At 60.0% G+C, this 57671-nt stretch carries 41 protein-coding genes (1 of these 41 running past the window's edge); 24 read left to right on the forward strand and 17 right to left on the reverse strand.

Translation table 11 applies throughout. The features are described from left to right. The coding region (locus DNX69_RS06260; protein ID WP_110785227.1) for a mannose-1-phosphate guanylyltransferase/mannose-6-phosphate isomerase at positions 1 to 1349 on the reverse strand (1349 nt) is incomplete at its 3' end. A 231-nt stretch (positions 1350 to 1580) separates the two neighbouring features. Further along, positions 1581 to 3353: a DUF4407 domain-containing protein gene (locus DNX69_RS06265; RefSeq protein WP_110785164.1), complete on the reverse strand. Its 1773-nt coding sequence runs from the start codon at positions 3351 to 3353 to the stop codon at positions 1581 to 1583. Between the two features lie 50 nt (positions 3354 to 3403). On the opposite strand from DNX69_RS06265, the gene DNX69_RS26265 reads away from it, so the two are divergent. Then, complete coding sequence (locus DNX69_RS26265) at positions 3404 to 3544, forward strand: hypothetical protein (protein ID WP_165825197.1); 141 nt, start codon at positions 3404 to 3406, stop codon at positions 3542 to 3544. Positions 3545 to 3717: 173 nt separating this feature from the next. Here DNX69_RS26265 and DNX69_RS06270 read toward each other — a convergent pair whose 3' ends face one another. Further along, entirely contained in the window at positions 3718 to 4587 is an 870-nt protein-coding gene (locus tag DNX69_RS06270; RefSeq protein ID WP_110785165.1) for a TIGR04325 family methyltransferase, read from the reverse strand. Between the two features lie 942 nt (positions 4588 to 5529). Here DNX69_RS06270 and DNX69_RS06275 point away from each other — a divergent pair. Both DNX69_RS06275 and DNX69_RS06280 read left to right on the forward strand, forming a co-directional pair. Then, positions 5530 to 6012 carry a hypothetical protein gene (locus DNX69_RS06275; RefSeq protein ID WP_110785166.1) on the forward strand — a complete coding sequence of 161 codons (483 nt, stop codon included), beginning with the start codon at positions 5530 to 5532 and terminating at the stop codon, positions 6010 to 6012. Between the two features lie 400 nt (positions 6013 to 6412). Continuing rightward, a complete protein-coding gene (locus tag DNX69_RS06280) occupies positions 6413 to 6898 on the forward strand; it encodes a hypothetical protein (protein ID WP_110785167.1) in 486 nt (161 codons plus the stop codon). Between the two features lie 499 nt (positions 6899 to 7397). Here the strand turns inward: DNX69_RS06280 and DNX69_RS06285 are convergent, their stop codons facing one another. After that, on the reverse strand, positions 7398 to 7814 hold the full coding sequence (locus DNX69_RS06285; RefSeq protein WP_110785168.1) for a helix-turn-helix domain-containing protein: 417 nt from the start codon (positions 7812 to 7814) through the stop codon (positions 7398 to 7400). A 383-nt stretch (positions 7815 to 8197) separates the two neighbouring features. Beyond that, entirely contained in the window at positions 8198 to 9976 is a 1779-nt protein-coding gene (locus DNX69_RS06290) for a curlin (RefSeq protein WP_110785169.1), read from the reverse strand. 553 nt (positions 9977 to 10529) lie between these two features. Here DNX69_RS06290 and csgH point away from each other — a divergent pair. From csgH to DNX69_RS06310, 4 genes are read left to right on the forward strand one after another with little or no spacing between them, the layout of a single operon-like run. Beyond that, complete coding sequence (gene csgH / locus DNX69_RS06295; RefSeq protein ID WP_110785170.1) at positions 10530 to 10913, forward strand: curli-like amyloid fiber formation chaperone CsgH; 384 nt, start codon at positions 10530 to 10532, stop codon at positions 10911 to 10913. Beyond that, a complete protein-coding gene (locus tag DNX69_RS06300; protein WP_110785171.1) occupies positions 10898 to 11431 on the forward strand; it encodes a hypothetical protein in 534 nt (177 codons plus the stop codon). The genes csgH and DNX69_RS06300 overlap by 16 nt, the downstream gene beginning before the upstream one ends. 32 nt (positions 11432 to 11463) lie before the next feature. Beyond that, positions 11464 to 11748 carry a curli assembly protein CsgF gene (locus tag DNX69_RS06305; RefSeq protein ID WP_110785172.1) on the forward strand — a complete coding sequence of 95 codons (285 nt, stop codon included), beginning with the start codon at positions 11464 to 11466 and terminating at the stop codon, positions 11746 to 11748. A gap of 56 nt (positions 11749 to 11804) precedes the next feature. Continuing rightward, positions 11805 to 12680: a CsgG/HfaB family protein gene (locus DNX69_RS06310; protein ID WP_110785173.1), complete on the forward strand. Its 876-nt coding sequence runs from the start codon at positions 11805 to 11807 to the stop codon at positions 12678 to 12680. Positions 12681 to 13426: 746 nt separating this feature from the next. Here DNX69_RS06310 and DNX69_RS06320 read toward each other — a convergent pair. The 6 genes from DNX69_RS06320 to DNX69_RS06350 form a co-directional block, all read right to left on the reverse strand. Continuing rightward, positions 13427 to 13768, reverse strand: coding sequence for a curlin repeat-containing protein (locus DNX69_RS06320; protein ID WP_110785175.1), 342 nt, complete (start codon positions 13766 to 13768; stop codon positions 13427 to 13429). A gap of 537 nt (positions 13769 to 14305) precedes the next feature. Further along, a complete protein-coding gene (locus tag DNX69_RS06330) occupies positions 14306 to 15019 on the reverse strand; it encodes a 4'-phosphopantetheinyl transferase family protein (protein ID WP_110785177.1) in 714 nt (237 codons plus the stop codon). Between the two features lie 15 nt (positions 15020 to 15034). Beyond that, positions 15035 to 16123: a dienelactone hydrolase family protein gene (locus DNX69_RS06335; protein WP_234826876.1), complete on the reverse strand. Its 1089-nt coding sequence runs from the start codon at positions 16121 to 16123 to the stop codon at positions 15035 to 15037. 95 nt (positions 16124 to 16218) lie between these two features. Further along, complete coding sequence (locus tag DNX69_RS06340) at positions 16219 to 18531, reverse strand: condensation domain-containing protein (RefSeq protein ID WP_234826877.1); 2313 nt, start codon at positions 18529 to 18531, stop codon at positions 16219 to 16221. Continuing rightward, positions 18531 to 26573: a non-ribosomal peptide synthetase/type I polyketide synthase gene (locus DNX69_RS06345; protein WP_110785180.1), complete on the reverse strand. Its 8043-nt coding sequence runs from the start codon at positions 26571 to 26573 to the stop codon at positions 18531 to 18533. Before DNX69_RS06345 ends, DNX69_RS06340 begins: the two co-directional genes overlap by 1 nt. Before the next feature lie 22 nt (positions 26574 to 26595). Next, entirely contained in the window at positions 26596 to 28509 is a 1914-nt protein-coding gene (locus tag DNX69_RS06350) for a non-ribosomal peptide synthetase (protein WP_110785181.1), read from the reverse strand. 523 nt (positions 28510 to 29032) lie between these two features. Between DNX69_RS06350 and DNX69_RS06355 the strand changes: the two genes are divergently transcribed. From DNX69_RS06355 to DNX69_RS06365, 3 genes are all read left to right on the forward strand, one after another. Further along, positions 29033 to 30172 carry an acyltransferase family protein gene (locus tag DNX69_RS06355; RefSeq protein WP_110785182.1) on the forward strand — a complete coding sequence of 380 codons (1140 nt, stop codon included), beginning with the start codon at positions 29033 to 29035 and terminating at the stop codon, positions 30170 to 30172. Positions 30173 to 30261: 89 nt separating this feature from the next. Beyond that, positions 30262 to 32079: a glycosyl hydrolase gene (locus tag DNX69_RS06360; RefSeq protein WP_110785183.1), complete on the forward strand. Its 1818-nt coding sequence runs from the start codon at positions 30262 to 30264 to the stop codon at positions 32077 to 32079. A 235-nt stretch (positions 32080 to 32314) separates the two neighbouring features. Then, on the forward strand, positions 32315 to 34063 hold the full coding sequence (locus DNX69_RS06365) for a GMC oxidoreductase (RefSeq protein ID WP_110785184.1): 1749 nt from the start codon (positions 32315 to 32317) through the stop codon (positions 34061 to 34063). Here DNX69_RS06365 and DNX69_RS06370 read toward each other — a convergent pair. Beyond that, positions 34058 to 35500: a hypothetical protein gene (locus DNX69_RS06370; protein ID WP_110785185.1), complete on the reverse strand. Its 1443-nt coding sequence runs from the start codon at positions 35498 to 35500 to the stop codon at positions 34058 to 34060. The genes DNX69_RS06365 and DNX69_RS06370 overlap by 6 nt on opposite strands. Before the next feature lie 491 nt (positions 35501 to 35991). Here DNX69_RS06370 and DNX69_RS06375 point away from each other — a divergent pair, with 491 nt between their 5' ends. Together DNX69_RS06375 and DNX69_RS06380 are read left to right on the forward strand one after the other, a co-directional pair. After that, a complete protein-coding gene (locus DNX69_RS06375) occupies positions 35992 to 37128 on the forward strand; it encodes a glycosyltransferase family 4 protein (RefSeq protein ID WP_110785186.1) in 1137 nt (378 codons plus the stop codon). 184 nt (positions 37129 to 37312) lie between these two features. Next, positions 37313 to 38005, forward strand: coding sequence for a glycosyltransferase family 2 protein (locus tag DNX69_RS06380; RefSeq protein WP_234826878.1), 693 nt, complete (start codon positions 37313 to 37315; stop codon positions 38003 to 38005). A gap of 106 nt (positions 38006 to 38111) precedes the next feature. On the opposite strand, the gene DNX69_RS06385 is transcribed toward DNX69_RS06380, so the two are convergent. Together DNX69_RS06385 and DNX69_RS06390 are read right to left on the reverse strand one after the other, a co-directional pair. Beyond that, entirely contained in the window at positions 38112 to 39617 is a 1506-nt protein-coding gene (locus DNX69_RS06385) for a lipopolysaccharide biosynthesis protein (RefSeq protein ID WP_110785188.1), read from the reverse strand. Positions 39618 to 39757: 140 nt separating this feature from the next. Then, complete coding sequence (locus tag DNX69_RS06390) at positions 39758 to 40975, reverse strand: acyltransferase family protein (protein WP_234826879.1); 1218 nt, start codon at positions 40973 to 40975, stop codon at positions 39758 to 39760. A gap of 284 nt (positions 40976 to 41259) precedes the next feature. Between DNX69_RS06390 and DNX69_RS06395 the strand changes: the two genes are divergently transcribed. From DNX69_RS06395 to DNX69_RS06405, 3 genes are all read left to right on the forward strand, one after another. Continuing rightward, positions 41260 to 42405, forward strand: a complete 1146-nt coding sequence (locus tag DNX69_RS06395) for a DegT/DnrJ/EryC1/StrS family aminotransferase (protein ID WP_110785189.1) — start codon at positions 41260 to 41262, stop codon at positions 42403 to 42405. Positions 42406 to 42483: 78 nt separating this feature from the next. Continuing rightward, the gene (locus tag DNX69_RS06400) at positions 42484 to 43290 is read left to right on the forward strand and encodes a glycosyltransferase family 25 protein (protein WP_110785190.1); all 807 of its coding nucleotides are present in this window, start codon (positions 42484 to 42486) and stop codon (positions 43288 to 43290) included. Between the two features lie 28 nt (positions 43291 to 43318). Continuing rightward, entirely contained in the window at positions 43319 to 44437 is a 1119-nt protein-coding gene (locus DNX69_RS06405; RefSeq protein ID WP_110785191.1) for a glycosyltransferase, read from the forward strand. On the opposite strand, the gene DNX69_RS06410 is transcribed toward DNX69_RS06405, so the two are convergent. Next, the gene (locus DNX69_RS06410) at positions 44434 to 45210 is read right to left on the reverse strand and encodes a metallophosphoesterase family protein (protein WP_110785192.1); all 777 of its coding nucleotides are present in this window, start codon (positions 45208 to 45210) and stop codon (positions 44434 to 44436) included. The two genes, DNX69_RS06405 and DNX69_RS06410, sit on opposite strands and share 4 nt — an antisense overlap. Positions 45211 to 45458: 248 nt before the next feature. Between DNX69_RS06410 and DNX69_RS06415 the strand changes: the two genes are divergently transcribed. From DNX69_RS06415 to DNX69_RS06435, 6 genes are all read left to right on the forward strand, one after another. Beyond that, a complete protein-coding gene (locus DNX69_RS06415) occupies positions 45459 to 46097 on the forward strand; it encodes a hypothetical protein (RefSeq protein ID WP_110785193.1) in 639 nt (212 codons plus the stop codon). Between the two features lie 58 nt (positions 46098 to 46155). Next, positions 46156 to 48504, forward strand: coding sequence for a polysaccharide biosynthesis tyrosine autokinase (locus tag DNX69_RS06420; RefSeq protein WP_110785194.1), 2349 nt, complete (start codon positions 46156 to 46158; stop codon positions 48502 to 48504). After that, positions 48504 to 49217, forward strand: coding sequence for a hypothetical protein (locus DNX69_RS06425; RefSeq protein ID WP_110785195.1), 714 nt, complete (start codon positions 48504 to 48506; stop codon positions 49215 to 49217). Before DNX69_RS06420 ends, DNX69_RS06425 begins: the two co-directional genes overlap by 1 nt. Positions 49218 to 50065: 848 nt before the next feature. Continuing rightward, positions 50066 to 50740, forward strand: coding sequence for a sugar transferase (locus DNX69_RS06430; RefSeq protein ID WP_110785196.1), 675 nt, complete (start codon positions 50066 to 50068; stop codon positions 50738 to 50740). A 94-nt stretch (positions 50741 to 50834) separates the two neighbouring features. Next, positions 50835 to 50999, forward strand: a complete 165-nt coding sequence (locus tag DNX69_RS26270; RefSeq protein ID WP_165825198.1) for a hypothetical protein — start codon at positions 50835 to 50837, stop codon at positions 50997 to 50999. A gap of 554 nt (positions 51000 to 51553) precedes the next feature. After that, positions 51554 to 52216, forward strand: a complete 663-nt coding sequence (locus DNX69_RS06435; RefSeq protein WP_110785229.1) for a transglutaminase-like cysteine peptidase — start codon at positions 51554 to 51556, stop codon at positions 52214 to 52216. Positions 52217 to 52395: 179 nt separating this feature from the next. Here the strand turns inward: DNX69_RS06435 and DNX69_RS06440 are convergent, their stop codons facing one another. Further along, positions 52396 to 53844: an O-antigen ligase family protein gene (locus tag DNX69_RS06440; RefSeq protein ID WP_110785230.1), complete on the reverse strand. Its 1449-nt coding sequence runs from the start codon at positions 53842 to 53844 to the stop codon at positions 52396 to 52398. Further along, positions 53841 to 55049 carry a polysaccharide biosynthesis/export family protein gene (locus DNX69_RS06445; RefSeq protein WP_234826881.1) on the reverse strand — a complete coding sequence of 403 codons (1209 nt, stop codon included), beginning with the start codon at positions 55047 to 55049 and terminating at the stop codon, positions 53841 to 53843. The genes DNX69_RS06440 and DNX69_RS06445 overlap by 4 nt, the downstream gene beginning before the upstream one ends. Positions 55050 to 55751: 702 nt before the next feature. Between DNX69_RS06445 and DNX69_RS06450 the strand changes: the two genes are divergently transcribed. The 3 genes from DNX69_RS06450 to DNX69_RS06470 all read left to right on the forward strand — a co-directional run. Then, positions 55752 to 56003, forward strand: a complete 252-nt coding sequence (locus tag DNX69_RS06450) for a hypothetical protein (protein ID WP_110785198.1) — start codon at positions 55752 to 55754, stop codon at positions 56001 to 56003. Between the two features lie 237 nt (positions 56004 to 56240). Next, the gene (locus tag DNX69_RS06455) at positions 56241 to 56522 is read left to right on the forward strand and encodes a hypothetical protein (RefSeq protein ID WP_110785199.1); all 282 of its coding nucleotides are present in this window, start codon (positions 56241 to 56243) and stop codon (positions 56520 to 56522) included. Between the two features lie 1013 nt (positions 56523 to 57535). Beyond that, positions 57536 to 57671: the 5' end (the start) of an integrase family protein gene (locus tag DNX69_RS06470; RefSeq protein WP_110785201.1), read on the forward strand. The gene runs 1319 nt beyond the window's last position; 136 of the gene's 1455 nt are visible here — the first part of the coding sequence; its start codon is at positions 57536 to 57538; the stop codon falls past the right edge of the window.

A 57671-nucleotide genomic window follows, 5' to 3' on the forward strand; every position in this document is an offset into this window, starting at 1 on the left:
ATCTTGCCGGGGTTCTCCAGCCGGTGCGTCGCGCCGATCGGAATGTAGATCGACTCGTTCTCGTGGATGGTCTTGACCAGGGCGTCCACCGTGACTTGAGCGGTACCGCGCACCACGATCCAGTGCTCGGAGCGATGGTGGTGCTTCTGCAGCGACAGCCGCTCGCCCGGCTTGACGATGATGCGCTTGACCTGATGCCGGTCGCCGGAATCGAGCGAACGGTAGGAGCCCCACGGACGATGGACCTGGGCGTGGTGGTCGGTGACCTCGGGCGCCACGGCCTTGATCTTCGCAACCAGCCGTTTCAGCCCATTGCCGTCCTTCTGCCGCGACACCAGAACGGCATCCTGGGTTGCGACCACCACCAGATCGTCGACGCCTTCAAGCGCGACCAGGGTGTTGTCGCTGGACACGTGACAGTTGCGGGCATCTTCGAAGACGGCGGGGCCCTGGGCGGCATTGCCGGCGCCGTCCTTGGCAGACAGCTCCCACACCGCACGCCAGGATCCGACGTCCGACCAGCCGCAGTCGACCGGCACCACCGCGGCCCGCGTCGTCTTCTCCATCACCGCATAATCGATCGAGATCGGCCTGGCCTTGCCGAACGACGCTTCAGGCAGCGTCACGAAGCCAAGGTCGCGGCCGGCCGACGTCACAGCGTCGGTGATCGCGGCAACGCTGTCGGGATCGACCGCATTGTACTCGTCAAGCAAGGCTGCGGCAGGGAACATGAAGTTGCCGCTGTTCCACAGATAGCCCGACTCGACATAGCTTTCGGCGGTGGCGAGGTCCGGCTTCTCGACGAACTTGGCGACATTGCGGACCTTGCCGACGATCGCGTCGCCGGGACAGATATAGCCGTATTCGGTCGCCGGACGTTCCGGCTTCACCCCGAAGGTTACGATCCGGCCCTCGGCCACGCCGGCCAATCCCTCACGGCAGGCCGCAACAAAAGCATCGTTATTCTGCACGATGTGATCGGCCGCCAGCGCCAGCACAATCGCTCCCGCCTCACGCTGTTCGGCGAACACCGCGCCCGCAACGATCGCGGGGCCCGAGTCGCGCCGGGCCGGCTCCAGCAGGACGTCTGCCCCGATCCCGATCTCGGCCAATTGGTCGCGCACCATAAAGCGATAGGCGGCGTTGGTGATGATGATCGGGCGCCCGAACAGTGCCGGATCCGACACCCTTAAAAGCGTCTCCTGAAACGTCGAGCGTGCCCCAAACAGCGGCAGAAACTGCTTCGGAAGCACCTCCCGCGACGCCGGCCACAGCCGCGTCCCGGCACCGCCGCACATGATCAGGGGGGCACACCGAGGATCATTCGCAGACTTTCGGACACCGTTCATCGAACACACCCAACTCCGGCTACGATCTCTTTGTGGTTGCAACGAATTGTCGAGTCAACACACCTCCAGGATGACCGAACATGTCAACCTCACGGCCTCACCGCCGCTGGGTTCAGGAACGCCACAAGCCTATGCCGCGTCTGTTTGAGAGATCGCACCACGCTCAACCCTAAGATGCGACCTCAAACAGACCGGACGATTCAGCCAGTGGCGTAACTCTAATCGTCTGTGTCAGGCACGACGCGGCGCTGCGATCTCGGTCTCGGCCGGAGCGAGCGAAGCGGCACCGACATCACGCACGCCTCCTCCATTGTAGACGACTACCACGCGCTCGCCCTCCTCTGGTTGGCTGGCAGCGACGGCTTCCTCCACCACAGGCTTCCTGTGCACCGGCCCCACAGGCTCAGCCGCAACCTCATCGGCGAGCCGCACCTCGGTCTTGTCACTGAGCTCGGCCGGCACCGGGATCGTCGCGACGATCGCCTTCTCATTGGTCGGCGAAGGATCCTCTTCCTTCGCCTTCCGTAACGGCAGTCCCCACCGCCTTCTTGCCGTAGGATTCGATGCAGCGTGGGCCGCCTCTGGTGGCTCGAACCTCTGGAATAGCGGGGTTACCCGGACGTCTGCTTGGCTGGTGTCGGCTGGCGCAACTAGCTCTCGGCTCCTTCGACCGCGCTCCGGCTCTTCATCCGCCAGCCGCCACGTCATCGATCTCGCCGCGATCCGCGCGGATCTGATCTGTGACTGAACATTGATCGCGTACATGCTCGGCGGCGAGAAGAAGATCTTGGTGACGACCGGGACGATCTCGAGAAACACCACAAACAGCCGGATCATCCACGAGAACAACGTGATCGCTTGTCCCTCCTGTGGATCACTCTTCAGGGCTTGATACGCCGTCAGCCTCACCAGCGGATCATTACTGTCCCTCCTTTGCTGCACAAAGGCGCCTTCCAGCGTACGGTCCCGATAGCGCTGGACCTTGGCCTCGCGTTGGCCTTCCAGGGCTTGCAGGTTCGCACGTGCAGTGTCGACCTGCTTCTGGATCGCAACGCGCTTGGCTGCGAAATCCTGCCTCTGATCGTCCCGTCGCGCTAGATCCGCTGCGATGCGCGCGGCCGCGTCGTTCGTTACCCGCTCGCGTCTCGCAACGAGATCCGACAGCTCCGCTTGGCGCGCCTGCAGCAGAGTTTCAGCAGCCTCCTTCTGCTTCTTGGCGAACTCATAGCGTCGTCCGGCGCCGGCCCGACCACTATTCGTCGGGCGCAGTTTTTCGCCGAACTGCTCGGCACTCATATCCAGGGACTGCTCCCTGATCGTCGCCTCGAGCTCCCCGACCTCGCCACGGACGCGCTCTTCCCGCTCGGACAGCGCCTTCAACTCGGTGTCGGCCTCGGGGGCCGCAGCGGTTGGACTGACCTGGGGAAGCGGCGCCTGCGCGAAAAATTCACGCTGATGCTCCTCGATCGCGGTCAGTTGGGCGCGGCTTTCCGCGATCTCCCGATCGAGGCCCGACGCATATTTGTCGATCTGCTCGTAGACCGGGCGATTGCCGGCGACCCGATCACGATCGATCTTCTGCGAGATGGCATCTGAGAACAGCGCAAGCTCGAGAAACAGAGCGATGACCCAGGCCAATCCCAGCGAGATGGCGAGGCGCGCCGTGATGCGTACGAACTGCCAAACCGAACGCCTCAGCCCCTCCCCGGCCTTGTTCGACTGATCGTCGTCAAACCAGAACGCGCCTTGCACGAACCAGTCCGACTGAAACAACGCTCGATCGAACATCATCACGGTGAGCGCGATCACCGCTGCGATGGACGATCGAAGCGGCATCGAGCCGACGATATAACCCAGGGCATAGTAAGAGACGCCGAACACCACCAGAAACGAAAGGCAGAGCGAGAAGCCGATCTGCATGGCCCAAATTCGATCAGTCGGCGGACAGCGGGCGATCAGCTCCCGGTCGACACCAGCAATGAAATACAGCAATCCTCGGAGCATGGCTCACCCCTCCATGAACCAGATGCAGGCCGCTCACCGCCCACGCCAGAATGACGATCGAACACCTTTTGGCGGCGGCGAGCAATAAACTGATTAGTAAAAAGTTAATCAACCCAGAGAAAACGCTGCTGAAAGATCCGATCGCGCGCGAGCTTCGGAGCACGGCTAGCTATCTCGACGAGATTCGTTGACATAGATGTCAACAAACCACGCTGCTCACCAACTCATCCGAACAGAATCCAGTCTATCTCGACTCGCCTGCAGCTTCTCAAGGTGGCGGATGGGCCGTGGGCGACTGAATCGAAATGATCCATATCCAAATGATCCATGCTCCGCTCGGAATTAGCGGCGCACGCAACGACAATTATTGAGAAGCATCCTTTGGACGGCGATCCGCGTCGAGCACAAAAAACAGGCCCCAGTACGTATCATTCAGGTCCGGCCGCAGCGGCACTCGGCTTGCCCGCTCGTGGACCGGCCATTTCGCAATAAGCCGATATCCAATGGCTTCCATGCCCGCGATCGTGCCCGCCAGGCTATGAAGCTTGCAGGCGTGCACATAGCCGTCGCCCACCTGCGTCGTCACAATCGGCTCTGCCCGAGAGAACGGCGTCCGGTTGACGACCGCCAGACGCGGCAATTCGGCGAGCCGCCCGAGAATCACCGCTAGTTCGTCTTCGAAATAATGCAGCGCCCCAGAAACGATAAACAGATCGACCCCGGATGCATCTTCCATCCGTCGAGAAAACCCGACCCGATGTTCGTTGCGCGACTTCGCGAACTGCAGCACGATCTCTTCCTTGTCGGGCAGATCGTGTACCATCCAGCGCAGCGTCGCCGGAAGCCGCAATTCGCGGTCGTAGGGGTAGAACAGATTCCCGATCCCGCCACCGAGATCGAAAACGGTCGACAGGCCTGACGCGTAGCCGCACAAATAGAACAGAACAGGATAATCGCTCTCTCGCGTAACGTCCGCGAACTGCTTGAGCTGGCTCACCACATCGGAGTGCTCGTGACCGGCCGGAATGAACCTACGGATGTATTTGGTCGCCGTCTCAATGTCCGGGAACGGTTGATAGACACACAACAGCCCCCTCAACGATCGTTCGATCAGAGGGTGGCGCGCCATGAAGCGAATGAGTCGTGTTCCATGAGGCAATCGCGCGAGTGCTCTTAGACCGACTGCGGTCGAAGAACCGATCCCGACGCGCATTCTGTTGAGCCCAACGGCCATTCTGTTCGTCCAAACTAATGACAGTGGAATTGTATATCAGAATGATGCGCCATGTCCGGACTCATCACGATCTCGATTCTCACTCGACAGCCGCGGCCGATCATCCGCAACTGTTCTGCATCATTGACCAAGATTGGCGCGGATACTCCGATTGAGCAACGAAGATCGACGATGTCGTTCGAACGATCGTCCGGCGTTGACGACGCGCAGTCGCTTTCTTCAGTCCTTTGCCGAGATTCGATTTCTCGTCACGGCCAGTCGATAGCGGCAGGCTGCTCTTGATCGACCTGATCGCGCTTCAAGAGCTGAGCTGCGGCCGGTCGTTGCCGGAGCCCGTGAGCTGCAGCCGGGCGAAAGATGCCTTCCCCCGACGCGCAGGCTGTTCAAGCCACCTTGGCATGGCGGCGAGCAGACTGGCGCTCGTCTCCTTCGCAGGCGGCGAGGAGCCGTTCGTCGGCCGTCCAGATTGTCGACTACGGAGCCGGCTAGCCGGTAACGGGATTCTGAAATCTTTAGCTGATCCCGAAGGTATTTATTAACTGCATGCCCCTTCCAATGTGGATGGCGGCACGCCCGCCCTGCCCTCGCCGAACTTGACCTCGCACAATGGTCTCGGCGCCCTAGAGTGCTTTCCGAGCGTTGGAAATGAGTGGGACAACGATCGGCGAACGCCGCAGTGAATGAAGCGCAAGACGCACCTGCACAACCAAAAGGTGTAAAACGTCTTGAACTATCGCCGGCGCTGTTGGACGATGCGCGTCGATCGCAGGGGCGCTGGACGAGAGCGGAAATCGCAAAGCTCGGCCACGACGTGACCGAATTTGCAGGGGAATTTGGTCAGGCTGCCGGTGGGGATCCCGGCAGTTCTGTAGAAGCCTGCTGTAGGCTAGCGGGCACTACGGAGCGACAGAGTCTGATCGTAAGGGGAGCGCGCGGGGACACGTGACGATCGAGGATCTGCTGCGGCAAGGGGTGATACGACGGATCGAGGTGGACCTCGGAGCGGGCGAGCAGCCGGCCCGGCTGCTGTACGGCACCCCAAATTTCATCGAATGGTTGGAGAACCTGCTGGGCGGCGCGGAGCCTGAACAGCGGCTCGGAGAGGCGACCCCAGCCGAACAGGTCGATGCGCTGTTCTACGCCTACATCGCCGGACAACCATTGGTTTATGTCCGGCAATTCCGAATGATACGCGTTGAGCAAAGCGCGGTGTGGGAACTCAAGACCCCCGACGTGCGCATCTTCGGTTGGTTCTTGCGCAAGGACTGTTTCGTTGCGGTGTTCGGCGACTGGACCGATCACGTGAAAGATCACAATTTATATAAAGGTTACCGCACATCAGTTCGTCGAATTCGGCGAGAAATGGGTATAGATTCGACCCTGTGTGTCACAGGGAGTTCGCCCGATGACGTCATTTCAATGTGAACCTGGCTGCCATTCCACAGTTACTACGCGTTTTCCGACCTCTTATACTGACTGCACTCAGGCCACTGCGGCCGCTTCCGGCGCCTCACCGACCCGCGATCATCTGGCGACTTCCCGATTAGTCAGCCGGCCCAACGGAGCGGAGTGGTCGCTCGCCGATCACAAGACGTCGGCCGCGCGGAAACTGGCCTCGACCGCTCCGGGTCGGTTTCGGACCGAGGCGATGGGCGTCCGTTTGGAGCGATCTGCCGTCGCTCCCAGACGATTTTTTGATCCCGGCCTTCGGACGACACGCACTAACATGCTCGATCAGGCCCGACGCGCCGACTGAGACAGCTGGCTCAAGTCGGCCTTTAGGCCCGAATGCCTTTTGTACCCCCTTTATTTTAAGCGAGATCCAATGGAACGATATGGTTATTGCATCTTCTGCGACGACATTCGCACTGAAGCAGGCGGAAAACTCAGCTTTATCGGTTGCTACAACTCCGCGATGTTCGTGAAGAACGAGTTTCCTCTGTCGCTGCCCAAGCTGTGTGTGCACTTCAACGTGTTCTCGCCCGCCGACCAGCCTTACAGATCTCTTCGGGTCCGTTGCTATCTCCCAGGCGAAGACAAGCCGATCGCCGAGGAGACGATCGAAGTACCTGCACTACAGGACCAGATCAATCTTCTGACCAGCCTGCCGAAAGATCAGCCAATGATGCCCTTCATCGTGGTTGCGGCGAGTCTGATATTTTCACCTTGCGAAATCAAATCGCCGGGAATGATCCATGTGCGTGCGGTCATCAACGACAGCCCGACCGAACTTCATCTCGGATCGCTCTCGGTCTCGTCGGAGACAACGCCTCCGGTCGCGCTCGAGGAAGGGCCCGCGTTCATCAACTAAGATGTCCCGGCGACTACAAAACGCTCCGGCCAAACTTCGGCCTTCGCGCCAGCCCTCAGAAGCGGCCCAGGTACACGGATGTGCCGGACATGGACGCCGGCTCGACCGACGAAACGATTAGAGCGATTCATTGATCGAAGCGGACTTGGCCCTTCCCGAAAAGAGCACTGGGTCCTGATCCTCGAGGAGGCCGGCAAACCGGACGTCTCGAAGGAAGAGGAGTCGCATCGCCTGCGGCGCATGGTTCGAGACGGCGTTTCGCGCCTCCGTCCCTGCGGTCCTGCCTGTGGTGAACCTCCAGAGGCGCGCTCTTGATTCCATCAAAGACAGAGCCGCTCTGGCGGACACGGGCTCGCCTCACGGCACGACGGGCCGTTCTCGTGGCAATCGCCTAGCAGCTGACAGGAAAACCCGGACAAACCGAAGCCAAACGTCCGGCAGCAGCACCGCTCAGGCGCTCCTGAACGGCTGCGACCGCGCTCGAAGGGCGACAAGGTCCCTACTCCGCAGCTCCCGAGAAGCTCTGGAAGTTCAAATTGCGAGCACATTGATCCGGAAGCCGGTCGTTCTTCAACGAGCGGATATTCACGACCTTGATCTGTCCGTAGCTGAGCGTCGAGGTCGTCACAGGTTCGTTCTGGCCGGGGTGACGCTCCGGCGGTCGGAGCTCGAACGACAGCTCCATATCCATGGCCCAGGCAAGATCGGCCAGACTGCGTAAGGTGAGATTGCTTTCGCCGGACAATTGGCGATTGATCACCGAGCGATTGACACCGAGGCGCTTGGCGATTGCCTGTTGGGTCAGGCCGTCCCTCTTCTTTTCCGAAAGCACCTTGAGCAATTCGTCTCGTACGCGGGCAATAAATCGTCCTGCCTTCTGCGCACGACCGCCGATATCAAAATGATAAGACGTCACTGCGGAACCTCCTACCCAGCCGCGATCCTCAATACAACGTCGCGCCGTCCAATCACTTGCAAGTAGATTTCATTCTGCACCAAAGCAGCCGGGTTAACAGCCCCTTTTTGTTGGCTTGCTGAATGAATAGACGCGGAGTGTTGCCGAATATCCATCCCTAAGAGCAGCCCCATCCCCGGCCCTGAGATTTAGTATGTTTTGGCCGCCTTAGGGTTCATTGGAACCGAATATCTGACGAACCTTTCAAGGACTTTAGCGCTCAGCACAGGTCGCTTCCTGAGCAACTTCTTCGGAATCTTGCCTGTGGCCGATGGGGACGCGATCCTCAGCAGGCCCACCAAAAAGAAGACGGCGGGACCGAGGTCCCGCCGTCCGAACGCATGTTAGTGCTGCGAGGTGAACGCGACGTTGTGCGAGCCGAACTGCGCCGTCACCGACGTGTTGGTCACGGTCGCGCTGTTCTGGGCGGTCACGGCGTAGTTGCCCGTGCCAACCTGGACGGTCGCCTGCGTGTTCATGCTCAGAGCGCCGATCATCGGCTGCATACCGGTGCTCTGGGCGGCGATCGCGGTATTGCTGTTGCCGAACTGGGCGATCAGCGAACCGTTGGCACCGACGTTGAGCGGATTGGCGATCTGGTTGGTGAAGGCGCGGTTCTTCGAGCCCGCCTGGATGGTCGCCGCCGCATTGACGGTGCCGGACAGCGGGGCGTTCTTCTGCAGGGTGACGGCGCTGTTGCGGTCACCGAGCTGAATGGTCGCCTGGCCGTTCAGGCCGTTCTGCTGGCTGACCAGCGCACCGTTCTTCTCGCCGAACTGCGCCACTAGCGAGTCGTTCGACACCGGCAGCAGGTTGACGCCGTCCTGCATGGTGATCGCGGCATTCTTCTTGCCGACCTGGATGGTCGCCGCATTGTTGTTGACGCCCTTCAGAGCGACTGCCTGGGGAAGTTCAGCGGTCCCGGTGACGGTTCCGTTGACCAGCGGCTTCGACGGATCGGGTACATAGCCCAAGAACGTGGACTTCACCGCCGCGCCGACAGGCAGCGAGAAGCTCGTCGAAAGCGTGGCACCAGTACGTGCGCCTTCCGAATTCTGGACTGTCAAGGCGGAGTTGCCCTTACCCACCTGCAGGGTGCTCGCGGCATTCACGCCACCATAAACCGCGGGAGCCGTGTACGGGAAGGCGACCGGGCCGTAGCTGGTCGCTCCTGGCTGATTGACCTGGTAATAGGGGAACGACGACTTGAGCGTCGCATACTTCTCAGTCGTCTTGATGCTACCGCTGAGCGAGCCATCGTTCGCCGCGAAGCTCGGCGAGCCCTTGGTGCTCTGCAGGGTCATCGCCTTGTTGCCGATGCCCATCTGGGTGGTGAGCGCCGAGTTGATGCCGCCCTGCGCGTTCGCCATCTGGCCGGTCGCCGACAGGTTGCCGTAGCCGAACTGCAGCGTGCCCTGATCGTTGCCGCCGCCGGCCTGGCCGGCGAACGACCGGTTGAAGCTGCCGAACTGCAGGGTCGACGACTCGTTGGCACGGCCGGCCGCGCCGGACTGGCTGGTGACGGCGAAGTTGCCGACTCCCACGCTCAGAGTGGTCTGGTTGTTGTTGCCGCCGGTCTGACCGACCAGCGCGCTGTTGAAGGCGCCGAGCTGGGTAGTCGAGGAGGTGTTCTTGTTGGCGCCGGCGTTATCCTGCGAGGTCGCCGCAAAGTTGCTGCCACCGATCTGCAGCGTGGTCTGCTTGTTGTTGCCGTCCTTCTGATTCACGATCGAACCGTTGAAGGCGCCGAACTGGGCGGTCGTCGAGTCGTTCGGGTTGGCTGCGCTCTGGCTGCCCTTCTGCGAAGTGACGGCGAAGTTGCGCACGCCGCCCTGCACGGTGCCCTGCTTGTTGTTGCCGCCGGTCTGCATCGCAACGGCGCCGTTCTGCACACCCATCTGCAGGACGCCGGATTCGTTGGGCTTCGACGAGGCCTGGCTCTGCACCGTCAGCGCAGAGTTGCGGCGGCCGAGCTGCACGGTGCCCTGCTTGTTGTTACCACCGGCCTGACCGGCGACCGCATGATTGTTCGACCCGGCCTGCACGATGAAAGACTCATTGCTCGCGGCAGAGGCCAGCGACGTCGTGGCCAACATGACAGCCAACGTTGTCAGCATTCTCATGACTTATTCCCTGTTATCCGAAGCGGGGTCGACGACCATCGCCGCCCTCAAAATCGATTTAACTCCAACTTAACTATTCGGACAACCGTAAACCGATTATTTACTTTAACAATCAACTCTGCTGCGAAGCGGAGTCCCAACTAACAAGTCTCTTGCATGACGGTTTTTGAGCGATCACGACGCTAATCGTCCGCGGTGTTCTCGAGCGTTGACATACAAGTCAACACGCGACGGAACCGCGCCTCACTCAACGTTGACTCATATGCCAACACGACCGGACAACCGGCGGATTTGGTGCAAAGAACATCGAAATAGCGTGACTTTCTCGCTCTTTTGGCCGACACAGTCGGCCCAGCGATGACGAATTAATTCAACTCCACGTCGACTCTTGTGGAGCCGATTGAACCGAGCTTAACTATCCACGATTTCTGAAATCAGCGGATTTGCACGATCGCGTTTCCGTACAGCCCGAACCGAGACGAGCTTCACATTCACCACCGCGCAGCGGCGATTAGTTTGGATCACTTCACACGTTTCCAGAGCCGTTATTTCGATGTTGGTCGCGTCACGACATTTCAAGACTTTCGCCGAACGCAGCGCGGTGCTGCTGCTGATTTTGATTTGGTCGCTTGACGCCGATGCGAGCAAGACGATGGCAATCGAATGCGAGATCCGAAATACGCCGAACGGAAACCTGCTGCGGATCGACGCAATCCTTCACGCCCAAAATGCCGCAACGGGCGAATATCAGCTGAATGTCTTCAAGGACTCGACAAGCGGCGCGAGCCATTCCGCTCAGAGCGGAATTTTCGAACTGACCGGCCCCGCGGACCGAATACTGACCAGCGTCATCATCGATCAGTCGCCCTCAGCGAAGTTTCGGGCCGAACTCGCGATAAGATCTAATCAAGGGAGCGTATCATGTGTTTCACCATGAAATCGCGGTTCTCCGCGACAGCGGTCGTGCTGACCGTCGCAGCCGCGGGCCTTGGAGACGCGACGATCGCGCGCGCAGAGACAGCCTATATTTCCCAAGCCACCGGCAACCTCGGAAGTCCGGTGATCGGCCCTGCACCCGCCTCGCTCGGCATCAACCACGCAACCGGATTCTCCGCCAACGGCAACCGACAAACACCGTCTCTGCCGGAACTTGCTGCGCCGCGAATAACAGGCGGAAACTACGCAAGCACTCTGCAGATCGGCTCCTACAACACGGTTTTTCAGGCCCAGAGCGGCTACGGCAACGTCTCCAATGTCGGTATCATCGGCGGCAATCACAATGCGGTGGGCGTGTTGCAGGCCGGCAACAACCTTCGATCCAATCTTGTGTTACTAGGTACTTCGGGAACGTCAGTCGGCGTTCTTCAAGGAAATGGGGCTGCGCCGCTGAACGTACTCATTGGCCGATTGCCGAACGGCGCATTAGTGATCGGAGGTTTGCCGATCAGACGTTGAGACGAATTGTTTGTAGCTTTTAGGAGGATAGGATGACGTCGAAATTTCTGCTAGCCGCTGCTGCGTTGGTGATTCTCACAGCGCCCAGCCTCGCGACCGAACAGATCTATCGCCCGGTCAGCCCGACCTTCAACGGCAATCCGCTCAACGGAAACTTCCTTCTCAGCACGGCCCAGGCCCAAGGCATGGGAACAAAGTCCGGCAGCAATAACACGCCCGACCTGTCGGGCTTGAGCTCGGCGCTCAGCAATATCGGCAGCGGTTCGTCCGTGATCGTGATCGGCGGCACGCCGACCACCGCTTCGACCAGCCCGTAACCGAGCAGAAACATTGCTTGGTCACTATTAAGATTGCTGAACGGGGGGCGGCTGCGATGGATAGCAGAGCCGGGTCTTTGGCGTGTGTATTGCTGGCTGTGTCCTTGGGTGGATGCGCTATCACCGGAACAGATAAGGATCCGGTGACGCCGCCGGCGACTCTCGTTGCGTCGACCAAGACGGGGATCGTTCTCGAGCAGCTTCCTCCTCCGACCAAGAAGCTCGACGTCGCCGTCTACAATTTTCCGGACCTCACCGGTCAGAACAAATCGAACGACAACTTCGCGGAATTCTCGCGCGCTGTCACGCAGGGCGGCAGCTCAATTCTCACCGATGTGCTGCTGACCGCCGGCGGCGGACACTGGTTCGACGTCGCAGAACGTGCGGATCTGCAGCCGCTGCTTCAGGAACGCCAGATCATCCAGAATACGCGTTCGGCTCTGCAGGGCGACAAGGCCCAAAGCCTGCCGCCGCTGCGATTCGCCGGCGTGTTGCTCGAGGGCGGGATTGTTGGATACGACACCAACGAAACTACGGGCGGAATCGGTGCGAACTATCTCGGCATCGGCGGGAACGCCCAGTATCGGCAGGATATCGTCACGGTTTCCTTGCGTGCCGTAAGCGTTCAGACTGGCCGTGTCCTTGCCGCCGTGACGACGACAAAGATCATCTACTCGGTGAACATCAGCGGCACTGGCTTCAAGTATGTCGCGATCGACAGCCTGCTGCAGGCCGACGCGGGCTTCACCAAAAACTCTCCGACCACCCTCGCTGTGCGCGAAGGCATTCAGCTTGCCGTCTATTCGCTGATTTTCGAGGGTGTGAAGAAGGATCTCTGGAGCTTCAAGGACCGTCCTGCCGGCGCCGCCTTCATGCGCGAGCTCGAGCTTCAGAAGAAAGCGGCTGTTCCGGTAGCTCCAGCCGCAATGTGATCTGCGGGACCGGCATCGCCGCGGCTCCAGCATTCTTGAATATCGGCCAAGGCCTGACGCGATGTGACCAAAGTTGCTACACATGGTGCAGTGGCGTCGATTGTCCGAACTCGACGTGGCGGCGACATCGTTCAGTCGATCTGCCTACTCTCACATTCGGCTGCAATCTTTGCAGTATGGCCTGACAGCAGCCCAGAGTTCGCCCGGACGATCTCAGCGGGTGGGCGGTCTCGCTTGCTGGGTGGCGCTATAGCAGGCTTGCGACGACGCATTGCTCGGATCGCAAGACACTTGTCCGCTGCTTGCTCCGGCCGGCGCAAGCGCTCCGCCTAATTCAGGCGCCCCTTTCGGTTTCGTCGCGTCCGGCTTCTGTTCGCCCGCCGCTGATTTCGGAGCAACCAATCCGCTCTCCGGCGAGAGTTTGGGGACCTGCCCCTCCCGAGTCGCCAGCGGCGGCAGCATGCCGCGCGGCTGCTGAACATAGACTTCGCTGGCGAGCCTGAATGTCCCCGTCTGATCTGCCGAGGGCGACCTTGCGACGTCGCCAGCCGAAACGAGACCACCGACGCTCATCACCGCCAATAGCATGGCCGGATATGACATCTGCTTCTCCCTTCGCGATGGGAGATCGTCCGCCTTCGGACGACTCTCTCGGTCATCGTCCTTAGCACCGTTGATCTCAAATGGCGAAGCCTTCGGTCGGCCAGCGCACGCTGCCCGATCGATACCGCTTCGCCTTTTCGAAGCTACCGGCGCTGGCTGACGATGGCGCTGTTCTGGAATCCTTGCTGGATGATGTAGGACGAGTTCCCACCGCCAACCTGCGCCAAGACAGCCGAGTTCAAGGTACCAGACTGAGCGACCATCGACACGTTAGCGGTACCAGGATCAGGCATCGCCGCGGCAGCCCTCATCAAGCGCGCCGCGCTTTCGATCGTCACCGGAACAGCCGTCGTTCGCGCCGACCCACTTGGCGCCTGCTGTGTCGTCCCGCTGACGGGCTGGCTGACATAGGCTTCGCTAGCCCAGGCTGTCTGATCTGCTGCAATCAGGACGGCGGCAACTGACAGTATCCGGATGATCCGCATCGGTGCTCCCCCTCGATCCCATCAGTATCGTGCGCCGCTCCTTTCGGAATCGTAACGCGACCGACCACCCACCCCTTCAACTTTCGGAAGCTGCTCGACGTTCGAATGTTGGAGTTGATATCAGGCCACGCCCTTCACGGCTCGAGAGCGCTCTTCACTTGGCGAAAATCAGCCAGCCAATACCGGCCCACAGTCCAGAGCTGATGAACACCGCGCCAACCCACGGCCACGGAGATGAATACCGGAGCTCCGCCCGCGGGCCCGATGGCAGGCCGGCATCGTGTTCCGCACTTCCGTAAGCCGATTCGCGAACTTCGGAGAATGAAATTCCAGAGCTCTTCATTGCCCCCTCCGCCCAATGCCGTGACAATGAGCGCCAAAGGTTAACCAAAGTTTGTGAACGTGGGACGAGCATCGACAGCATCCGAGACGGCGGCCTACGAGACAGCAGGACGATGAGAAGGGATATGCTGGGGACAGGTCCAAGCCCGCGCTCAGCATCAGCGCAGCCGTTCACCCGAACTCATCGACCTCGCTCTAGAACGAGCGCGTTGTGCCCGAACGCGCGCGGATGGGCCGCTCGAAACGAAACCTGCGCACGCGGGGGCGGCTCTGTAGCCCCGCGCCGGCAACAGCGGCGGCCCTTGCATCCGAGCTCAGGTCGATCAAAGCGAGCCTAGGAGTCACAGCGCTGCGCACCGACACACTCCAACTGCCACAATCATCAAGCGGCACACGAAACAGCTTGGGATCGAGCAGAAAGCCTGTTCCGACAGCCTTCGCGACCGCCTCCTTGCGGGTCCATCCGCGAAGGAAAAGGTCATTGCGGACAGATCTTTCCAAGCGATGCAAGCAAGCGGCCTCGTGTGGCTCAAAGATGGTATCGATCATGTCGGAGTAGTCCGCTGTGTCGTCGCGGTCCTCGACATCGACTCCCACGGCCCCGGCTCTCGAGATGGCGATCAGTCCGGTCCGCCGGCTATGTGAAAGATTGAAATCGATCTCTGCCGAGCGGTCGGCAACGAACGGCCGGCCGTGAGGGCCCACGGTGATCGGGACTGCCCCGGGAACGATATCCAGGAGCTCGGAAAGACGCAGACGCAAAGCCGTGTGAATCAAGCCATAGCGATAGCGATCGTCAGCATGGATGAACGCATCTGCTGCGGCCGTCTCGCGCCGGTCCAGGACCTGCCAATCCACCGCTGCGGCATCTTCGAAGCCGATCTCCCAGATCTCAACTGGTTCGCTCATTGAGTAAGACCTGGTCTAGTTCGCCGAACCGACGCCCAGCCGCGGACGGGTCGGACTAAGGCCCTCGATCTCCGTCACCGATCTAACCTCGGCAAAATCAGCCCGAGGCGTACTCCCATGCTGGATCAGATGCCCGACGAGAAACCGGAGCAGAAGCGTATCGATGATCGCATGTATGCGCTCCGGCGCAAGACGCTTGGGAGCCCACGGCCGCCAATGACGCCAGCGATCCTCGGCGTAGAGCTGATCGGAGAAATCCGAATGCCTCGCACCATCGATAATGAACACCTTCGAGCCGGACGAGCGGGCAAGCCCTAACAGGCAGCCGAAATCCTCCCATCCGATCCTGGTCTCGTAGTTCGGACGATGCGACCAGATGCTCCCGGAAGGCTGGAGAGCCGCATACACTGCCAGGAACGGCCGCTGCAGCCCGGCGGCGGCGGGAGTGTGAATCACCCAGCCATCGAGATCCACACCGGCCGCAAAACGCCCATCCACGGCAATCGCTCTCGCCGCGACGGCGCCGCCGAACGAATAACCGACGACCGCGATCCGCGAGAAATCGACGCCTTCGAGCAACTCTGACGCCTGCCCGGCGCGAAGCGCATCCAGAACCCGCTGGAGCTTGTCATATCCCAGCCGGGTTCGACGCTCACTCGTGATCGGAAAGCTCGTATAGTCCTGCGTGGTCTGCATGCTGAACGGCGCCAATCGGACCATCTCGTCCGCGGCGTTGGTTGCAGGATCTGGCCGATCATGACTGATATCGTCCATGGCGACGACAATGAATCCCGCGCCGGCAATCGTGGAGAGCATCACATCATTCTCGGAGCGGCGGCCGCCCCAGGACGGCACGTAGATCACCAGCGGCAGTCCATGATCAGGACCACTCCACTCGACCGCGGGATGCGGTGCTGGAGGCAGCTGGTCCGGCCTCCAAATTCGAACCGGGATTCCGGTCTCCGTTCTCGGATCGGTCAACACTACCTCTCCGACGCGCGCCTGATCAGTCGGCTTGACGAGCTTCGAGGCCCGACGTTCGGCCCACATCGAGCCTCCTACAAGCGCAGCCGAAACAAGCCCCGCCAGAATGATGAGAAGCACGAGAACATCCCGACGCATCTTTCAGCCGAGCCCCTGTCGGCCACATCCGGCAGACGCGTAGAGATGGCAGCTCGCCGGCGACATCGCACCTGTCCTCAGCCTACGGAGCGCTCCGCGGACCAGCGGCCTTCTCGCCGATCGATCACCCAGCTCATATATTCGGCGATGGTCGCCACCGCAGGTTCGCGGGTCATGTCGTCGTGCACACCAGGAACGTCGAAGATCCGCAACTGCCCATTCACGACCTTGTCCCATCCCAGGCCGCGCTCGAACAGCCGTCCGACGCGCGATTTCGAGCTTCGGAACAGCACGACTTCAGCGTCATACGGCTTCCAGGGATACAAGGCCCTAGCGTCCAGCAGATAGTCCATCAGGCCGTGATTGAGGAAATCCTCGTTGGTGGCCCTCGGACGTGGCGCATCTCCACCCCTGCCGATCAATCGGGCCAACGGATTGTTTCTGACGATCGAGTACTGCGACATGGCGGCAGCAATGCTCATGTCCCCGGACCTGATTTTCCGAATCCGCGCCATCAGATCTGGTATGATCCTGTCGGTCAGTTGGACTCGCCTCAGGAAACGGTCGAACCGGCTCATCGATTCCACATAACCGGGTGCGACAGCGTCGAGCAGAAAGATCACCGACACTTCGCCATTGAGGCTCTTCAGTTGCTGCGCAACTTCGAGCGCAACGTTGCCCATCAGGCAGAGGCTGATCAGATAGTACGGCCCAACGGGGTCGTGAGCCCGAATCTGCCGAACCGCGCAGGCTGCGATCCTGCAAATGCTGTCCTGATCGAGCGGCGGCAACGTGGCGTCATCAGCCCATTGCAAGTCGATGAAGGGGCGTCCCGCTGCAACCCGCTGCACCAACGGATAGTACAAGGACCTGTTGCTCAACGCAAAGATCGGCGGCAGCTTGCCTTCGGACTGTAGCACGCAAGGCTGGAAATAAGGCCGCGTGGGACGCCGGCCCGACAGCCTCCGCTCCAGCGAGAACGCAACTGGAGTGACGACGTCACCGGTCGGCTGATCGCCCTTCGAAGTCCGAGCCCAGCCTCCCCGGTCGCTCTCGACCAAATTGGCCTGAGCCTCCATCTCCTCGGACCACGCTTTCAGCAGCGCATCGGCGGCTGCGGCGACATGATGGTCGGTGTTGTACTCACACGAGATTCGCCACCCCTCCTGCCGCTCCACCAAAAAGAAGCTGAATTCGTAGAGGCAGCCCGTCGTCACAGAGGGCAGCGACACCAGCTCAAGGGCGCCGCGCTGGATCACACCGACCTGGCTGGTCTCGACATTGGCGGCCTGCGCCGCAAAGTTGATGGCGTAGCCGAGCGGCAGATCTTTTCGATCCGACAATTCGATGCCGGCGGTGATCTCAGCAAAGGGCAGCGCCTTGTTCGCCAGCGCCTGCGAGACCTCGTCCCTGATGCTGCGCGCGTGCGCAAGCGGATCGTTCTCCGCATCGATCCCGAGCCTTAGGACGACGGTATTGACCACGGGGCCGACCAGGTCGAACAGCAACGGATCATCGCGGTTGGCGACCTGCGTTCCGACGACGATCTCGTCGGTCTCCAGCTCGCGGCCGAGCGCACGCGTCAGGGCCGCACACGCCAGCCCGTACATCGTGAACCCTTCACGCCGCGCCAGCGATTGCAGCGCATCCGTCAATGGCCGCGGAAGAACACGGCTCCGGATCTCGCCGTCACGACCGGCATCGAGCACGCGCTGCCTGGTGGGTTTGATGTCGAGGGGTGAAAGCCCCGACAGCTTGCCACGCCAGTACTGACGCTCCTCTGTCAGGCCGTCGCTCGCCAGCAACGCCGATTGCCACTGCGCATAATCCGCGTATTGCAGGTCCAATTCGCGGCAATCCGGCCGCTGCCCCCGCTCCAGCGCTTCTACCGCAGCCGCGAATTCGCGCGCGATCAGCCCGACTGACCAGCCATCAGCGATCGCGTGATGAAAGGTCAGCAGCAGGATCGCCTCGTTCGGCGAGCGTCGAAGCACCGTCGTTCGCCAAGGCGGCGCGACCAAGGGATCGAAGGGTGCCCTCGCCTCCAAAGATGCAAGTCGCTCCGCCTCCGCCTGATAGCGCTCGTTCGAGAGTTGCGACAAATCGATCAGAGACAGCCTGGGCGAGGCTTCGACGACAATCTGTGAGTAGCCGTCGGCCGAGCGTTCAAATCTCGTCCGGAGCGCCTCGTGCCGGCCGGCGAGAAAGTCGAGCGCCTTCTGAATTGTCTGGTCGTGCACCGCCCCCTTCATCAGCCATCGCATCGCGACGTTGGCGAGCGATGAGCCTGGATCGTCTCTCTGCACTTCGAGATACCGCTCCTGAATGCTAGTGCAGCGGACGGGCTCAAACCCAGGCTCTTGCCCGACGACGGAGGGGGCCTGCGTCATCATGTTGTCCTCACGCGGCTCGAGGGGCGCCGAAACTCGGCGAGCGATGGCGTCTTCTTGTCCGACGTCTGCGCTCTTGCCGCGACGGAAGCCCGCCGCGCCAAATCGCTCATGCTCGGGTTGGTCATCAGATCTTGTGCCCGGATCGGCAGCTTCGCTTCGGAAAACCGCGCGGCCATCCGAAAGACGTGCAGGCTGGTCGCACCGAGAGCGAAAACCCGGTCGCCCGGCTTGATCCCGGTTCGGTTCAACGCCGCCTCGACGACAGAGATGACCTTGTTCAGAACGTCCGGTGCCGGCTCGTCGCGCACCTCCGCCTTCTCAATGAAACTGACGACGATCGGCGGTCTGACGATCGTCGCAGACAGCGCCTTCCGGTCCAATTTTCCGTTTGCGGTCTTGGGCAATTCAGCAACCGCTACAAAGCGGTTAGGAACCATATAATGAGGAAGACTGAGCTGCGCCGTCTGCTGCAGGCTGTCGATGCTCACCGGCATCCCCGGCTTCGCCACGAAGGCAGCTACCAACGCCGCGTCCGCTGTGTCCGCATTCTCGACCATGATCGCGGCGTCCACGATCTCTGGACAAGTCCGCAGCACGGACTCGATCTCTTCCAACTCGATGCGGAAGCCGCGGATCTTCACCTGCTGGTCGCGTCGGCCAAGCAGTTGGATGCCGCCGTCCGCCAGCCGCACGGCCAGATCGCCGGTTCGATACAGACGCACCGTTTCGTCATCCTGCAACGACATCACCGGAAATGCTGCGGCAGTCAGATCGGGCTGGTCGACATAGCCTTTTGCCAGACCCAGACCGCCAATCCACAGCTCTCCCGGCGTGCCGACCGGCGCGTGCGTTCCGTCGTCAGACAGAATGTGGAGATCGGTATTAGCTACAGGCTCACCGATCACGATCGGCCGGCTGGCATCGACAATCCGCCCGCAGGCCGACCAGATTGTGGTCTCCGTCGGCCCATACATGTTCCACAGCTCGAAGCCTGCGGCGATCAGCTTCTCGGCAACATCGCGCGGCAGCGCCTCTCCGCCGCTCAATGCGCGGAGCGGCCGTGACGGCTGCAAGCCTGCTTCAAGAAGCACGCGCCAAAGCGTCGGAGTGGCCTGAACGATCGTCGCAGAGCTGGTTTCGATCAGCCGGACGACGCCCTCGGGTTCAAGCAACCTGTCCTTGCCACAGATCACGGTTCGCCCACCACAATACAGCGGCAACAGAAGCTCAAGAACCGCGATGTCGAACGACACCGTGGTCACTGCGACGATCCGATCATCGGCACCGAAGCCAGGCCGGACCGCCATCGAACCGAGGAAGTTGGCTAGTGCGCGGTGAGTGATCTCCACGCCTTTCGGTGTTCCGGTCGAGCCGGACGTGAAAATCATATAGGCGGTCGAGTCCAGCACCTCTTGCGGCGATGCCGGTTCGGGACGAACCGACAATGCAGCATCGATCTGCGCGGCATCTCGCGCCAGATCGATGACGGGCGCGCCCATTTCGGCTGCAACCGGACAGTCCTCCCCTGACGTAATGAAGACCGCAACTTCGGCGGCTTCGGCCATCTGCCGAATCCGAAACAGGGGGAGCGAAGGATCAACCGGGACGTAAGCGAGACCCGCCTTCGCCACGGCGACCAAGGCAACCGGCAGGTCAAGACCGCGCTGAACCGCGACCGCGACCCGGGCTCCGTTGGCCGGAGCCATCGCTTTCAGCAGACCTGCAATTCGATTGCTTCTCGATTCCAGATCACGGTAGCGTAGAACGTCGGTTTCGTATTCCACCGCAATCGCATCAGGTGTGCGGTCACAGTTTCGCTCGATCATCTCGACCAGCGGAATGTCGAAACGCGAAGGCTGCAGAGTCGTTGCTCGACCGCTTTCGAGTTCGCCGACGACTGGCTCCTCCAGCTTCAATTCCTGCAGGATGATCTGCGGCTGCTCGAGCGCCTGCGCCAAGACGTTGCGGAGCTGATCAAGCCATCGCGACACCGTCGCCCGATCCAGAAGATCAGTTGCGAAATCGACCTCTATCGTGATGTCGTCGTCCATCTCGATCATGTTGATGAAGATGTCGAAATTGACGAACGCCTTGGGATTGGTCTCCACGCGCGTGTCGACGTCGCGGAATGTCAGCCGGGAGCCGACCCGTTCAAGGTTGAACTGAATGTCCGACAGCGGCGTCCGGTTGATGCCGCGGGGAATGTCGAGGTCGCGGACCAGAGACCCCAACGTGTAGTCCTGGTGGTCGAAGATCTCGTTCAGCTTCCCGTCGACGTGCTTCAGATGTTCACAGAATGACACCGCGGACCGAGCTGTAACCGGCACCGGCAGGAAGTTCACGCAATGCCCGACCAGATCCTGCCGATCCAGCAACGCCTGACCGCCCATTGGAACGGTCAACACAACGCGCTCGTTGTCGCAAAGCCGCGCGAACAGCATCTGCGCCGAGGCGAACAGCACCGTGAACAGGGTTATGCCCTGGCGCTTGGCCAGCTCCCTCGCGCTACCGCAAAGGTCCTGCCCCAGCTGCTCGCGCAGGGATGCACCGAGGAAGCTCTTGACCTCCGGGCGTGGGCGGTCGAGCGGAAGCTCCGAGGCGACAGGCACATCCGCGAACTGCGTCCGCCAGAACTCGATCGTGGATGTCGACGGCCGCGGCCGCTCCGCAGCATGTTCGGCGAAACTCGCGGCGGGTATCAGCGCCGGCGTTCTTCCGTCACGATAGGCGTTGTAGATCGCGGCCAAGTCGCCGAGCAGGACGTTCATCGACCAGCCGTCACAGATGATGTGATGCGCGGTAAAGACCAATACGTGGATGTCAGGCCCCAGACACAGAACGCTGGCACGAATCAGGGGTCCGTTGAATAGGTCGAACGGCGTTCTGGCATCCTTGGCCAGCCACTGTGCCAGTTCGGCATCGCCGTCCGCCTCGTCGAGCTTGATGACCGGCACTTTGGGAACGCAATCCGGACTGATCTCGAGCATTCCGGTGAAGTCGACGACACGGCCACGAAGTGCCTCGTGACGCCGAACGACTTCTTCAACCGCCTTGATCAACGCGCTTGAGACCAGCGCTCCCTCGAAACGCACGCTGACCGACTCGTTGAACGCCATCGAGGCTGCATCGCCCATTTGAGCCGCGAGCAACACCTCCATCTGAGGCTCCGTCAGCGGAACCAATTTGGGCTTCAGCCGCTGTGGTTGAGCTTGGTCGTCACCGGTCCGATAAGACTTCTTGGTGATGCTCTTGAGCTCACCCTTGATCAGCCCGGCGTTCGCGAAGGCGCCTATTGCCCTTTCGAACGCGCCGTCGATCGCTTGGCACTGAGCGGCCTCATGTGCGGTGGTGAGAAAACATGGGAAGCCTTCGTGAACATGGATCCCCTGCAGGCGAAGCTCGGCGAACAGCAGGCCGGCAAACCGCCCCAACGGCAAACCATCGACAAAGAACCAGCTCGCACACGTCTCGGCCCGCGTCGGCAGTCCATGGCTCTCAAGGTGAGAATTGATCCGATCGACCAGCTGCCCCGTGCGCTGCGCCAATGGCGCGTAGATCTCGGCCTTGTTCCGTTCGATGTGATCAAGCACGGCGCGTGCGGCGGCAAGCACCATGGGGTGCCGGACGAACGTTCCGGCGAAGAATGTCGGAGCGACTTCGGGCTCGCTATCGTCGCCGTATTGCCAGAAGCCGCCATCGAGAGCGTCCATGAATTCGGCACGGCCGGCGACCACACCGATCGGCATTCCTCCGCCAAGCACTTTGCCGTAGGTCGCCAGATCGGCCTTGATACCGAAGACCTTTTGCATGCCACCGGGGTCAACTCGGAAGCCCGTCACCACCTCGTCGAATACCAGCGCCGTCCCGCTCTTCGCGGTCAGCTCTCGGAGCGACGCTACGAAGTCCCGCGGCTGTAAAGCTGGATGCCGGCTTTGAATCGGCTCGACGATAACGGCGGCTAGATCGTCGGCCATTTGACTGACAAGCTCGAGGCTTGTTGGATGGCCGTACGGCAGAACGATCATCTGTCCGACGTTTTCAGCCGGGATGCCGGACGCGATCGGAAGTGCACCGGGGACGCTGCCCGCGCGGCACGACTTGATCAGAACCTCATCGAACTGACCGTGATAGGCGCCACTGAACACGACGACCTTCTGTCGTCCGGTCACAGCGCGCGCCACCCGGATGGCGGCCATGACAGCTTCGGAACCGGTGTTGCAGAAGGCGACCCGCTCATTGCCGGTCATAGCGCTAATTCGCGCCGCGACTTCCCCGGCCAGTTCGGTCTGCGGTCCGATCGCGAATCCGTCTTCCAACTGTGCGTGCAACGCGGCGGCGACGAATGACGGGACATGGCCGAACATCGTCTGGCCGTAGCCATTCACCAGATCAATGTATTCGTTGCCGTCGATATCCCAGATCGCCGCTCCCTTCGACCGGTTGCACACGATCGGGTACACCATCTCCTTCCACTGCGCATTGAAGCCGCTCGCGGTCCGGGGATCAGCAAGAACTCTGCGCGATGCCTGAGCGCGTGACTTCGATCCAGGCGTACGATCGTTATAACGCCGGACGAGGTTCTCGATGTAGGCCAGCTGCTCCGATGCGAGTGCGAGATCGCCGGCGCCGGCGCCGGCGCCGGGGCGATACATCTTGAACCGACCGCCTCCCTCCTCTCCCGTGTCCGGCATCACAAGAGCTTTGTCTGGCGAAGGGGCTTCGCCGCTATTGGCCGGCACCGCAGCAACCGGCAACTCAGCAGTGACGCGCCCTTCCTTGCCGACGACCGCCAGCTGAGCGGCAAAAATCCGCTCCATCGACTGAAGCTGCTCGCGAAGCAACGCCTCGACTCCCGTGGCGCCCGCCATCGCCGGCGCTGGCGGATCTTTCGACACTGCAGCCTCTGTCGGCGGCTCGACCATCGCCACTTGGGGATTCACGACCGCACGCTCGACCTGGGGCAATTTGTCGGCCGGTGCCGACGTCTTCAACATCGCAGCCAGGGCGTCCATGGAGTTGAGATCTCGCATCAACTGCCGGAACGTGATCTTCACGCCGAACGACTTGTTGACGCGCTGCGCGACCTGACCGAGCAGCAGGGAATCAAACCCAAGTGAAATGAACGAGGTCGCCGCGTCCTGATCCGAAAGAGGTCGCCCCGAGACATCTGACAGGATAGCCGCAAGCGCCTTGATCAGCGCCTTCGAGACCTCGTCACCCGACATCTTGCTCTCCATCGAAACGCTACTCGGACCATTCCGATCGCTACGCACCTCCTGCGGAGGCACGGTCCGAGGGGACGTGTCTCCTCGGGCAGACGCGACTGGCACGATAATCTCGGGGCCGGCCGAAGCAGGACGCGCGATCCAATGGCGCGTCCGCTCGAACGGATAGCTTGGCAATCTCAGCCGTGGCGCCCCCGCGGCCGGGCGAACATCGGATTTCAACCTCGCGCCATTTGCCCATAGATCGCCCAGCGCTTGAGCAAAGGTGAGCTCTTCGTCGTTTCGTTCCGCATAGTCCGGGGCCGTGGGAATGATCGCCCGGACCTTGGAGGCGGACGATGACGCCCCTGCGAACGTCGACAGAGTCCTGCCCGGACCGACCTCCACCAGAAGGCAATCCGCCCGCTGAGATATCGCATCGATCAGCGTGGTGAGCGCGGCGCGGAAGCTGACAGGCTCGCGACATTGACGGGCCCAATAGGCCGGCGACGTGGCCTCCGCCGCAGTCATCCAAGTTCCTGTGACGGTCGACATCAACCGGCGCTTCGGTGGCCGGAGTGCAATCCCGGCGGCAACCTTCTCGAGTTCGATCGCCACTGGATCCATCATCACGGAATGGAAAGCGTGTGACGTGTGCAGACGCCGATGCGGGATCTCCAACCTTTCCAACCGCCGCTCCAGCTCTTCCACAGCCTCGAAAGGACCGCTGGCGACACTGAGACGGGGCGAATTGTCAGACGCGATCTCGACACCGGCTGGCAAATGCGCCGAAAGCTCACCAGCGGCCAACCGCACGCTGAGCATGGCGCCCGGCGCCTGGGCCTGCATGATCCGTCCGCGATGCACCACGAGATTGAGCGCATCCTGATACGACATCACGCCCGCCAGCGCCGCCGCCACCAGTTCGCCGAGGCTATGGCCGATCATCGCTTTCGGCTCGATCCCGGACCGGAGCAGACGCTGTGCTAAGGCATACTCGACGAGGAAAAGCGCAGGCTGCGCCAAGGTCGTCGACAGGATCGCATGATCGTCATTGTCACGGTCGTCGAACAGCACCGCGAGGATATCGACACCGAGGTGTTCTTTGACGATTGCCGCGCCGAGTTCGACATCGGCGCGGAATTCGCGATCGGACTCGAAGAGCCGCCGCCCCATCCCCGGGTACTGAGCGCCCTGGCCGGGAAACATGAACACCGCGCCGGGACGAAGTGATACCGACCGCGCATCGGAGCTGACTTCCCGCAGCGACCGGACTGCTCCCTCCACGGAGTTCACCGCGACCGCCCAGCGCCGATCGAACGTTCGCCGCCCTGCAGCCAGGGTGTGGGCAAGTTCGTTCAAACCAACCCGTTCTCCACGCTGCACTGCGGTTTCAAGATGGTCGGCGAGCCGCAGCCGCATTGTCTCCAGCGCGGTGGGAGTCTTGGCAGACAGCCGGAGAACCACTGCATTCTCGACCTGCGACGCCCCCTCCGCAGCAGTCGGCGGCGACTCTTCCAGGCACAAATGAACATTGGTGCCTCCGACGCCGAAGGCGCTGACGCCGGCGCGACGCGGCGCATCGCCGCGAGGCCACTCCTGCAATTCCGTCGTCACCCGAAATCCCCGCTTGGCGAGGTCGAGGCGTGGGTTCGGCTCGGCAAAATTCGCCTGAGGCGGAAGAATGCCGTGGTGAAGCATCAACGCGGTCTTGATCAGACCCGTTACGCCCGCCGCGGCATCCAAGTGACCGACATTGGCCTTCACCGATCCCAAAGCGCAGTAGCGATCGGCGACCACACCGGTGGACGCTTCAGCAAACGCTTGCGACAGCCCCTCGATCTCGATTGGATCGCCGAGCGGCGTGCCGGTACCGTGACACTCGACGTAGCCGATGGATTCAGCGTCAAATCCAGCCATCGCGAGCGCAGCCGCGATGCACTCCGCCTGCCCTCCGACGCTGGGGGCCGCAAATCCGACCTTGGCTGCGCCATCATTATTGATGCCGTAACCTCTGATCACCGCATAGATCGCGTCGCGATCAGCGACAGCATCCGCCAACCGTTTGATTGCCACCACGCCGGCGCCGGAACCGAACACAGTCCCGGCCGCGTCGATATCGAACGGCCGGCAGGTGCCATCGCGCGAGGCAATGCCGCCGTCTTGATAGATATATCCTCGCTTCTGAGGGAACGTGATCGAGACGCCACCGGCCAATGCCATGTCGCATTGCAGAGCCGCAAGACTTTCGCAGGCTTGCGCGACGGCAAGAAGCGATGTCGAACAGGCACTCTGGACAGAAACCGCCGGTCCCTTGAGATTGAGCTTGTAGGCGACCCGCGTCGCAATGAAATCATTGAGTGTACCGAGTAGCTCCGAATAGGAGCCCACTTGGAAGTTCGACGTGAACCGCTCGACCGCTGGGCGATCGGGGCACACGTGTCGCAAAAAATAGGTATTCAGCGAGCTGCCCGCGAAGACGCCGACCGCCCCCTGATAACGCTCCGGGTCGTACCCCGCATCGTCCAACGCTTCAGCGCAAATCTCGAGGAACACCCGCTGCTGCGGATCGGTCAGATCAGCCTCGCGCGGCGACATCCCAAAGTAGTCGCTGTCGAACAGATCGACGTCGTCCAGAATCGGCTTGGACGCGACAAAATCGGGATCGGCACGCTCCTGGTCAGCGAAGGAGTCTTCCAGCTCTTCAGACGAGAAACTTGAAACGCTGGTGCGCCCCGCTTTGATGTTGTGCCAAAACTTGTGGACGTCGGATGCGCCTGGAAAGCGACCAGAGATTCCCACGATCGCGAAGCCGATCTCATTGTTGTCCGACATCTCGCCTCAGCTCCGTTTAGCCCTATGCGTGATGGCTCCAAACGCTAATCGCCCCATGCGCCGCATTCATCGCACGTCTCTGCCGGCGGCCACGCGCCGCTCCGGCAATGGCGAGCGACCGATGCGACGCTCCATCCAAACAAGCCTGGAATTCGGAGATGCTGGGATGCGCGAACAGATCGGTTACTGGAAACCGAAGCCCAGTCGCCGCCTGAATGCGCTCGTGCGCGGCGATCATCTGGAGCGAGGTCGCGCCAAGATCGAACAGGTTCGCCCTGGCATCGACCGACTTGCCCAGCAATGCGCTCCAGATGTCCGCAACGACCGATCCGACACTATCGCCGGAAAAGTCCTCGTCCTCATGACCGACGCCCAGCTGCTCCGCCGCGATCAGGTCGCTCAACAGCTTCGCTCTGTCGATCTTGCCGTTCTTGTTGAGCGGCAACTCATCCACGATCTTGATCGATGATGGGATCGCCTGGGCGGGAAATTGCGCCTTGAGCCTGCGGATGACGCCGGCTTCGAGATCACCGACCACGTCGCCTGACAGCGGCTTCAAGAAAGCGACAATCCGTTTCGCGTCGCCCCGATCCGAGGACAGAACCACAGCCGCGTCGGCGACGGCTTGATCCTGCCGGAGTGCCTGTTCCACCCCGTCGAGCTCAATACGCACGCCGTTGATCTTCACTTGACGGTCCCGGCGACCACGAAACTCGATCGCACCGTCGCTCCGACGACGGACGTAATCCCCGGTGAGATAAAGACGAGCCGCAGGATCATCCGACAACGGATCGACCACGAACTTCTCCGCTGTCAGCTCGGGGCGATTGAGATAGCCCAGCGCCAGCCCAATCCCGCCCGCGCACAGCTGACCTTCTTCACCGTCCGGAACGGGTTCCAGCGTCTCCGATAAAATGTGGACACTCGTGCCCGCAATTGGAAAGCCGATCGGGACCGCCCCATCGCCCCAGCCGGTGCGCGGGATCGAATAGCAGCACGTGAACGTCGTATTCTCGGTGGGGCCGTACCCGTTGACGATCGTGCATTCCGGCAACAGCGCCATCGCACGTCGAACGTGCGCCGGCGAAAGAACGTCGCCGCCGGCCAGTAGAGTCGTGAGGCCCGACAGCGCCTCGGGCCGCTCGTCCACCATCAGATGGAAAAGACCGGCTGTGAGCCAGGCCGTGTTGACGGAGAAACCTCCGAGCGTCTCGGCGATCCGATCGACCGACAGCACCGCATCTTCGACAATGACGATCTGCCCGCCGTTCAGCAACGGCCCCCAAATCTCCAACGTCGAGGCGTCGAACGCCAACGGCGCCGCATGCAGCATCACGGTCGCAGGCGACAGCGTCATGAAGTCCGTATCGACGACCAGCCTGACGACAGCCCGATGCGGCACCACCACGCCTTTCGGCCGCCCGGTCGACCCCGATGTGAACATCACATACGCCGGCAAGGATGAAGTCAGGTCGAGAGGCAGCGGATCTACCGGCTCATGCCGACAGGCCTCCAATTCATCACTCAATCGGCGCTGCTCTACTCCTTCAATCGGAACCGATTGATGCTCTGTCAGCGCAAGCACGGGCTGCGCATCCTGGATGGCGCTACTGATTGCTTCCAGTCCTAGCCCGACATCGACGGGCATATAGACCCCACCCGCCTTCAAGACAGCAGTCATGGCGATCAACGTATCAATCGAGCGCCCCGAGAGCAGGACAACAATTGCGCCGACCTTCACACCTCGTTTGACGAGCAACCGCGCCAATTGGTTCGACCGGCAATCAAACTCCGCGAAACTGATCTGTCCACGCTTAGAAGCGACCGCAATCGTCTCCGGAGACTGTCTGGCAATCCGCGCCAGGATCTCCGGAATAGTGCATTGCGCGACAGGACCACTATCAGCCTCTTTCTGGATAATCACGGTACTCGCCATGAACACTCTCTCCCGCGACCGGCTCACCGCAATCTGCCCCCGCAGATTGCATCAGCTTACTCTCGTCTTATCCATATGTGGAAGAGCTAACGCACACGGTTCACGCGAGCCTGATCTTTATTGTCCTTATTGGTCTCACCTGCTGCTAACGACGACCGCACCGATCCACGCGTGTTGACACATACGTCAACACGCCCCCCTCCCTCGCTCCTGATACACCCTCTGGAGCCCCCTCGGCCGACATCCAGACAGAACATGATCCACGCCAAGAACCCCTTGCAACATGAGCACTTCGCTACTTCGCGACATCTCAATAATGAACAAGACCGCGAGCCTCATTTCGGCAAGAGAACAACTCGCACTTGAAACTTTCCACAAAACCCACAATGATACTTCTCGATGCGCCGTCGCTCACTTCGATGCAGTTAAGCGCTAATCGATCAAGAAATTTCTGAAAGTACGTTGAACGTCGAACTGTTCAACACCGAATGCATCTTCGTCAACGATCATTGGTTATCGCACGATGTCATTGCAATCGCTCGGAGATCGCCTTGATGCAAGCGCCGGCCGACCGTCCGGCTTCGATTACATGAAGATCTCGCTCGCCATCTCGGTGATCGCGACGCACAGCGTGCTGACGAGCTATGGCCAAGCCGCGGATGCTGCAATGTGGGACACTCCCGCACGGCCATTTCTCAGATCGGTTCTTCCGATGTTCTTCGGCGTCAGCGGATTTCTGGTCGCCGCAAGCCTGGACCGCTGCAAGACGCTCATCAAATTTTTCGGACTTCGGGCGATCAGAATATTTCCTGCACTTGCCGTCGAGGTCGTTCTGTCTGCTTTTCTTATCGGCCCAATGCTCACGACGTTGGCATTGAGAGACTATTTCACAGACCAACTGTTCTTTCTCTACCTGCTCAACGCAATTGGCGAGATCCACTATCTGCTTCCAGGAGTATTCCACGACAATCCGAAGCCCGACACTGTAAACGCTCAGCTCTGGACTGTCCCCTACGAGCTGTACACCTACGGCGCGATCGGCGTTCTGGCTCTAGCGGGCGTTCAGCGATATCGAATCTTGGGCCCCTTGTCTGTCATTGTTCTTGTCGTGTTTCACTTTTTCGCCCGTCTGTGGTGGCACGGATGGCAATATGAGCCATTCAACGGAAATGTGCCGGGGCTTGCCCTGATGATCTCCGGACTCGTCGGCCTGTCGCTCTATTACTACCGTTACCAGATCCCATGGCGCTGGTCGGTATTTTGGTGCGCCACAGCAGTTGCTCTGCTCGGGATGTACTCCCGTTATGGCGGTGAATATTTCGGCGCGTTGGTCGTTCCTTACGTCGCGATTTTCCTCGGCCTAACCACGCCGCGGCGCCTCGCAATCGTTCGCGATCGCGATTACTCCTACGGGATCTACCTATACGGCTTCGTGATCCAACAGACATTCGCAGCCACTATCCCGGCCGGACGTGTCTGGTGGATCAATATTCTGGTGTGCGTGCCGATGGCGGCGATCCTGGCAGCCATGTCCTGGCACTTTGTAGAGCGCCCCGCTCAGCAACTGAAATCTCTGGTCTCGGCTCTCGAAAGGCACTATCTGCGGATCACTCGCCGAACCACCGTACTCCCCCAGAGCGCTCCCGCAAGGGCGGATGCATGAGAAGATGAACGCCCTGCCACAATTGCGGCTCCTGCTCGGACGCGCCCGAGCCAATGCGTTGACAATGTGATGGGGTGAGGCAAGCCAGAATGGCGATCGACGGCACTCGTCTTGAGCGTCCATCATCCATTCTTGGGCAGCTCCGCACTCGGAAGCGCCGGTTGACGCTCGCCGCCGTGACGCTCAGCGTGATGGCAGGGACCGCGGTATTTGATCAACGCAGCAGCTTCGCTTCGGGTGCGACCAGAGACCACTCAGAGCAGACGATCAGCCCTTGGGGCGTCGCCACCGGCGCCGAATGGCTCGATGATCACCGGCGCTTCAATCCGATCCTGGCAGGGGCCGGCGTGAAATGGCTGCGGGCCTTTCAGGAATGGCAGACAGTTCAGCCAAACCGAGGCACATGGAACTGGGCCCCGTCGGATCGACTGATCGGCGATGCGGCAGCCAACCGCATCAGCCTTCTGTATCCTCTCGCCTATTTGCCCCCCTGGGCTTCCGCCGACGGCAGCACGCGCGCCTTTCCGATCAAGGACATCCAATACTGGAGAGACTATGTCGGCGCTATCGTTGAGCGCTATCATGGAACGGTGAAGAACTGGGAGATCTGGAACGAGTTCAACGGCAGTTTCGCCATCAACGGAAACCCGTCCATCTACGCGGAGCTGGTCAGGGAAGCGTCGATTGCTGCAAAGCGGATCGATCCCTCGGCAAGGATCGGGCTCAGCGTGGCAAACTTCGACGTCGGCTTTCTGCAGCGCGCGATCGAAGCGGGCGCGGCCGGTCATTTCGACTTTATCTGCGTCCACCCCTACGAGAAGCTGGACCTGATCGAAGCCGGAGGAGAGACTGAGTTCATGGCGATGGCATCGACGCTGCGTCGGATGCTCGCCTCCCACAAGCTCGACGATACGCTCCCGCTCTGGATATCGGAAGTCGGTGCAGTCGCGACGACCGAGCCACAGTCCGAAGCAACCCAGTCGCGATTGCTGACAAAAGCCTACATCCTGGGGCTCGCGTCCGGTTTCGAAAAGATCTTCTGGTTCGAAGCGCGGGGGCCTGCCTATCACGATCAGGCAGACCACGGATTGCTCCGAACGGACTATTCACCGCGCCCCTCGTTTGTCGCACTTGCGACGTTGATCCGTCTACTGGGCGATCGCCCGACATATATTGGATCGGTAAGAGCGGGCGCTGACGGTCTCGGCTTTGTCTTCGAGGGCCGACAAGGTTTCGTAATGGCCGCTTGGAACAGCTCGGAAAAGGCCGCGGAAATGACCTTCGAGGCGCCGGTCCTGGTCACGCGTACCGACGGCTCGGAGGCCCCCCTGAATGCACGCCGGCCCGTCAGCCTGTCATCCGCCCCGGTGTTCCTTTCGAGGCTCCCCGACGCGATCGTGGAGCAGGCGAAGAGAAGCCATAACCTGCCGATCCAGCAAGATAGCGATTATTCGGGCGCCAATGCCGTCACGCTCTCTCTTCGCGAGACCAATCGCGGCAGCGGCGTGAAGCAGATCAATCCGCAGACCACCAAAGTGTTCGAGGACGAGGGGGCTGCGTCAAGGCGGCTCGATTTTTCGGTCGCGAACAACGAAGGTCACTACGCCTATTTCTCTGTGTCTCCGCAGTTCGTTCCGTGGGGTACCCGTCGATTGCAGATCACAATAGCGGTGAAGCGGCTCCCCGGAAGTCCGACGGCGGGATTCAGTTTGGACTATGAGTCCCAGAGAGGCTACGTCAGCGCTCCGTATCGCGAGATACCGAGCGCGTCAGACTGGCAGCAATTGACGTGGACGATCGACGACGCGAACTTCGTCGGTCAGTGGGGCTGGCACTTTCGGATCAATGCAATTGCTTCGCCTAGCGAATTTCTGATCAGGGACGTTCGTGTGGCAAGGCTGCCATGACACCGGATGCAGATCGGACCATCATCGATGTACCGGTCGCGATAGGGCTGAACAGGAGCTGCTCGTATCTGGTCAAACACGGCTCAATGTGTCCGGTCACTCTGCATCGCCGCGGCGATTGCCGAGCGTCCCCTCTCCGTCCGCAAGGCATCTTGCCTGAACGGATGAGTGTCTATGCGAACAACCCGGCATGAAAGAGATTTCCGGCATCAGACCGGACTGATAGGCTGGACAAATGCATGTCGAGAACCTTGCTCACTTCAGCGCCGAAACTCATTTTGAGGCCGACCTCGTCATTGTCGGAGGTGGCCCGGCGGGCCTCTCGGTGGCACGCGAGTTGCGACGTGCTCCGCTACGCATCCTGATCGTCGAGAGCGGATTGCTTGAAGAGGCACCCGAAGCAACCGAGCTTTCGACGCTGGAGAGCATCGGCGAGCCGAGCGCCCCACAGCAGATCGAGAAGAGGATAGCGTTTCACGGAGCCAATAGCCGGTCCTGGGCCCAGGACCGGCAGCCTTACGGCGTCCGTTGTCGAGCGCTCGGCGGCTCGACGCATGCTTGGGCTGGCAAATCAGCTGCCTTCGATGGCATCGATTTTGAGGAACGAGCGTGGGTCCCGCAGTCCGGCTGGCCGATCGAGCGATCCTGCCTCGATCCGTTTCTGGAACGAGCGGCCGACATCCTGAACCTCGGACCGAACCGTTACGACGACACCCTTTGGACGCTTCTCGGCATCTCACCTCCTGAACCCCAGCTCACCGCGCAGGGACTTCGCTCGTTCTTTTGGCAGTTCTCGCGATCCCGGATCGATCCGCTCGATATCATGCGGTTCGGGGCGGACTTTTTAAGGTTGGACGGCGACAACGTTCGGATTCTGCTCAACGCTACAGCGACACGCATCGATCTGACCCAGGAGGGAGATGCGTTTCGCGGCGTGGAGATTGCGACAACCGACGGACAGCGTCACACGGTGCACGCAAGGGCTGCAGTGATTGCCGGTGGCGGCATCGAAAACGCCCGCCTTCTGCTCGCATCCAACATGGTTCATGCCAACGGCGTTGGAAATCAGTACGATCTGGTGGGCCGTTTTCTAATGGACCACGCTGGGGCACGAATAGCCAGGTTCGGCGGACCGAACGCAAACCGGATTATGCGGCGGTTTGGGTTCTACGGCCTACGCAATCGCCGCGGTACCTCCATGTACATGCATGGCCTCGCGATCACCCCCGAGATTCAGGAGCGCGAGCATCTCTTGAATTCGGCGATCTATTTCATGCCGGAGCACGCGGCGGACGACCCTTGGGACGCCGTCAAGCGGCTCCTTACCGGGAAGAGCAAACGACAGGTCAAGGATATCATGCGGGCCGTCGCTGGTGCCGGACTCCTCGGCAAGGGCGCCGCCATGAAGCTGATATCCAGCGACCGACTGCCCCTCGCGGTCAAGGATTTCGTCGTTCAGGCCGCCATTAGGTACATGCCGAATGTGGCCGCGGACGACTTTCTCAGTCGCGGCGTTCCCCACAAGGTGACCGACGTCTGGATCGACGCGATATCTGAACAAAGGCCTGATCCGGACAGCCGCATCACGTTGTCAGAGACGACGGACAGGCTGGGCCTCCCGCTTCCACGGGTCAATTGGAGGATCAACGCAGACGAGCGCCGGACGATCATGCGGCTCGGGCACATCGTAGAGTCGGCTTTCGCCCAAGCTCAGCTCCCGAAGCCAATTCTGGAACCGTGGGTGGTAGAGGGCACGTACAACGACGCGGTGATCATCGACATGGCTCACAGCATGGGCACGACCCGGATGTCTGCCTCAGCGCGATCAGGGGTTGTCGATGAACATTGCCAAGTGCATGGCGTACGTAACCTTTATGTCGCCGGAAGCTCGGTCTTTCCGACGAGTGGCCACGCCAATCCAACTCTGATGATCGTGGCCTTTGCGGTTCGTCTTGCCGATCGGATACGACAGACCATGCTATAATCCGCGTCCATCGGAACGGCGCGCGGCCGCAAGAACACCGAGGGCCGGCTCGAGCGCCAAGCTCGCATTCGACCTGACGACCGATCGCGCATCGCGCTTGGCGCAAGCCAGAGCCGCGAAAATGAAGAACGGCAACCCAAGGTCGGTCAGAGCACCAGCCAGCACCTGCGTCACAAGCATCGCCGCACAGGTGACCTTGGCTGCCTTTCTATATCCATCGTCCTTCGCATCCACGCCGTTTTCGTCTCGCTCCAGAAAGACCGAGAGTAAAAACCCGACGAACAGGACGCTTCCGACAATCCCCAGGCTGGCAAGCACCGCGATCGGGAAACTCGATGCACGCATACTGCCATTCCCAACGCCAAATCCGAACGTATCAAAGAAATTCTGAAGCCCTTGTCTGTTCCAAAGGGATCTCTCGATGCCCGAAGAACTCGACAGTTTGTTCAGAACCAGCTCGTTCAGAATCTCCGCCACATAGCTCGACGCACGTTCGTCGGCGAGAATTCCCAGAACAATGAAAGCAACGACAAACGGCGCGCCAGCCAATAGAACCATCGATTCAATTCGCAAGGCGCCAGAGATCGACGCCGAGACGATCTGGAAATAAAAGATGCCCAACACCACGGCGAGCCCGACATAGGCCGTCGACGATTTCGAAAGAAGCGCCGCGCCGAGGGACAGAACAGCGAGCACGAGCGACAATCGTCGGTAGACTCCGCAGAGCCATAGCTGAAATGTGAATGCGAAGAACGCGATCGTCATCGACCCAAATGCGGACGCTTCGGTAAACGATCCGACTACCCGCTTCGAACCGGCAAGCTCCACCTCCGTCAGAAGACCATAGGATGCATTCCGGATGAACGACAGAATCTCGGTGGTATTCGAGTAATAGGTGACGAGATCGACGACCGCGAAGGCCAGATTGGCGGTGACGCACAATATCGCGGCACTCCCCAACTGACTTCTTCCCTCATAGGACGCCGCGTACGCCCAGATCAGAACAAAGCAGACCAGATCTCCGACAAGATACACGGATTGCGTGAAGTTCGAGGTCGCCGGCTGTAGAACCACCATGTAGCCAGTCGTTCGCACGGGATAGACGAACGTGTCCCCGGCAAACAGCCTGGGCATGAAATAGGCAGAGACCAGGCAGTCCACGACGATCAAGGCGAGCCAGAATCCGGGCGTTCCTATCGCCAGAGCATCGGACACTCTTCCCCGGCATCCCGGCTCAGCCAGAATCCGGATCGTCAGAAACCCCAACAACAAATGTGATGGGGTTACGTTGGTGCCGCCCAGGCTTGGCAGCGTGAAGGCCGCGGCCGCTCCAAGCAAGATCGAGCATACGAACGCATGAATGATGAACGACACGGGCCGGAAGAGGCAGATCACGCCGAGAGCAAGCGTGATCAGTCCGATGACTTCGATCGTCATGGTGGTGCCCGGCGCCCTTCTGTCACTGTCGGCGGCCGGAGCTCGTTCACGCCTCAGGCCGCACCAAAGTTTCTCGCTTTGCTCAAATCTGTCAACGCCTCACTCTAAGCGGCAATATCCGTCAGGCCACTGAGCGGCGCGTCCCTCCCCTCTGATCGGATCGCCCCGACCGTCCAAACGCGGCATTCGACCACGTACGCAAATGGCGCTGTCCCAGCTACGCTAACAAGACAGGCTGCAGGTCGCTCCGACCAGGAGCCTTGTCGGGCGCCAAAATGGACGCACGCCTACCAATTCAAGCCCCCCACGCCAGACCGCTGATCGACACCGCTACGCCTGAGTCATTAAGAATGCTCATGAATTTACCATTGTCCCAAACAAACAAGCACCGGCGATCTCAATCCCCCTACAGTTGTCTTGACACTATCAGGCGTCGTCGGCAGATCGATAGTTGGCCCAGGACGCAAGAGGCGCTCTGGAGATCGCATTAGGTGAACCCATTGCTCTTTCGTCGACTGACGATCAACGGGAAGTTCCTGACAGCGCGACCTACAGGCGTCCACAGGGTCGCGGATCAACTCATTCGCCAGATCGTTCTGAACCACGACATCCTGGACGGAGTATTTCGCTCCTCACCTGCGATTGTCGCCCCCAGATCCGCATCAGAAGGGACCCACGGCGTTCAGGTTGAGCGCTACGGCCGCCTACGCGGGCAACTGTGGGAGCAAATGGACCTCCCCCGCGCCGCACGCTCGGATCTGCTTCTCAACCTGTGCAATCTTGGGCCGGTCGGACTCCGCAATGCGATCACCATGATCCATGATGCGCAAGTCTTTATCACGCCGCAATCCTACTCGGTCGCTTTCCGGACGTGGTATAAGACCATCCTGCCGCTCATCGGCCGGAGGCATCGTCGCATTCTGACAGTGTCCCACTTCTCCGCCGAGCAATTGGTGCGAGCCGGCGTCACAGACGCGGAGCGCATCTCGGTGATCCATAACGGCGTCGATCACGTCCTGCAGTATCCACGCGCACCCGAGATCATCAATCGCCTCTCGCTTGAACGTCGGCGCTTTGTTGTCGCGCTGTCTTCCACCCAGGCGCACAAGAATATTAAGGTCCTGCTGGATGCTTTCTCCAGCCCGGAGCTTTGTGACATCAAGCTCGTCCTGTTTGGCGGACACGATCGTCGCGACTTTGAACGTCTGTACTCACATGTTCCCGCCAATGTCGTGTTCGCAGGACCGGTGACGGACGGTGAGCTACGGTCCCTCTACGAAGCGGCATTATGCGTGGGGTTTCCATCCACGACAGAGGGCTTTGGCCTTCCGCCCTTGGAGGGAATGGCTTTGGGCTGTCCGGCCGTCGTAGCACCCTGCGGTGCACTTCCCGAGGTCGCCGGGCAAGGCGCGCTGTACGCGGCAGCAGGCAACCCTAGGGAGTGGGGCGAAGCGATCAAATCACTTGCGGCCTCACCGCCATTTTGGCTGGAACGTTCGGTGGAAGCGGCGGCGCAGGCAGCGAATTTTACTTGGCGGAAAGCCGGCGCGGATCTCTGCGACGTCATTCGGCTCGTTGCTGACGACAGACAGCGAATGCCGGGTTGGAGGGCGAATGGGAGCGACTAGGATCGCGGTGGTCGTCGCCAGCACCGGCCGTCCTGAGGAGCTAGGCCGCTGGAAAGAGCACATTCTACGACAGACGCTCCAGCCAACTCGGTTCGTATTTACGGTCGTGAAGCCATCGGACCTTCCACACTCGATCTCGATGCCCCCCTGCGCGGAGGTTGTCTACTGCAATCCGGGACTTCCCGTGCAGCGCAATGCTGCGCTGGAGTTGCTTCTGGACTCGACCGACGTCATCGCGTTCTTCGACGATGATTATGTGCCATCGGCCTACTGCCTCCAGGGGATTGAAGACTTCTTTCGGCGACATCCCGCAGTGGTTGCCGTGAATGGGCTGTTGCTGGCCGATGGAATCAACACCGCGGGAATTCCCTACGAAGAAGCCATCTCGCTTGTCGACGCCCACGACAAGAACGGCAGGCCGGACGCAAGAGTGATCTGTTCGCTCGATGGGCTGTACGGCTGCAACATGGTGTATCGGAGCGCTGCCATCGGGGCCGAGCGTTTCGACGAGAACCTGCCGCTGTACGCCTGGCAAGAGGACATCGACTTCGCTGCACGCGTCGGCCGCCAAGGAGCCCTCGCACTGACCACCGCGTTCGCCGGAGTTCACCAGGGCGTCAAAGCCGCACGTCTTGCGGGCGTGAGACTGGGCTATTCCCAGATCGTCAACCCCGTGTATCTCATGCGGAAAGGGACTTTGTCCGTCAAAGCCGGCATTCAACTGATCGCGCGCAATCTGGTGATGAACCATGCCCGTGCCTTCAAGCCCGAACCGTGGATCGATCGTCGGGGACGCTGCAAGGGGAACTGGATCGGACTTCTCGACCTGCTGATCGGACGCGATCACCCGAAGAGAATCCTGTCCATTCGCCAGTGAATTCCGACGTATTGCTATTTCACCATAGACATCCGCATCGCGAAAGCTGTGGCGACGAGCACCAAACGAGATCTGATCGGACCGAACCTCGACAATGGCGATCGATCTAGCGCCTGATGAACGATCGGATGAACGATCGAACGAGATTCAGGATTTTTGCTTCGGCGCCTGCTGGGCGTCCTGCGAGAAGCCAAAGTGTCAAGACCGCAACGGTATAGACGGCCCCGGCCAACAGAACCGCCCCCACGAGGTTCGTGGCCATCAGAATGATTTTAGGCTCGTGCTCCAGGTCTCGGAGGAGTGGATGAACGGCCGCCGTCATCAACGCCCCAGCCACGATTGTACGCCAATGCTCCGCAACCTGCTTCCAAGCAGCCCAGCCGATGGTTTGTTGCGCCGCCCGCATTGAAACCGCTGCCACGAATACCGCGGTCAGCATTCTCATCGCAACCGCCCCTTCCATCCCGAACAGCCAGATCGCGACGAGCAGAATTGGCATCTTGAACAGCAATTCCGATAGTGCGATCGGAAACAGCGCGTGTGTCCGGTTCAGCGACATCAGTAGCGGCGATAGCGGCGCCACGAACAGTGATGGAATGATCGACAACGCCATGAACGACACGATCGACGAAATCACGCCCCACTTCTCGCCCAAAACCAATCGGATCAGCGGGTCCGCAGCCAGGGCGAGCCCGATCAGGACGGGAAGACCAACGCAGACAATCATCGCCGCGCTCGCGCGATACGCATCTTTCAATCGCACCGGATTGTCACGGATCAATGAAAACGCCACGGTGAGCGGGTTGAGAAGCTGGACAACGATCACCTGGGTCGGCAACGACGCCAAGTTTGATGCCATGGAAAAGCGGCCGAGATCCTGACGGCTCGCCATCCGCCCCAGAATCAACTGATCAATCTGCCAGTTCATGGCCCCGACCAGCTGATTGATCGTGGACCACCGCACAAACGCGGAAAACTCGTTCCATTCCGCCAGCGACAAGCGCGGCCTATATCTGAACGCAATATGGCTGGCGACAGCTATTGTCAGCGGCGTCGCAATCGTCCCGACTGCGATCGCCCAATACGACCCCGTGCACCATGCGATCACGACCGACAACACGAGCGACATCAGCTTGCCCGCCGCCTCCAGAAAGACGACCGGACGATAGTCCATACGACGGGTACACTCAGTGATCCGCGGGCTTCCCAGGCTCCGGACCGCAGGAGCCGTACCAAGCGCAGCAATCAACCCTATGAGTCGTTCATCCTTATACAACTCGGCAATCGGCCACGACAAAGCCGTCACAATCGCCATCAAGGCGCAAGACCTCAACAATCCCACGGTGAAAGCGGTGTCGTAATGTCGCTTGGTGGGATCTCTCACTCTGATGAGAGCCACGCCGATGGGAATCTCCATGACCGCTTCGACAATGACGATCACGGACATCGCGATGGCTACGACCCCGAAGTCGGTGGGCGTCAGAAGCCGGCCCAGTAGACTCAACGTGATCAGATCGATGCACCTGGTGATCAGACGCGAAGCCACCAGCAGACCGGCGCTCGCAGCGGCTCTCGTACCGACCGGCGCCTCTGAATGAACTTCAGCTCCCATCACCCACCAGACATCCAACCCGAAACGCCACGCCGGTAGAGGCGCAGGTCATCATCGCTCTGCGAGACGCGATTGCCCGGTCGTCCTGCCTCACCCGAGTGAGCCGCGGAACGGCCCGATGCGTCTGCCGGCAATCGACCTCACGATATCAATTCTCCTACTGGATGATCGCTGTGTGTCCGCCCAGCCAAGATCGGCTTGACCGCTCGGCTCAGAGGCCGCTCGACCACTGCCCAGCCCACGACCCCGCTCGCAACAACCAGAACAGTCAAGATCACCACATTGAGGTCGAATGGCAAAGTTCCGAAGCCAAGATGAGACATCACGGTGCCCCACATCGGCAGCGCGAAAACCTGAAACAAATAGATTGAATAAGATGCACCGCCGAGCACCGCTGCCAATCGCCGCCACCGCCCCTGCCCCAGATCGAAGACCGTCGCGGCAATGACGATCCCCGCAGCCGGGATTCCCCAGAGCGCAAACCGGCCAGCCCCCTCTTCGTCCGGCGTCCAATAGACGGTCGCCGACAGCACCGCAAGCGACGCCGTCGCGACCGCCCATGCGGCCGGGACGGAAAGTTTGCCTCCCGTGAGCCGCCAATAGGCGATCCCACCACCGAGCAGAAATTCCAGCAGCAGCCAACTCGTCACGAACTTAGCCGAAGGGGCCTCCGGAGCCAGAGCGACTCCCAACCCGACCAGAACAGTGAACGACGCGAGCAACAATCGTAGCGCCAGCGGACGCGGCAACACTATCGACAAGCCGAACGCGAAATAGAAGAACATCTCGTAGTTCAGCGTCCACCCCACCCCAATGACCGGCGACACCCCCCGTCCGGGTGCGGGAATCGGCAGGAACATGTAGGACCCGACGATCCACCCCGGATCGAGTGCCGCATAATGCGTTGTGAACATCCCCGGCGCGAGGATCATGACCGATACGGCAGCAGTCGTGAGCAACCAGTACAACGGCACTATTCTGGCAACCCGTTTTCTGAAGAAGCGCGACACTGCCCCAGGACGGTTGAAATCATCCCAGTGCACGTAAAGCATCACGAAGCTTGAGATCACGAAGAATAAGTCCACTCCCGCGTCGCCCACCCTGCATTGACCTGCGCCGCCGGAAAACAAAACTGAACCACCCCTTCCCTCCGGAAACACATAGCCGATCCGCGTCGTTGCATGCGTAAACACCACGGCAATCGCTGCGAGCGCGCGAAGCAGTTGGATAGCGTCGATACGCCCTCTGTTGACTTTTAGATCAACAACGCTCGGCAGCACTCGCATCTCCCGAAACACTTTCTCACTATCAACTTGCAATCCGCCCGCGATTTGCGGGACAATGCTGCGTCGCTTCACCGAAGATCCATGCTGTCCCTGTTCACCTCATTCCGCAACCAACATCTCATCGACATTCCGCGGGACTCGACTTTGAACGTCATGGCGACCGATACAAACCAAACACCATCGCGTAGGCACAGCGCATCCCCAATGACGCCCCCTCAAATGGACAACAACCCTACTTGCAGGTGCAGCCGTTTCGCCGTTCACTATCTTTCGTTCGATCGTTTGCTGATCATCCGTTACTTCGATACTCACAACGGATACAACTCTGACTTGCTGTAACGAATTGAGGTCCTCGAATGCCGCGCGTTGGATTCTCGGAGTGGTTCGCATTGACGAAGGTCGTCGCTCGCGGTCAGCTGTTACGCTACCGTGGCGGCGAGCAAGGTTACACAACGCAGTTCGAGCAGAACCTCGAGAAGCAGATGGGCGTGAAGCACGCGTTGACCGTGAACAGCGGAACGAGCGCCCTGATCTCCGCGTTGGCCGCAGCCGGCATCGGTCCCGGCGACGAGGTACTTGTTCCCGCCTACACCTGGGTCGCGACGGCTATTGCACCACTCATGGTCGGCGCCATCCCTATCGTCGTCGACGTCAACGAGAGCCTGACGATCGACCCCGAGGACATCAAGCGCAAGATCACCCCTTACACTAAAGCGATCATGCCAGTTCACATGCTCAATCTGGTGTGTGACATGGACGCAATCGTGTCGATCGCTCGCGAGCACAGGCTCAAGATCATTGAAGACGCCTGTCAGGCGGTTGGGCTGATGTACAAGGGCCGCCGTGTCGGCACAATCGGGGACGCCGGCGCATATAGCTTCAATCAGTTCAAGAACCTCAATTCTGGCGAGGGAGGAGCGGTGCTTACCAATGATGACCGCCTCTTCACCCGCGCCCGCATGTTCCACGATGCGGGAAGCTATACTCGCGAGTACTCGTACGAATCCAACGAGGCCCCCTTCATCGGAATGAACTTCAAGGTATCGGAGCTGACAGGGGCCGTCCTTCATGCCCAACTGCCTAAGCTCGACCCATTGATTTCGCGCTTGCGGTCCCGCTACCCCATCATGGTGAAGCACTTATCTCAGACCGATAAGCTCAAGATTTCACCGCACAACGACCCCGATAACGCCGCCGGGCTCACCGTGATCCTCAATACCGCCGAAGATGCCAAGCGGTTCGCGAAAAACCGGGGTGTCGACCGGCTGATCGACACCGGCCGCCACGTCTACACCAACTGGCGCCCAATCATGACCCAGCGCACCTTCGATGACCGGATGAATCCGTGGAAGTGGGCAAAACGGGACATCCGCTACTCGGAAGACATGTGCAGCCGGACGCTCGACATCCTGTCTCGCACCTGCCGCGTCTCTCTTGGTCCGCAGTACCCAATTCCGTTCATGGAATTGCGCGGACGATCTCTCCTCAAGGCCGCGTCCTAGAAAGACACTTGAAGAGAGCTCTTGAGGTTCAGCTTTTCTCCGGTCGCGCTATCCGCTCTCGAATTGAAGCCAAAGGCAATGAACCCATCGGTCAAAATCGTCGTCTTGAGCCTGCCGACTGCCGAAGCGCGCAGGAGCCAGATGACCGCCATGCTGAGCAAGGCGTTGCGGGGCTGGCAGTACTTCGATGCCCACACTTCATTGAAGTGCCCCAACTTGCATTACGACAGCACCGAACTGCGACGACACTTCGGACGCCATCTTTCGCCTCCCGAACTTGCCGTCTGCTCGAGCCACGCCGCAATCCTCGGCGAATTCATCGACCGCAACCAGGCCGACTACATCCTGGTGCTCGAGGACGATGTAATCTTTGATACCGACTTTCCGCTCGATCAGTTTTGCGCCTTCTGCGCCGACAACGGGCTCGAGTACGTTCGCCTATTCGGAAAACACTACGCCAAGGCCGTTCGTCTCGGCTTCTTCTACGACAGATCTATCGTGCGGTTCACCACCAGCCCCGCTGGCGCCCAAGCCTATCTAATGTCACGCATAGCTGCCCGGCGCTTTCTCGACAGCTATCGATCCATCCGAGCTACGGTTGATCTGGCTATGGATTCGTTCTGGATCACGCAGCTGCCGATCTATTCGATTTTTCCTTACCCCATCATTGAACGTTTCTCGCCCACCTCGATTCCGATGCCACCGAACTCAGTCGACGTGCGCGGGTGGGAGAACTTGGCTTGGCAGAGTACTCGGGCGGTCAACAAAGCACGAAAGATTCTGACGAACGTCAAGCTTCGCAAGCTCGACGAGCGCATGCGTCAGCGCCAATGGGATTTTCGTCAAGTCGGACAAGTCGATTATCTACAACGCCGGGAGCGTTAGCCCGAACGCCATAGCTGGAGCGTTTCTCTTGAAAGTGGCAATCGTACACTACTGGTTCGTCGGAATGCGAGGCGGCGAGAAGGTCATTGACGCTCTCTGCGAACTATACCCGCAGGCTGACATTTTCACTCATGTCTTCGTCCCCGACGCGGTGAGCGACCGGATTCGTGCTCATCGCGTGACGACTTCATTCATCAACTCGCTTCCCCGTGCCAGATCGATGTACAAGTCGTACCTGCCACTGATGCCACTGGCCCTTGAGCAATTGGATCTGAGCGGTTACGACCTGATCATCAGCAGCGAATCCGGGCCCGCCAAGGGGATTATCGCGCCGCCCGATGCACTTCACGTCTGCTACTGCCACACCCCGATGCGATACATCTGGAATATGTACCACGACTATCGGAGCGGTGCCGGCAGAATAACGCAATTGTTGATGCCGCCCATGTCTCACTATCTCCGGATGTGGGACGTTTCAGCCGCATCTCGCGTCGACAGCTTCATTGCCAATTCCGCGACGGTCGCCGATCGAATAGAGCGATATTATCGCCGCGAGTCTGTCATTATTCATCCGCCCGTTGACACCTCAGCGTTCACGCCGATCCTGACATCGCAACTGGGAGACTATTACCTGATGGCTGGCGAACTCGTCGCCTATAAGCGACCCGATCTGGCGGTTCACGCATTCAACCAGATCGGCCGGAAATTGGTCGTGATCGGCGGCGGAGACATGCTCGACGAATTGAAGAGGATCGCCGGACCGAACGTGACCGTGATGGGCTCACAGCCATTCGAAGTCCTGCGCGATTACTACAGTCATTGCCGCGCGCTGATCTTCCCCGGTGAGGAAGATTTCGGCATGGTCCCAGTGGAAGCGATGGCGGCCGGGCGCCCAGTTGTTGCCTTTGGAAAAGGCGGAGCAACAGAGACCGTGGCACCGGGGCTTTCCGGGGTTTTTTTTCAATCACAGGAGATCGACGCTATCCGCGCGGCTATCCTTCAGCTCGATGAGATGGCGATCGATCCGGGCAAGATCTCAAATCATGCTGCTCGGTTCGGCAAACAGGCTTTCTTCAAAGGATTCCGCTCGCACATCGACCAGCTGCTGGACTTGAAGTCCGGGACCGTCAGCCGCCTCGAGGCTTAGCCTGTCGCCAGCACTGAAAGACCCTCGCGGTCCACGATCAGACATGTCAGATGCCCCGTGACGAAGGCGCCCGTATCGATATTGATCCTGTTCGACCGCATGTCGATGCGCTGGACGGGCGTGTGGCCATGAACGACCAGTTTTTCGAAATTCAACGTCGACGACAGAAACTCATCCCGTATCCAGAGAAGGTCGCGTTCTGACTGCCTAGACAATGCAACTCCGGGCTTCACACCAGCATGGGCGAAGAAGACCTTTCCGCAAGAGAACGAGCTCTGCAGCCCGTTCAGGAATCGAAGATGGGCGTCCGGAAGCCTCTCCCGAAACACCAGTTGCAGTTCAGCAACGCCGGACTCGGAAAGCACCTTCTTCGGCTCAATTCCGTAAGACACCAACGTCTCTAATCCGCCAAGTCGCCGCATCCAATTCTCGAAAATGGCGACATCGGTCAGGGATCTGATCGCGACGGCCTCATGGTTTCCGCGGAGAAAGACGAACTCCCTTTCGCTCCCCCTACGAATGAGGCTGTCGATGACATCGCAAGACTTTGGTCCACGATCGACGTAGTCGCCGAGGAACACGCAGATTGGGCGAACGATGGGGCGCTTCGCCAAGTCATGGTCGATCTTGTGAAACAGCCGATCCATCAGATCGGCGCGGCCATGCACATCTCCGACAGCATAGATCCGCACCCCTTCCGGTAGAAACGGTAACCAGTGCCCACACTCTCCTGAATGAAAACTCTGTGCGATCTCCTCGCTCCATCTCGTCACGGCGCTTCAGCCCTTCGTCTACAAACACCGACAGCCGGATTCAACGTATCGCCGCATCGATCTCTCGGGCCGGTCCCGGCATCGCCATCGAGAATGTAATATCCTTCATACCCACACTGGACTCCATCGGCCTCAGGCTGTTGATCACAATCAACTATAACCGGCGACCATGATTGAACCTAGGTGCCGTTTCATGTATCTAAGAACTACAAAATTCATTTTGATAAACAATACCTTGGAGTCGTCAGATGGCGAACCGGCTGTGTCGCATTGCGGTCTTCGGAGCTGTTTCAGCACTTCTTCTCCCCGGCTCCTCGGCCTCGGCCGCCTGCATCAATCCGCCCGTGTCTGAACAGGCAATCGCGCAGTTCAGATCAAATCCGGCGGCGCTACTCAACCCAACGACCGATGGTCGTGCGGTGGAGACGGCGGTTCGAGACCTCGTCGCCAGCGACGCGACACTAACTAAGTCGATCGTGTCGTTAGCAGCGGGTGCCCCTTCGCGACTCAAGACAGCGATCGCGGCCGGTCTCGCGCAGGCCGCCACTGCGTGCACGACGATAGACGTGCAAGCCGCCATGTTGATCCAACAAGCAGTCGCCGCACTGCCAGACGGTGAATTCCAGACAACGTTTGCGGCGATCGCTGGCGATCTTTCGACCGCGGCAACAGCAGCAGCGGCCGCCTCTGCAAGCAGCTCCACCGGAAGCGTCATCATCAAGAATCCAAACCGCTCGGCGCGTGCTGCTCAGGGCCCTGGAGGCGGCGGCGGGGTTAGTTTGCTCACGCAAATTACGTCTGGCGGGCGAGCCATTGTCGCCGTCGATGGGCCCGCAAGAACCGCTAAGTCGGTTACGTCCGGCGATCCGGTCAGCGCCACTCGCTAGGCCGCCCCTGTCAGTCGCACGCTCCGTGTCAACGCCGATGACGGTTTAGGATTTAAGAATGAACTTCGCCGGTCAACCTCTGCAAGACGGTAGTCTGCCTCGTATCGGGGCCGGCAAGGACTCGCTTTCCCTGTTGGACATCAGCGATTTCGTCGCGCGGCATTGGCGTTTCATCGGTTTGGTGACCTTGTTCGTCATTGTGCTCGCGCTAGCCTATCTGGCAGTTGCACCGTCCCGATACACCGCGCAGACCGACATGATTATCGACACCAAGCGCGTTACGTGGACCCAATCTGAATTCGCGACAGAGAATCGGATGGTCGAGGATGCTTCGGTCGAGAGCGAGATCGAGACGACAAAATCGGAAAAAGTCGCCCTGCAAGTCATCCGGAAGCTCCGCTTGAACGAGGATCCCGAATTCATCGGAACCGGCACGGGACTGCGCAGCCGACTCTATCAACTTCTGGAATTGGATCCTCCCATTTCGCCCCAGCTCACGCCCGGTGAACTCGAGGCACGGGCCCTCTCCAGGGTGAAGGACAACCTTCGGGTCATTCGGCTCGGGCGGTCCTACATCGAGCAAATCTCCTTCACGTCACTGGTCCCAGAGAAAGCGGCAGCCATCGCAAACGCTTTTGCCGACGCATACATCGAGGATCAGATTCAAGCGAAGTTCGAGGCTACTCGACGCGCGAGTGAATGGCTGCAGCAAAGGATCGGAGAACTCCGGCAGCAAGCCAGCGACGCATATCGTGCGGTTCAAGACTTCAAGTCGAGCAACTCCATCATCGTGAACGGCGATGGCAAGCTCGCGAGCGACCTGGAGCTCGATCAACTCGGCATCGCGCTCGCGAAGGCTCGCGCCGAAACCAGTCAGGCCAGAGCCAAGCTCGAACGGATCACGCGCGTTCTGGAACTGCGGCAGGAGAAAGGAAGCACCGAGATTCCCGACCCAGTCGTCACCGACGCCCTCAGCAACCCGGTAATCACACGGCTGCGTCAACAGTATCTCGACAATCAGAGCAAGGAAGCCGAATGGAGCTCTCGTTACGGGCCGGACCATCAAGCCGCACGCAATCTTCGATCAGAAATGGCGAACGTTCGGCAAGCCATCTGGGACGAAATCAGCCGGATCGCTGAAAGCTACCGGAGCGAAGTCCAGATCGCGAAGACTCAGGAGGAGTCGATCGACAAGCGGATGATCGAGGTCTTTCAATCCTCGACAGGCACGCGCCAGGCGCAGGTTCATTTGCGGGAACTTGAAACAGCCGCCACTACTTACCGCGGAATCTACGAGACCTTCCTCACTCGATTCACTCAGTCGGTTCAACAGCAGTCATTCCCTTCAACCGAGGCAAGAGTCGTCACCCTCGCATTGCCGCCCGCCGTTCGCAGCTCGCCGAAGACGAATTTGACCCTGGCGCTCGCGACCGTAACGGGGTTGGCATTGGCGATCTTGGCCGCCTTCGCCCGTGACCGGATGAGCCGTCGGATCCACACACGGGCTCAACTCGAGAGCATTCTGGGCACCAGCTGCCTTGCCATCATCCCCTCCTTCGCGGATCCGACATACTCCTCTCAGGCCGCCAGCAATTCGTCCCGGGTCTCTCGTGCAGTGAGATATCTTGTGCGCAGGCGGGATAACGCATCGGGACGGCATCGCGAGAGGGGCCAAGCGAATTCTGCCGCCTTCGAAAAGATCAACGACGTCGCGCCATTCTCGGCGACCGCCGAGGCCTTGCGCCACATCAAGGTTGCTATCGACCTTAGCCCCGGTGGCGGGCGTGTGATCGGAATCGTGTCGGCCCGCCCAGGAGAGGGCAAGACCACCATCTGCGCTAGTTTTGCGGCGTTTCTTTCGAAGAGCGGCGCGCGAACGCTGCTCATTGACGGAGACCTGCGCAATCCGTCCCTGAGCCGAACGCTCGGCTACAAGAACAAACGCGGCCTCCTCGAACTCGTCGCCGATCAGCTCCAGCTGAGCGACGTGGTGGTCACCGACCCAGTCTACGAGTTCGACTTTCTACCATCAGCCACGGAGATGAAGCCGATCAACAGCGCAGACGTGCTCACCTCCCCGTCGATGAAGCGGATGCTGAAGTCGGCGGCAGGCAATTACGAGTACGTCATCGTCGATCTCCCCCCAATTCTTCCCGTGGTTGATGTGAAGGCCGCAGGGCACCTGTTCGACGCCTTCATCCTCATTGTGGAATGGGGCGCGACCACGAGTGAGGAGGTCCGAAGCGCGGTTGGCGTTTCTCGCTCGTTGTCGGAGCGATTGCTGGGCGCCGTCCTCAATAAGACGGACGAAGGCGTCATGCGCCGTCTGGAGGGATACGCGTATCGCAGCCATCACTATTACTATTACGGCGCGCCAGACCACAAAGACAAGCAGACAGCAAGCTGATGCGTTCAGATGCTCGTCGGCGTGCGACCGCCAGGCTCGTATCTGTCGCAATCGGTGCAATTGGTGTGTTATGGGCGGTCGCGAACGTTCACCGAGCTATTGCGATCGATCGCTTTGAAGGTCTGGCCGACCACCTTTTGCGCTTCAAGACATTCGACGACACCTTCAGCTCGGCGGTTCTGCAAAGCCGATCGGCACATGCGCTAAGTAGCTGCGACGCTCGCGCACAACGTGCGTTAATTATGCTTGAGATCCCGCTCGCTGACGCGGCCCTGCGTGCCGGAGTGGCCGGCGAGTTCGATCTCAGGAATGGGGATCTCACGAGCCGCGCCAAGAAGATCCTCTCCTGCGCTCCTTCAGATTCTTTCGCTTGGCTGGTGCTATTTGGCCTAGCAGTGCAGTCTGGACGACTCGGCCCAGACGCCTTCGCCTTACTCGAGCGCTCGTATGAGACGTCCCCGCGCGAGGCCTGGATTGCGGTTCGCCGGATCTCGATTGCAGCTCCAGTTGCTTCGATGGCGCCGGAAGCAACACGGAGCAAGATCCTTTTCGAATTCCGCCAACTGGTGCGCGATGGATACGTGGAGCTGCCAGCACGATCCTATGTGAGGTCTCATCAGGGGGTGCGAGATTTTCTGGATACCGAGGTCAGCCAGCTCGACGTCCACTCTCGGCTTCGCTTCAAGGCTGCGGTCGCGAATCTCACACATTGAACGTTGCGAGTTGCGACCGCAATCGCCCAGATCGGCAGATCTCCTACGGCCGCCGCTTCGGCCGGCCATGTCTCTTGGCATTCCCTCGGATGCTACGGCTGCCGTATCGGCGTGAAGAACGATGTGATCGCATCTGCTTCGTACGTCCTTCCCCTTGGGTCGCTCATCCAGCCCCGCACAAATCTCCTTGTGGGCGCCTGCCCAACCACTACCCCGACATACGCACCCGGATATAGTCGGCGGCCAACACCATAAGTGGTGCGCAGAACGCAACCACGCGATAGCGCTCGATCTCGTTAGCTCCAGTCAGACGACGTCTAACCATCTGCCCGACACCATTACTCCACCGACCACGTCCTTGTCGAAGACCAACCCACACCCGCACGCACGCCCACGCCACAAATCCTCATGAATGGATTGGCGTGTTAGTTAGATCGCATCTACATCTCGCACGCATTTCTTTCAGACTGTATTTTGATTCCAGATACAGCGACGTTCGTGCACCCAATCGAACAACAATACAGATTGTAACTGCACAGATTTTGGCGACGATAGAGCCGCGATATAGGCGCGACCGACATCCCCATAATCGCTGGGGCATCGCTACTTCTGCGACCGATGCACGCTCTTGAGATTGCCTGAGAATGTGTCCACCGACGGACCATGGACGAAGAATTTCGAATTGTTGCTCTATACGTCAACAGCACGACCTGCATTAACACGAACTTGCTCCCGCAATACCACGATCAACAGTTTATTCACCAAGCACAATTTGATAAGCATTCAATTCAATACGATTTTGAGCGACAGTTTATCTCGACATCTACGGGCAGCCTGAGAGTGCGACGATGGATGGATTGCTGAGAACAGACACGGAGCTTGATCTCACAGACAAGGCCCGACCGTCTCCAATCGGTTGCGCCTCCAAGAGGACACTCGACTTCGTCTTGGCGGCGTCCGGCCTTCTGATTTTGGCGCCGCTATTACTTCTTTGCTACTTCGCGACGATGATCTCGTCTCCCGGACCCGCGATCTTTCGCCACCGCCGTGTCGGGTTCAACGGGCAAGCGTTCGATTGCCTCAAGTTTCGAACCATGGCTATCGACGCAAACGAGAGGCTGCAGAGATTGCTGGAGAGCGACGCGAACGCCGCGGAGGAATGGCGACGAACTCAGAAGCTGCGTCACGACCCACGAATCACTCTGGTCGGAGCGGCGCTTCGAAAATCGAGCCTCGATGAGCTTCCGCAACTCTTCAACGTCCTGAAGGGCGAAATGAGCATCGTTGGACCGCGCCCGGTCACTGAAGACGAGCTCGGCCGCTACGGACACTGCGCGGCAGAGTACCTGGCGTGCCGTCCTGGATTGACAGGTCTTTGGCAGGTGAGCGGTCGCAACACCACGACGTATGACCGTCGTGTGGCGCTGGATTCTTACTACGCGAACAACTGGTCACACCGGCTCGATCTACGAATCATCCTGGTCACCATACCGACCCTTCTGACCGCGTATGGCGCATACTGAGTCGTTCGCGATCAGGCGGACTGCAGCGTGAACTCGAAGCCGAGGTGAAACGACAAAAGACCACTGCAACGAACTACTCGGCGAGAACGAAGACGTGAGCACCGATCTGAGCCCCGACACACGACGAAAGAGCGCATTCAGGATCCTGGTTGCGCTCAACGCGGCAACCTTGTTGGCATGGATTGGATTTCTCGTCATTGGATTGGGCGCCTGGCTGCAAAACGTGGTCACCGTCGTTTGGCTGTTCTTGTTTGGGTAAACCGAGCCATCTGGGCGCCAGCTGTCAATTTTCGCTGAGGGTCGGCAGACGACCGGTCACCGGGATCAGGCAGATGCTGCGACGGCTCAATTGTTGAGAGACCGTCGATTTGCTCCGCCCCGCTTGTCTTAAGGCGCCGGCGGTGCATCAGGCCTAGAGCGACGCTTCTTATCCCGCGGCAGGCGATCGGTGCCCGCAGAAGCCGATCGGGTCAACTGAGACGGTCGCGACACCTCAGACAGATCGCCCTCGCCACTGCGCTCGTGTGATGGTCGCGAGGCCCCCAGAATTGCGTTTGCTGCAACTCGGCAGAGCAGTGCTTCAGCTGAACTTGCTGAATCTGGCTGCTGCTGCGTCATAGGCGCGACCTCGATCGCCGCACCTCTGTGATCTCCAGGCAGGTTGCCTCTCCTCGCGCCCGACCAACCCGACTCGGAGCACAAGTCCTCCTCCCACACTGATCGTTAACCTCGATCGATAGCCGTTCGTTTACTTCGTCGATGCATCGTCCGGGCTGGCTATTTGCACAGACGGTCCACGATCAGTTGCATTCGATGCTGGGTAAGCTGCTCCATTCAACCCTTTCGCTGGTGGCTACCGTGGCTTTCGTCAGCCCATCGGCTGCACGGCCTGCTACGACCGCGAGCGGCGCTATCCAGACGCTTTCGGAGGCCGCTCCGGCATTGGCGCCGTTTCAGCATGTTCGGTTCTGCATGCGTTATCCTCACGATTGCTCCTCGGATCTCGAGCAGGCCGACCGTGTCGAACTCTCCCCATCGACGGTCAAACTGCTGGAAGCCACCAATCGTAACGTGAATGCCCAGATCGCCCCGATCCAAAAGACCTACGGCGCGGATTTGAAGGTCGGCTGGACGATTGGGCCGAAGGCGGGGGACTGCAACGATTACGCAGTCACCAAGAGGCACCGGCTGATTGAGAGCGGGCTACCTGCACGGGCACTGCGCCTATCGGTGGTGCGGACCCCCGATCGGATCGGGCACCTCGTGCTCCTGGTATCGACGACGGACGGCGACCTCGTGCTCGACAATCTAACGCCGACCATTCGAACCTGGCAAAACTCCGACTATGAATGGATCAAAGTCCAATCGAGCACTGACGCTCGTCTTTGGTTCGACGTCGGCAGGAAGGTCGCGGAGCCGGCCAACCTCAATTCCCGGGCGCTGGCTCAACTCGCTGCACAGAAGACCGCCAAATAGCCGAACTGCAGTGGTTGCCGGACGAGGTCTTGCGAGGAGCCGCGCGGGACCCGAGAGGCCTGTTTCGCTGCTTCCGAGCAGGGAGCCAAGCCCTCCCCTGGCACCTTTCGGCCTACCAGGTACGAGGCGCACACTCTCGAGAACGGGGTCGCCGGCTGCGAAGGCCAGCTGAGCCCCCCTTACAGAGTGCGATGACCCGCGTCGGCGAGATCCGGCGACCTCACCTCTCTCCGCTCCCGCGTGGCCAGAGCCAGACCGCAGCCGACCAAAATATCAAAGGGGATCGAGTAGCCGGGAACCTGCAGCGGAAAGTCGATCAGCGAATGCAGATAGGTCATGACCATGATGCCGCTGATGGCGCACAGAAAGGTCCGGCTTTGTCCGGTCGAACGCTTACCCGCTAGCGCCACGATCGCCAACGAGCAAACGGCCGACACCCAAACGAGCAATGCGATCGGGAGCCCCATTTCGACTGCGATTTCGACGAGCGTCGAATGGGCGTAGTCCCAAACGCCCCACATCGACATATCGCTTCCTCGAAGAGCTGGAAAAACATCTGCAAACGCTCCGGCCCCAATGCCGAGCATCGGGCTTTCGACGATAGCACGCAAAGCATACTTGTATGCTGTCCAGCGGCCTTCGTCGAACATGCCGCGCGTCATGACACTTTGGCTTTGCGCCAGCCATAGCGCGATCACGATCAGGCCAACGGCCGCGAGCAACAGACCATGGGCTAGGCGAAGCCGATATTGTCCGGCCACCAGTTGGACGATCGCGGCAAAGAGCCCCAGAACGGCACAAGCAAGACCCGCGCGAGAGCCGGTGGCGAGTAGCGCGAAGAAGCAGAGCAGGCCTGCCGCGGCGCGAGTGGCAATCTGGATTCCTACCGCTTCATTGGACGGGCTGAGCATCAACAGCCGCAGCGAAAGTGGTCCAAGGGACTTCAGTTCGTGCTGGACCGAACATATCCACAAGATCACACCGGCGCCAAACAACGCGGCGGCAGTATTGTGATTGATGAAAGTGGCCGTCAGATCCGCCTGGTATGCGGTCTTCTGCTGCCAAAGAATGAACCCGGGCGTGAAGGCCCGGGCAAGCAAACCGTACAACGCGTAGAGCAAGATCGAGTAGCGAGCGACCTTGAACAGTGTCTCAGAGTTGCCACGCGAGGTTCCGATCCAGAAGCCCGCCAGTACCGATGTGATCAGAAGAAGGTAGTGCCCAACGGATGTGACAGGAATCTCCGCGCGAGCGGATATTCTCGGAGAGATAGGGAGATGAACGAGCGCGCCGGCCCTCTCCCAAGAGATCGAGTTGGCTCCGACCGACAGCCCAGGGATGATCTGTGTGGCCGCGACCACGCCATAGGCACCGCAGACCGCCAAGAATGAGAGCAGGATGTGAAATTGAGCACGGGTAACGGGACGTAGCGGACGACCAAGAAGGCTGAGCGACAGCACAACCAGCCAGGTCAGTACCCAGACGTTGTCGACGGACCCGAATGGCAGCGGCGCCAGTGCAAACGTTGCAAGAGAGAAACCCAGTGAGATCTTCCCGAGAACTTCGGCGTGCGGTGGCTTTGTATCCACATCCACCACCGAAGCAATCGGAGAGATCCTATCGGTCACCACCGAGTCTTCGTCGCAGCGTTCACATTGATTGCAGCGTTGGACACGTTCGACGTGGTATTCGCCGTGTTGTTGATCAGAGTCAGCAACTTATAGTAATCGACCACCCGCGCATTCGCCACATACATGACGTCCTTGCTTCGGATCTGGAAGCCCGAGGCCAGCAGCATACCGGACGGATCACGCAGGTTGACGTGATAGATGGTCGGAATGCGATCGTAAACGAAGCGGTGAGTGTCGACGCCAAGCTTGTCGAGTAATGGCCGATCCTCGTAGCGGAAGACGAAGACCTCGGCTGGGTCCGACTGCTGATCGTTGAGGCCGCCGGCCTTGCCTATCGCCTGGGCCAGGGTCAGGGTCTCGACGTCGAACGTCAGTTCGGAGTTGTAACCAAACACATTCTGATTGAGAGCCCCGAGAGCCGTGAAGGTCGGCGCTTCTCTCGTGAGGAAGATAACGTCGTTGGGACGGACAAAGATGTTCTCGGACGGATCATGGACGATGCGGCTCAGGAGCACCTTGACCTTCCGGCCGTCGCGCTGAAGCGTCACGTAACTCTCGATCGCCTCGTACTTCGGCCCCCCTGCGCGGGCGATTAGGGCGAGAAGCCGCTCGCCGACGCTGTTGAGCGCAAAAACTCCCGGAGCATTGACGTCACCCAAAACACTTACGACGCTCGAATGCTGCTGATTCAGACTGACGACCACCTGCGGCTCGATCGCCCTATTCCGGAGCCTTGCGACCACCGCTTGCTGCACTTCGGGAAGCGTTCGTCCCGCCGCAGCCACTTCGCCAGCATAAGGAACGGAGATATTGCCGCGCTGGTCAACGGCCTGTGGCGGCAGGTCGACGAAGTTACCGGGGCGAGCGCCGGCAGACTGACCAGGGGTGAACAGTCCCCCTGGCGCGGCTTCAAAGATCGAGATGTTCAGAACGTCCCCGACGCCGACCACTTGCTGAGGCTTCGGACGCCTGTCTTTGAACGAGCCCTTGAACGACACGACGTTCGGCTGGGACAGGAAGCCAATGGTATCAGCCGAGACGTCTACCAGCGCATAGGGCAACGCGGCCGTCGACCGAACCCCCGCGGTCGCATAGTTTTCGACAGATTCGCTTGACGGCCCCGTACCAGGCAGAACCGCGCACGCTGACATCAAAACCAGCAACAGCAGGCCAGCAAGCACCTGAAAAGCCTTGCGGATCACGCCCAACCTCATTGCATCGCGCCACAGGGCCCGCGGTCAACCAACTTCGGTAGGCGCGTCCAGGGGACGAACATAAATCTGCGGCCTAGTCGGATTGACAACAGGTCCCTCCGATTCGAGCCTCGAATATCTCCCAGGACCCTACTGACAGCGCACAGGCTTTTGAAGATGCCAGCCCCTGCGGTTCCTCATTCTCCGGAGACACGTTGCAGTTGCGCCACACCAACCAATGCTATTCAGTAGCTCTGTGACCAGAATGTCCCATTACCGCCCTTCGGCGGTCGAGTCATTCCCGTCCCTTGCTACCTGATAGGGCCGGCCGAAGCTCCGGCACAGGGCCGCCTCCGATCAAAGGTCTGTACGATATTCCTGCCAAGCCCCTCCACCGACGTCGCCCCCCTGGAATTCCGTCCTAGTTCTGCAGCGGCGAAGACAACTAAACAATTGATGTTTTTACAAATTCGCTGCCGGCAGATCATCGCACCGCGCACTGATTGATCGCCCCTCCTCAAATTGAACAAAGTTCCACTCAGTATCGCTTGGCAGTCATCTGTTCATGTAATCAGGAGTGATCGGTTCTCAGGTAGCTGACCTGAAACGGGGGCGCCCCCGAAAAGGCGCTTGTGGGGGACTGCAAATGATCGATCAATCGCTTCGACTGAGCTTGAGTCACGCCGAGGGAGGAAGCCGCAGGAGGCCATAATGGCATATCTGGCTATTGCCTTAGCTCTGGCGGGCTTCTTGATTGGACTGAAATTTCGGCTCGTGGGACTGCTTCAAGCCCTCGCTTTGGTTCTGCTCCTGACGATCGGCATCTGCATCGGCTTCGGATACGGCTTCACAAAGACGATCGTGGTTGTGATAGCCGCTCAGGCAGCCATCCAGGCGGGGTATTTCTTCGGCCTACTCGCACAGACTCTGTATCAGTCTCGCCGCACGCGCATGATTCTCTGAATGCGCGTCTCGGTTCCTGCCAAAGCTGGGATGAGCGGGCGTCGATCCGGTCGGGAATACTGCCTATGCCTTCTGAAGTGGCCTCGCACCAATCCGAACAGCGAGGCCGTCACTGAACCTCTCTGAGACAATTCGCACCTTGGATGCCAATCCTTGTGCTACAACAGTACTCTAGCGTAACCCTCTTTGCCGGGTCGATACTTGGTGAGATATTCGGATTTTGTTTCGGAGACTGATATGAACTTCAGTAAGGTTGCGATCATTTCGCTGATTTTGAGCAGCTTGGCCACCGTGGCTTCTGAGCCAGCGGCTGCTCGAAATCGGCTCTATCCTGTCACGACATGCGGCCCGGATCAGGCCTACCTCTGCAAGCTACATGGCTCGTTCGACGGCGCGCCATTCCACTACAATCTGGCCATCCATCCAGCTTGTATCAAGACGGTCAACAGAGGTCGCCGCTACGGGCGTGAATTTGTCATTGTTTGCGGTAGCCCCGCACGTCCGATGGTTTGGTGGTGACCCGCCTCTCCGTTGGAAAAACTTGGCAGGAATGAAACGTCGGTTTGGAATCAGCGCCTACCTGTCCGACCGAATTCCGGAATTGTTCTGCGTTCCCTGCCGACTAGAGAAATCGTTGGCATTTCCTCGACCCGCTTGAGACCGATCCGCTGCACCAGCGTTATTCGCTCCGCGGTCGCGGACCAGATTTCCGTACATATCCCGCTGTGGCGCCACCGTCTGCGCAAACGCACTCCCCGCCATGAACAGGATGGCAGGCACCACCAAGATCAGAGCCTTCATGAGATCCTCCCAGACCAAGACGTTCAAGAGTAACCAACAATGAAGGGGTTACAAATCGGCAAACCAGGGCGCCGCCGCTCAAATTGACTGCGAACGCCGAAGCAGCCGTCGGCGGGTAACGCTGGAGATCTCGGAGTACAAGCCGTTACTCAGGATCTACCAGCCCGCACAGATGCGAACCGAGCTCTGCTCCATTCGCTCCGTTTCCGATGACGACCTCGGCGGCTGCGATTGGCAGTGCCGCGCCCCTCTCGCAGCCTGAGAGGTGGCTAGCCTTTGTCGCCGCCGGCAGCGATTCGCCCGATCCATCGGCCCGCGCGGCGCATCGAGGACATCAAGGCTGACAGAGCGAATGCCCGCTAGCGTTCATTAGGCTGTGGGATGCAAACTCATCGTCTTTGAAAGTTGCCGCGCAGCCTCAAGATCCGCGCAAACAATACCGACGGTTCACAGACCGATCGGTTGGATGGTGGGGGAGGCAGGACTCGAACCTGCGAAGCCATGAGGCGGCTGATTTACAGTCAGTCCAGGTCCCATTTCTCAGGCTCCAGGTTCCCCTCCTATGGGAAGCTAAGTCCAGTTAGCTTCCCATGAGATTTCAAGCATTTACCACGGAAGCGGGGAATAGCGGAGAGCGGTCAGCAGGATATTGACCAAGGCACATCTGCGCGCGAGCGTGCCCCAGTTGGGACCCAGATAGGCCTGGGACCAGCTTTTCTGGAGACGCTGCCGTGCCCGACCTCATCACCGCCAAGACGCTCGCCAAGGCGCTGCGCGACCAGCGCGACGGTCAGCGCTACGACGTCATCGATAGCCGGGTTCCCGGGCTCGAGCTCCGTGTCAAGCCGCGCGGCGTCAGGTGGTCGA

Source organism: Rhodopseudomonas palustris, assembly GCF_003226555.1.
Taxonomy (GTDB): domain Bacteria; phylum Pseudomonadota; class Alphaproteobacteria; order Rhizobiales; family Xanthobacteraceae; genus Rhodopseudomonas; species Rhodopseudomonas palustris_I.

Bases quoted from the DNA above. Each gene is read 5' to 3' on its own strand.
- DNX69_RS06265 (WP_110785164.1), bottom strand. From the start codon at position 3,353: ATGCTCCGAGGATTGCTGTATTTCATTGCTGGTGTCGACCGGGAGCTG.
- DNX69_RS26265 (WP_165825197.1), top strand. From the start codon at position 3,404: ATGACGATCGAACACCTTTTGGCGGCGGCGAGCAATAAACTGATTAGT.
- DNX69_RS06270 (WP_110785165.1), bottom strand. From the start codon at position 4,587: ATGGCCGTTGGGCTCAACAGAATGCGCGTCGGGATCGGTTCTTCGACC.
- DNX69_RS06280 (WP_110785167.1), top strand. From the start codon at position 6,413: ATGGAACGATATGGTTATTGCATCTTCTGCGACGACATTCGCACTGAA.
- DNX69_RS06290 (WP_110785169.1), bottom strand. From the start codon at position 9,976: ATGAGAATGCTGACAACGTTGGCTGTCATGTTGGCCACGACGTCGCTG.
- csgH (WP_110785170.1), top strand. From the start codon at position 10,530: ATGTTGGTCGCGTCACGACATTTCAAGACTTTCGCCGAACGCAGCGCG.
- DNX69_RS06300 (WP_110785171.1), top strand. From the start codon at position 10,898: ATGTGTTTCACCATGAAATCGCGGTTCTCCGCGACAGCGGTCGTGCTG.
- DNX69_RS06305 (WP_110785172.1), top strand. From the start codon at position 11,464: ATGACGTCGAAATTTCTGCTAGCCGCTGCTGCGTTGGTGATTCTCACA.
- DNX69_RS06310 (WP_110785173.1), top strand. From the start codon at position 11,805: ATGGATAGCAGAGCCGGGTCTTTGGCGTGTGTATTGCTGGCTGTGTCC.
- DNX69_RS06320 (WP_110785175.1), bottom strand. From the start codon at position 13,768: ATGCGGATCATCCGGATACTGTCAGTTGCCGCCGTCCTGATTGCAGCA.
- DNX69_RS06330 (WP_110785177.1), bottom strand. From the start codon at position 15,019: ATGAGCGAACCAGTTGAGATCTGGGAGATCGGCTTCGAAGATGCCGCA.
- DNX69_RS06340 (WP_234826877.1), bottom strand. From the start codon at position 18,531: ATGACGCAGGCCCCCTCCGTCGTCGGGCAAGAGCCTGGGTTTGAGCCC.
- DNX69_RS06345 (WP_110785180.1), bottom strand. From the start codon at position 26,573: ATGTCGGACAACAATGAGATCGGCTTCGCGATCGTGGGAATCTCTGGT.
- DNX69_RS06350 (WP_110785181.1), bottom strand. From the start codon at position 28,509: ATGGCGAGTACCGTGATTATCCAGAAAGAGGCTGATAGTGGTCCTGTC.
- DNX69_RS06355 (WP_110785182.1), top strand. From the start codon at position 29,033: ATGTCATTGCAATCGCTCGGAGATCGCCTTGATGCAAGCGCCGGCCGA.
- DNX69_RS06360 (WP_110785183.1), top strand. From the start codon at position 30,262: ATGGCGATCGACGGCACTCGTCTTGAGCGTCCATCATCCATTCTTGGG.
- DNX69_RS06365 (WP_110785184.1), top strand. From the start codon at position 32,315: ATGCATGTCGAGAACCTTGCTCACTTCAGCGCCGAAACTCATTTTGAG.
- DNX69_RS06370 (WP_110785185.1), bottom strand. From the start codon at position 35,500: ATGACGATCGAAGTCATCGGACTGATCACGCTTGCTCTCGGCGTGATC.
- DNX69_RS06385 (WP_110785188.1), bottom strand. From the start codon at position 39,617: ATGGGAGCTGAAGTTCATTCAGAGGCGCCGGTCGGTACGAGAGCCGCT.
- DNX69_RS06395 (WP_110785189.1), top strand. From the start codon at position 41,260: ATGCCGCGCGTTGGATTCTCGGAGTGGTTCGCATTGACGAAGGTCGTC.
- DNX69_RS06400 (WP_110785190.1), top strand. From the start codon at position 42,484: ATGAACCCATCGGTCAAAATCGTCGTCTTGAGCCTGCCGACTGCCGAA.
- DNX69_RS06415 (WP_110785193.1), top strand. From the start codon at position 45,459: ATGGCGAACCGGCTGTGTCGCATTGCGGTCTTCGGAGCTGTTTCAGCA.
- DNX69_RS06420 (WP_110785194.1), top strand. From the start codon at position 46,156: ATGAACTTCGCCGGTCAACCTCTGCAAGACGGTAGTCTGCCTCGTATC.
- DNX69_RS06425 (WP_110785195.1), top strand. From the start codon at position 48,504: ATGCGTTCAGATGCTCGTCGGCGTGCGACCGCCAGGCTCGTATCTGTC.
- DNX69_RS06430 (WP_110785196.1), top strand. From the start codon at position 50,066: ATGGATGGATTGCTGAGAACAGACACGGAGCTTGATCTCACAGACAAG.
- DNX69_RS06435 (WP_110785229.1), top strand. From the start codon at position 51,554: ATGCTGGGTAAGCTGCTCCATTCAACCCTTTCGCTGGTGGCTACCGTG.
- DNX69_RS06450 (WP_110785198.1), top strand. From the start codon at position 55,752: ATGGCATATCTGGCTATTGCCTTAGCTCTGGCGGGCTTCTTGATTGGA.
- DNX69_RS06455 (WP_110785199.1), top strand. From the start codon at position 56,241: ATGAACTTCAGTAAGGTTGCGATCATTTCGCTGATTTTGAGCAGCTTG.